The sequence below is a fragment of the Kribbella sp. NPDC058245 genome (assembly GCF_042882005.1).
In the GTDB taxonomy this organism is placed as follows: Bacteria; Actinomycetota; Actinomycetes; order Propionibacteriales; family Kribbellaceae; genus Kribbella.
Genome location: NZ_JBHVWY010000006.1, coordinates 468,764 through 524,864, shown reverse-complemented (window position 1 = coordinate 524,864; position 56,101 = coordinate 468,764). Strand labels below are relative to the sequence as shown.

Annotated in this window: 52 protein-coding genes and 1 pseudogene (2 of these 53 cut by a window edge); 25 read left to right on the top strand and 28 right to left on the bottom strand. The window is 67.8% G+C overall.

Annotated elements, in window-relative coordinates:
* Window positions 1-1,087: the 5' portion of an ATP-binding protein gene (locus ACFVWG_RS17535; protein WP_391544326.1), read on the bottom strand. It extends 107 nt beyond the left edge of the window; the window shows 1,087 of its 1,194 coding nt (coding positions 1-1,087); its start codon is at window positions 1,085-1,087; its stop codon lies off the left edge, out of view.
* A gap of 108 nt (window positions 1,088-1,195) precedes the next feature.
* Window positions 1,196-1,774, bottom strand: a complete 579-nt coding sequence (locus ACFVWG_RS17530; RefSeq protein ID WP_391544325.1) for a class I SAM-dependent methyltransferase — start codon at window positions 1,772-1,774, stop codon at window positions 1,196-1,198.
* A gap of 52 nt (window positions 1,775-1,826) precedes the next feature.
* Between ACFVWG_RS17530 and ACFVWG_RS17525 the strand changes: the two genes are divergently transcribed.
* Entirely contained in the window at window positions 1,827-2,849 is a 1,023-nt protein-coding gene (locus ACFVWG_RS17525; RefSeq protein ID WP_391544324.1) for a GTP pyrophosphokinase family protein, read from the top strand.
* Here the strand turns inward: ACFVWG_RS17525 and ACFVWG_RS17520 are convergent.
* Window positions 2,836-4,260 carry an MFS transporter gene (locus ACFVWG_RS17520; RefSeq protein WP_391544323.1) on the bottom strand — a complete coding sequence of 475 codons (1,425 nt, stop codon included), beginning with the start codon at window positions 4,258-4,260 and terminating at the stop codon, window positions 2,836-2,838. The genes ACFVWG_RS17525 and ACFVWG_RS17520 overlap by 14 nt on opposite strands.
* Window positions 4,261-4,389: 129 nt before the next feature.
* Here ACFVWG_RS17520 and ACFVWG_RS17515 point away from each other — a divergent pair, with 129 nt between their 5' ends.
* From ACFVWG_RS17515 to ACFVWG_RS17505, 3 genes are all read left to right on the top strand, one after another.
* Complete coding sequence (locus tag ACFVWG_RS17515; RefSeq protein WP_391544322.1) at window positions 4,390-6,153, top strand: ABC transporter ATP-binding protein; 1,764 nt, start codon at window positions 4,390-4,392, stop codon at window positions 6,151-6,153.
* Window positions 6,150-7,928, top strand: coding sequence for an ABC transporter ATP-binding protein (locus tag ACFVWG_RS17510; protein ID WP_391544321.1), 1,779 nt, complete (start codon window positions 6,150-6,152; stop codon window positions 7,926-7,928). Before ACFVWG_RS17515 ends, ACFVWG_RS17510 begins: the two co-directional genes overlap by 4 nt.
* A 64-nt stretch (window positions 7,929-7,992) precedes the next feature.
* Window positions 7,993-9,786 (top strand): alpha/beta fold hydrolase, encoded by a 1,794-nt coding sequence (locus ACFVWG_RS17505; protein WP_391544319.1) that lies wholly within the window; start codon window positions 7,993-7,995, stop codon window positions 9,784-9,786.
* Here the strand turns inward: ACFVWG_RS17505 and ACFVWG_RS17500 are convergent.
* The 3 genes from ACFVWG_RS17500 to ACFVWG_RS17490 form a co-directional block, all read right to left on the bottom strand.
* Window positions 9,749-10,675 carry an LD-carboxypeptidase gene (locus ACFVWG_RS17500; RefSeq protein ID WP_391544318.1) on the bottom strand — a complete coding sequence of 309 codons (927 nt, stop codon included), beginning with the start codon at window positions 10,673-10,675 and terminating at the stop codon, window positions 9,749-9,751. The two genes, ACFVWG_RS17505 and ACFVWG_RS17500, sit on opposite strands and share 38 nt — an antisense overlap.
* 19 nt (window positions 10,676-10,694) lie before the next feature.
* Window positions 10,695-14,003, bottom strand: coding sequence for a phosphodiester glycosidase family protein (locus tag ACFVWG_RS17495; RefSeq protein WP_391544317.1), 3,309 nt, complete (start codon window positions 14,001-14,003; stop codon window positions 10,695-10,697).
* An 83-nt stretch (window positions 14,004-14,086) separates the two neighbouring features.
* Window positions 14,087-14,410 carry a rhodanese-like domain-containing protein gene (locus ACFVWG_RS17490; RefSeq protein ID WP_391544316.1) on the bottom strand — a complete coding sequence of 108 codons (324 nt, stop codon included), beginning with the start codon at window positions 14,408-14,410 and terminating at the stop codon, window positions 14,087-14,089.
* Between the two features lie 143 nt (window positions 14,411-14,553).
* On the opposite strand from ACFVWG_RS17490, the gene ACFVWG_RS17485 reads away from it, so the two are divergent.
* Entirely contained in the window at window positions 14,554-15,501 is a 948-nt protein-coding gene (locus ACFVWG_RS17485) for a trypsin-like serine peptidase (RefSeq protein ID WP_391544315.1), read from the top strand.
* 221 nt (window positions 15,502-15,722) lie between these two features.
* Here ACFVWG_RS17485 and ACFVWG_RS17480 read toward each other — a convergent pair whose 3' ends face one another.
* Window positions 15,723-16,787: a glycoside hydrolase family 75 protein gene (locus ACFVWG_RS17480; RefSeq protein WP_391544314.1), complete on the bottom strand. Its 1,065-nt coding sequence runs from the start codon at window positions 16,785-16,787 to the stop codon at window positions 15,723-15,725.
* An 82-nt stretch (window positions 16,788-16,869) separates the two neighbouring features.
* Window positions 16,870-17,727: a DNA-formamidopyrimidine glycosylase family protein gene (locus ACFVWG_RS17475; RefSeq protein ID WP_391544313.1), complete on the bottom strand. Its 858-nt coding sequence runs from the start codon at window positions 17,725-17,727 to the stop codon at window positions 16,870-16,872.
* 136 nt (window positions 17,728-17,863) lie between these two features.
* Here ACFVWG_RS17475 and ACFVWG_RS17470 point away from each other — a divergent pair, with 136 nt between their 5' ends.
* Window positions 17,864-18,007 carry a hypothetical protein gene (locus ACFVWG_RS17470; protein ID WP_391544312.1) on the top strand — a complete coding sequence of 48 codons (144 nt, stop codon included), beginning with the start codon at window positions 17,864-17,866 and terminating at the stop codon, window positions 18,005-18,007.
* On the opposite strand, the gene ACFVWG_RS17465 is transcribed toward ACFVWG_RS17470, so the two are convergent.
* From ACFVWG_RS17465 to ACFVWG_RS17455, 3 genes are all read right to left on the bottom strand, one after another.
* Window positions 18,004-18,831 carry a class I SAM-dependent methyltransferase gene (locus ACFVWG_RS17465; protein WP_391544311.1) on the bottom strand — a complete coding sequence of 276 codons (828 nt, stop codon included), beginning with the start codon at window positions 18,829-18,831 and terminating at the stop codon, window positions 18,004-18,006. The two genes, ACFVWG_RS17470 and ACFVWG_RS17465, sit on opposite strands and share 4 nt — an antisense overlap.
* A 55-nt stretch (window positions 18,832-18,886) precedes the next feature.
* A complete protein-coding gene (locus ACFVWG_RS17460; protein ID WP_391544310.1) occupies window positions 18,887-19,834 on the bottom strand; it encodes a DUF6528 family protein in 948 nt (315 codons plus the stop codon).
* Between the two features lie 84 nt (window positions 19,835-19,918).
* Window positions 19,919-20,167, bottom strand: a complete 249-nt coding sequence (locus ACFVWG_RS17455; RefSeq protein WP_391544309.1) for a hypothetical protein — start codon at window positions 20,165-20,167, stop codon at window positions 19,919-19,921.
* Between the two features lie 82 nt (window positions 20,168-20,249).
* Here ACFVWG_RS17455 and ACFVWG_RS17450 point away from each other — a divergent pair, with 82 nt between their 5' ends.
* The 5 genes from ACFVWG_RS17450 (at window position 20,250) to ACFVWG_RS17430 (ending at window position 25,077) form a co-directional block, all read left to right on the top strand.
* The gene (locus ACFVWG_RS17450; RefSeq protein ID WP_391544308.1) at window positions 20,250-21,203 is read left to right on the top strand and encodes a GlxA family transcriptional regulator; all 954 of its coding nucleotides are present in this window, start codon (window positions 20,250-20,252) and stop codon (window positions 21,201-21,203) included.
* Window positions 21,204-21,357: 154 nt separating this feature from the next.
* Window positions 21,358-22,416 carry an acyltransferase family protein gene (locus ACFVWG_RS17445; RefSeq protein ID WP_391544307.1) on the top strand — a complete coding sequence of 353 codons (1,059 nt, stop codon included), beginning with the start codon at window positions 21,358-21,360 and terminating at the stop codon, window positions 22,414-22,416.
* A gap of 58 nt (window positions 22,417-22,474) precedes the next feature.
* Window positions 22,475-23,170 (top strand): PadR family transcriptional regulator, encoded by a 696-nt coding sequence (locus tag ACFVWG_RS17440; protein ID WP_391544306.1) that lies wholly within the window; start codon window positions 22,475-22,477, stop codon window positions 23,168-23,170.
* A 150-nt stretch (window positions 23,171-23,320) separates the two neighbouring features.
* Entirely contained in the window at window positions 23,321-24,301 is a 981-nt protein-coding gene (locus tag ACFVWG_RS17435) for an ATP-binding cassette domain-containing protein (RefSeq protein WP_391544305.1), read from the top strand.
* Window positions 24,301-25,077 carry an ABC transporter permease gene (locus ACFVWG_RS17430; RefSeq protein WP_391544304.1) on the top strand — a complete coding sequence of 259 codons (777 nt, stop codon included), beginning with the start codon at window positions 24,301-24,303 and terminating at the stop codon, window positions 25,075-25,077. Before ACFVWG_RS17435 ends, ACFVWG_RS17430 begins: the two co-directional genes overlap by 1 nt.
* Here ACFVWG_RS17430 and ACFVWG_RS17425 read toward each other — a convergent pair.
* Window positions 25,016-25,495 (bottom strand): SDR family NAD(P)-dependent oxidoreductase, encoded by a 480-nt coding sequence (locus tag ACFVWG_RS17425; protein WP_391544303.1) that lies wholly within the window; start codon window positions 25,493-25,495, stop codon window positions 25,016-25,018. The genes ACFVWG_RS17430 and ACFVWG_RS17425 overlap by 62 nt on opposite strands.
* Window positions 25,496-25,566: 71 nt before the next feature.
* Here ACFVWG_RS17425 and ACFVWG_RS17420 point away from each other — a divergent pair, with 71 nt between their 5' ends.
* From ACFVWG_RS17420 to ACFVWG_RS17410, 3 genes are all read left to right on the top strand, one after another.
* Window positions 25,567-26,190, top strand: a complete 624-nt coding sequence (locus ACFVWG_RS17420; protein ID WP_391544302.1) for a TetR/AcrR family transcriptional regulator — start codon at window positions 25,567-25,569, stop codon at window positions 26,188-26,190.
* Between the two features lie 68 nt (window positions 26,191-26,258).
* Complete coding sequence (locus ACFVWG_RS17415; RefSeq protein ID WP_391544301.1) at window positions 26,259-26,948, top strand: SDR family NAD(P)-dependent oxidoreductase; 690 nt, start codon at window positions 26,259-26,261, stop codon at window positions 26,946-26,948.
* On the top strand, window positions 26,948-27,955 hold the full coding sequence (locus ACFVWG_RS17410) for an L-idonate 5-dehydrogenase (protein ID WP_391544300.1): 1,008 nt from the start codon (window positions 26,948-26,950) through the stop codon (window positions 27,953-27,955). Before ACFVWG_RS17415 ends, ACFVWG_RS17410 begins: the two co-directional genes overlap by 1 nt.
* Here ACFVWG_RS17410 and ACFVWG_RS17405 read toward each other — a convergent pair.
* Window positions 27,941-29,017, bottom strand: a complete 1,077-nt coding sequence (locus ACFVWG_RS17405; RefSeq protein ID WP_391544299.1) for an adenosine deaminase — start codon at window positions 29,015-29,017, stop codon at window positions 27,941-27,943. The two genes, ACFVWG_RS17410 and ACFVWG_RS17405, sit on opposite strands and share 15 nt — an antisense overlap.
* Window positions 29,018-29,063: 46 nt before the next feature.
* Here ACFVWG_RS17405 and ACFVWG_RS17400 point away from each other — a divergent pair, with 46 nt between their 5' ends.
* Together ACFVWG_RS17400 and ACFVWG_RS17395 are read left to right on the top strand one after the other, a co-directional pair.
* Window positions 29,064-30,053: a YhcG family protein gene (locus ACFVWG_RS17400; protein ID WP_391544298.1), complete on the top strand. Its 990-nt coding sequence runs from the start codon at window positions 29,064-29,066 to the stop codon at window positions 30,051-30,053.
* A 3-nt stretch (window positions 30,054-30,056) separates the two neighbouring features.
* Window positions 30,057-31,085: pseudogene (locus ACFVWG_RS17395) on the top strand (Abi family protein).
* Here ACFVWG_RS17395 and ACFVWG_RS17390 read toward each other — a convergent pair.
* The 3 genes from ACFVWG_RS17390 to ACFVWG_RS17380 form a co-directional block, all read right to left on the bottom strand.
* Window positions 31,049-31,477: a hypothetical protein gene (locus tag ACFVWG_RS17390; protein WP_391544297.1), complete on the bottom strand. Its 429-nt coding sequence runs from the start codon at window positions 31,475-31,477 to the stop codon at window positions 31,049-31,051. The pseudogene ACFVWG_RS17395 and the gene ACFVWG_RS17390 overlap by 37 nt on opposite strands.
* Window positions 31,474-31,875: a hypothetical protein gene (locus ACFVWG_RS17385; protein ID WP_391544296.1), complete on the bottom strand. Its 402-nt coding sequence runs from the start codon at window positions 31,873-31,875 to the stop codon at window positions 31,474-31,476. The genes ACFVWG_RS17390 and ACFVWG_RS17385 overlap by 4 nt, the downstream gene beginning before the upstream one ends.
* A 133-nt stretch (window positions 31,876-32,008) precedes the next feature.
* Window positions 32,009-32,482, bottom strand: coding sequence for a nitroreductase family deazaflavin-dependent oxidoreductase (locus ACFVWG_RS17380; protein WP_391544295.1), 474 nt, complete (start codon window positions 32,480-32,482; stop codon window positions 32,009-32,011).
* A 117-nt stretch (window positions 32,483-32,599) separates the two neighbouring features.
* Here ACFVWG_RS17380 and ACFVWG_RS17375 point away from each other — a divergent pair, with 117 nt between their 5' ends.
* A complete protein-coding gene (locus tag ACFVWG_RS17375) occupies window positions 32,600-33,289 on the top strand; it encodes a TetR/AcrR family transcriptional regulator (RefSeq protein WP_391544294.1) in 690 nt (229 codons plus the stop codon).
* Here ACFVWG_RS17375 and aat read toward each other — a convergent pair.
* Window positions 33,282-33,947 (bottom strand): leucyl/phenylalanyl-tRNA--protein transferase, encoded by a 666-nt coding sequence (gene aat / locus ACFVWG_RS17370; protein WP_391544293.1) that lies wholly within the window; start codon window positions 33,945-33,947, stop codon window positions 33,282-33,284. The two genes, ACFVWG_RS17375 and aat, sit on opposite strands and share 8 nt — an antisense overlap.
* A gap of 147 nt (window positions 33,948-34,094) precedes the next feature.
* On the opposite strand from aat, the gene ACFVWG_RS17365 reads away from it, so the two are divergent.
* A complete protein-coding gene (locus tag ACFVWG_RS17365) occupies window positions 34,095-34,790 on the top strand; it encodes an EcsC family protein (protein ID WP_391544292.1) in 696 nt (231 codons plus the stop codon).
* 30 nt (window positions 34,791-34,820) lie between these two features.
* Here the strand turns inward: ACFVWG_RS17365 and ACFVWG_RS17360 are convergent, their stop codons facing one another.
* The 4 genes from ACFVWG_RS17360 to ACFVWG_RS17345 all read right to left on the bottom strand — a co-directional run bounded on the left by ACFVWG_RS17360 (window position 34,821) and on the right by ACFVWG_RS17345 (window position 39,661).
* A complete protein-coding gene (locus ACFVWG_RS17360) occupies window positions 34,821-35,423 on the bottom strand; it encodes a hypothetical protein (RefSeq protein WP_391544291.1) in 603 nt (200 codons plus the stop codon).
* 102 nt (window positions 35,424-35,525) lie between these two features.
* The gene (locus ACFVWG_RS17355) at window positions 35,526-37,832 is read right to left on the bottom strand and encodes an ATP-binding protein (RefSeq protein ID WP_391544290.1); all 2,307 of its coding nucleotides are present in this window, start codon (window positions 37,830-37,832) and stop codon (window positions 35,526-35,528) included.
* Window positions 37,829-38,635 (bottom strand): helix-turn-helix domain-containing protein, encoded by an 807-nt coding sequence (locus ACFVWG_RS17350; protein ID WP_391544289.1) that lies wholly within the window; start codon window positions 38,633-38,635, stop codon window positions 37,829-37,831. The genes ACFVWG_RS17355 and ACFVWG_RS17350 overlap by 4 nt, the downstream gene beginning before the upstream one ends.
* A 99-nt stretch (window positions 38,636-38,734) precedes the next feature.
* Window positions 38,735-39,661, bottom strand: coding sequence for a hydroxymethylglutaryl-CoA lyase (locus ACFVWG_RS17345; protein ID WP_391544288.1), 927 nt, complete (start codon window positions 39,659-39,661; stop codon window positions 38,735-38,737).
* A 48-nt stretch (window positions 39,662-39,709) separates the two neighbouring features.
* Here ACFVWG_RS17345 and ACFVWG_RS17340 point away from each other — a divergent pair, with 48 nt between their 5' ends.
* Window positions 39,710-40,339, top strand: coding sequence for a GNAT family N-acetyltransferase (locus tag ACFVWG_RS17340; RefSeq protein WP_391544287.1), 630 nt, complete (start codon window positions 39,710-39,712; stop codon window positions 40,337-40,339).
* 28 nt (window positions 40,340-40,367) lie between these two features.
* On the opposite strand, the gene ACFVWG_RS17335 is transcribed toward ACFVWG_RS17340, so the two are convergent.
* On the bottom strand, window positions 40,368-42,491 hold the full coding sequence (locus ACFVWG_RS17335; RefSeq protein WP_391544286.1) for a hypothetical protein: 2,124 nt from the start codon (window positions 42,489-42,491) through the stop codon (window positions 40,368-40,370).
* A gap of 68 nt (window positions 42,492-42,559) precedes the next feature.
* Here ACFVWG_RS17335 and ACFVWG_RS17330 point away from each other — a divergent pair, with 68 nt between their 5' ends.
* Window positions 42,560-43,420: a haloalkane dehalogenase gene (locus ACFVWG_RS17330; RefSeq protein WP_391544285.1), complete on the top strand. Its 861-nt coding sequence runs from the start codon at window positions 42,560-42,562 to the stop codon at window positions 43,418-43,420.
* Here the strand turns inward: ACFVWG_RS17330 and ACFVWG_RS17325 are convergent.
* The 4 genes from ACFVWG_RS17325 to ACFVWG_RS17310 all read right to left on the bottom strand — a co-directional run bounded on the left by ACFVWG_RS17325 (window position 43,343) and on the right by ACFVWG_RS17310 (window position 48,266).
* Window positions 43,343-45,268, bottom strand: a complete 1,926-nt coding sequence (locus ACFVWG_RS17325; RefSeq protein ID WP_391544284.1) for a hypothetical protein — start codon at window positions 45,266-45,268, stop codon at window positions 43,343-43,345. The genes ACFVWG_RS17330 and ACFVWG_RS17325 overlap by 78 nt on opposite strands.
* A gap of 66 nt (window positions 45,269-45,334) precedes the next feature.
* Window positions 45,335-46,108, bottom strand: coding sequence for a metallophosphoesterase family protein (locus ACFVWG_RS17320; RefSeq protein ID WP_391544283.1), 774 nt, complete (start codon window positions 46,106-46,108; stop codon window positions 45,335-45,337).
* Between the two features lie 44 nt (window positions 46,109-46,152).
* Window positions 46,153-47,547 carry a hypothetical protein gene (locus ACFVWG_RS17315; RefSeq protein WP_391544282.1) on the bottom strand — a complete coding sequence of 465 codons (1,395 nt, stop codon included), beginning with the start codon at window positions 47,545-47,547 and terminating at the stop codon, window positions 46,153-46,155.
* A complete protein-coding gene (locus tag ACFVWG_RS17310; protein ID WP_391544281.1) occupies window positions 47,532-48,266 on the bottom strand; it encodes a hypothetical protein in 735 nt (244 codons plus the stop codon). Before ACFVWG_RS17310 ends, ACFVWG_RS17315 begins: the two co-directional genes overlap by 16 nt.
* A gap of 208 nt (window positions 48,267-48,474) precedes the next feature.
* Here ACFVWG_RS17310 and ACFVWG_RS17305 point away from each other — a divergent pair, with 208 nt between their 5' ends.
* Both ACFVWG_RS17305 and ACFVWG_RS17300 read left to right on the top strand, forming a co-directional pair.
* The gene (locus tag ACFVWG_RS17305) at window positions 48,475-49,002 is read left to right on the top strand and encodes a MarR family winged helix-turn-helix transcriptional regulator (RefSeq protein WP_132171411.1); all 528 of its coding nucleotides are present in this window, start codon (window positions 48,475-48,477) and stop codon (window positions 49,000-49,002) included.
* Window positions 49,003-49,122: 120 nt separating this feature from the next.
* Window positions 49,123-50,682 (top strand): molybdopterin-dependent oxidoreductase, encoded by a 1,560-nt coding sequence (locus tag ACFVWG_RS17300; protein ID WP_391544280.1) that lies wholly within the window; start codon window positions 49,123-49,125, stop codon window positions 50,680-50,682.
* Here ACFVWG_RS17300 and ACFVWG_RS17295 read toward each other — a convergent pair.
* Window positions 50,663-51,274 carry a TetR/AcrR family transcriptional regulator gene (locus tag ACFVWG_RS17295; RefSeq protein WP_391544279.1) on the bottom strand — a complete coding sequence of 204 codons (612 nt, stop codon included), beginning with the start codon at window positions 51,272-51,274 and terminating at the stop codon, window positions 50,663-50,665. The genes ACFVWG_RS17300 and ACFVWG_RS17295 overlap by 20 nt on opposite strands.
* 59 nt (window positions 51,275-51,333) lie before the next feature.
* Between ACFVWG_RS17295 and ACFVWG_RS17290 the strand changes: the two genes are divergently transcribed.
* From ACFVWG_RS17290 to ACFVWG_RS17280, 3 genes are read left to right on the top strand one after another with little or no spacing between them, the layout of a single operon-like run.
* The gene (locus ACFVWG_RS17290; RefSeq protein ID WP_391544278.1) at window positions 51,334-51,954 is read left to right on the top strand and encodes a hypothetical protein; all 621 of its coding nucleotides are present in this window, start codon (window positions 51,334-51,336) and stop codon (window positions 51,952-51,954) included.
* Window positions 51,951-54,014, top strand: coding sequence for a YhgE/Pip family protein (locus ACFVWG_RS17285; RefSeq protein WP_391544277.1), 2,064 nt, complete (start codon window positions 51,951-51,953; stop codon window positions 54,012-54,014). Before ACFVWG_RS17290 ends, ACFVWG_RS17285 begins: the two co-directional genes overlap by 4 nt.
* Before the next feature lie 14 nt (window positions 54,015-54,028).
* The gene (locus ACFVWG_RS17280) at window positions 54,029-54,967 is read left to right on the top strand and encodes a cyclase family protein (protein WP_391544276.1); all 939 of its coding nucleotides are present in this window, start codon (window positions 54,029-54,031) and stop codon (window positions 54,965-54,967) included.
* Here ACFVWG_RS17280 and ACFVWG_RS17275 read toward each other — a convergent pair.
* Window positions 54,964-56,101, bottom strand: the 3' portion of a protein-coding gene (locus tag ACFVWG_RS17275) for a hypothetical protein (RefSeq protein WP_391544275.1). 107 nt of this gene lie beyond the right edge of the window; only the last 1,138 of its 1,245 coding nucleotides appear in the window; its start codon lies beyond the right edge, outside the window — the gene reads right to left on this strand; it ends in the stop codon at window positions 54,964-54,966. The two genes, ACFVWG_RS17280 and ACFVWG_RS17275, sit on opposite strands and share 4 nt — an antisense overlap.

The following is a 56,101-nucleotide window of genomic DNA, read 5'->3' as shown; positions in this document are numbered from 1 at the left end:
CTGGGGAGAGGGACTGGGGTTTGCGGTTGAGCGTGGTGGCTACTTCGGCCGTTGGCACTGAGCCGTCGTCGGCGGCTATGCCTAGTTCGGCCATTGCTCGCATGTACTCGCGTTCGGCGGGGGTGGCGCGTTCGTAGCGGGAGCCGAAGAAGCCGACCGTTAGTTCGGCGGAGGCTTCGGGGCCGGCTACGGCTACGTCTTTGATGGTGATGGGGGAGGTGGGTGCGTGGTCCCAGGTGGCGTGGGCGAAGGCTTGGACGAAGTACGGGTAGCCGTCGGTCTGGGCGTAGAGCTCGTCCAGCGCCTCAGGGTCGTACTGAACGCCTTCACTCTCCGCAGGGATCATCAGAGCGCGGTCACACGCCTCACGCGCCAGCCGGTCCACCCGGACGTAGCGGAACAGCCGCTCGGAGTAGGACTTACTAGCGGACAGTACGGCGGGCAGGTGCGGCAGACCGGCGCCGACAACCACCATCGGCGCACTCTGCTGCGAGATCTCGTGACAAGCCGCGCACAGCGCCGACAGGTCGTCCGCACTGATGTCCTGCATCTCGTCGATGAACAGTCCGACCCCAACGGACAGATCACCGGCCAGATCAGCCGCATCGGTGAACAGCTCGATCAGGTCCATCTCCAGATCACCGGAGTCGGCGCGACCCTTCGCAGCGGCCACGTCAACCGGCGGGTGCCAGCGAATACCCTTCCGGTCGTTCACGTCGGTCCGCAGCGCAAAAGCCTTCAGTACGGCGCTGAACTGGTCGACGCGCTCGTCGTCCCGGTGCCGGTGTCCCAGCTCCCGCATGGCCGTGTGCAGCGCCTGAGCGATCGGCAACCGGATGCTCTGATCAGGACGGGCCTCGATCTTCCCGGTACCCCAGGCGCGCTTGATCGCCTGACTGCGCAACGTGTTGAGCAGAACGGTCTTGCCCACTCCACGGAGTCCGCTCAGAACCAGACTCCGCTCGGGCCTGCCTGCGGCGACCCGTTCGAGCACTACCTCGAACTGCCGCACCTCGGTGTCGCGACCGGCCAGCTCAGGCGGGCGCTGACCGGCGCCGGGCGCATAGGGATTCCGAATCGGATCCATGCTGTCACTGTATGAGGCCGTCTAGCGTTTTCCGTAGATTGACCAATCAACAACCAGAGCGTGTCGCGAGCAGTGTCTACAGCTTTCTAGCATCAGAACTAGATTCCACTAGAGGCGTCTAGCAACGATGTCGAACCGGTGCCAGTGCTTCGGACCACTCATAGCCCGCCCATCCAGCTCCACCGACTTCAGCTGCAGCACGTCCCATCCGGTCAGCAACTCCCGAACCTCCGCCTCACTGTGCACAGTCAAGCCAGGCTCAGAGGCCCAGGAGTCCCGCGGCCCGAGCAGCTGACCGGCAAACAACCCACCCGGCCGCACAGCCCGCGTCACCACCGCCCACACCTTCGCGAACCGCTCCGGCGGCGCAAAGAACAGACTGAACCCCGCGTACACGTAGTCCGCCGCCGGAGGCTCAGCAGACCACAGTTCGCTGTGCTCCAGCGTCAGCCCGGGGAGTCCGGCCGTACGACGCTCCACCTCCGCCAGCGCCGCCGTACTGGAGTCGACAGCGTGCACCTGCCACCCACGCTGCAGCAGATCGAGCACCTCATTACCTGCCCCACACCCGAGGTCCACTGCGGTCCCCACACGCTCCACCAACTCGACCGTCCGCAGATAGAAAGGACGTGGCGCCGCCCCGGTGGTGTGGGCCACGTACGGCGTCCAGTCGCTGAAGTCCGGCATCGGGCGAGTTTCGCAGGTGTCAGTGACGCGTCAAGAGCACTATGGTGCGGGCATGGTCGGGCGGGTGGAGTGGGCTGAGCAGGCCGCGGCGTTGTACGAGCGGGTGCACCAGCAGTACGTCGGCGGTGCCCGCAAGCTCGAGGCGCTGATCAACGAGCTGATCGGTGAGGAAGAGGGCATCAACTACCTCACCGCGACCGCCCGGGCCAAGGACCCTGAGTCGTTCCTGGCCAAGGCCGCCAAACCGCATCCGGACGATCCGAACCGGCCCAAGTACGACGAGCCGCTGGAGCAGATCACCGATCTGGTCGCGGCCCGCGTCATCACCTTCCTGGTCGAGGCCGTGGACCGTGTGTGCGAGGTGATCGAGGAGGAGTTCGAGATCGTCGAGCACACCGACATGGGCGCGCATACCCGCGCGCAGGGCGTGTTCGGCTATGCCAGCAAGCACTTCCTGGTCCGGCTGAACGCGCATCGGCGCGAGCAGCCGGAGTTCGCCGTACTGAAGAACCTGACCATGGAGATCCAGGTCCGGACCGCGGTTCAGCACGCCTGGGCCGAGTTCGAGCACGACATCCGGTACAAGCTGGACATCCCGCCGGACCGCAAGCCGGAGTTCGACCGGCGGTTCCTGCTGGCGGCCGCACTCATGGAGCTGGCCGACAACGAGTTCACCGAGATCGACCGGCTCTACCGTGAGCTGGCCGCCGCTGCGCCGGACAAGTCGCCACGGCAACTCGACACGTCGATCCTGACGACGTACCTGACCCGCCGCTACCCGGACGCCCCGCACGCCAAGACGAACCACTATGCGTGGATCCTCGGCATCCTGGCCCGGATGGGCGTCACCACCGAAGAGAAGCTCACCGACCTGCTCTCCGGTATCGACAGCCTCGCCGTCCAGGCCGCCATGACGCACCGGTTTCCCGCCGGCACCGTACGGCGGTTGGACGACGACCTGCTCGCTGCGGGCGGATCGTCGTACATCGACCTGTTCCCGGACGAGGAGCGCCGGCAGAAGATCCTGCGTGGTCGGCTGAAGGCCCTCAGCCGGGCCGGCATCACCGAGGCTTGACGAGGTCCTCGGCGACTACAGCCGCAGTACGGCGAGCCCAGGCACCTGTGGTGATCAGGCCAAGCGTGAGCACCAGCAGGCCGCAACCGGCGATGAGGTACCAGTACAGCCGGGCGGCCGAGACGAATCCGCTCTCGAGCGGTCCGACGAGTCGCGCGGCCAGAACCGTACCGGCGATCGCCACCCCGAGTGAGGCACCAACCTGACGGCTCGTCGACGCCACGGCGGCCGCGACTCCCGCCTGCTCGCGAGGCATCCCGGAGACGGCCGCATTCGTGATGGGCGAGTTCAGCATGCCGAAGCCGATGCCGAAGACCAGATAGCCGAGCGCCAGCACCAGCACCGTCGTCGACGTAGTCAGCCGGGACAGGATCAGGCCGGACGCAGCCAGCATCGTCCCCGCCACCACTAGCGGCAGTCGCGGCCCACGGTGCCCGACCAGCCAGCCAGAGATGGGCGCGAACACCACAGTCATAGCCGCCATCGGCAGAGTCAGCAGTCCCGCATGCAGTGCGGAGTAGCCACGCACAGACTGCAGATACAGCGAGTTGAGGAACAGAAACCCAGACAGTGCGGAGAAGCCGGCCACTGCGATCAGCGTGGCCCCGGAGAACGGCGCACTGCGGAAGAAGCGCGGTTCCAGCAACGGCTGGTCCCTGCGCTGCTCGTAAAGCACCAGCGTGACCGCAGCAATCACAGTCAGTGCGAAGCAGCCCAGAATCAGCGGTGAGGTCCACCCGGCCTCACGGCCCTCGATGATCCCGTAGGTCAACCCACCAAGCAGCAGTACGACGAGCACCTGCCCGACCGGGTCGATCCGCCGCGGTACCAGCGACCGCGACTCCGGCACGAACAACGCAGCCAGTACGACGGCTAGTAGCGTCACCGGCACGTTGATCCAGAAGATGAACCGCCACCCGACGCTGTCGACCAATGCACCGCCCACGACCGGGCCGACCGCCATGCTCAGTCCGACGACGCCACCCCACACACCGATCGCCTGCGCGCGCTCCCGCGGATCGGTGAACGTGTTGGTGATGATCGACATCGCCACCGGGTTCAGCATCGACCCACCGATCGCCTGCAGCATCCGGAACGCGATCAGCAGGTCTACCGTCGGCGCGAACCCGCAGAGCAGCGACCCGATCCCGAAGAGCAACAGGCCGGCCTGGAACGTCCGCCGCCGACCCACGCGGTCCGCAGTGGACCCGGACACCATTAGCAGACTCGCCAGCACCAGCGTGTAGGCGTCGATCGTCCACTGCAGCTCGGTCACCGACGCACCCAGCTCGGAGCGGATCGCGGGCAGCGCCAGGTTCACGATGGTCGAGTCGAGACCCACGATGAACAAGCTGGAACAGCAGATCCCAAGGACGGCCAGCCGCCGCCTGCGACTCAACTCGTCATCCATCGCTCCCGAATGTACTCCGGGTCCTTCGAAAAGGGTTTGACGGACTGTCGGAGGCGGCGCCTAGGGTTGATGTATTCGCCTGGTCAGGTGCCCTTCATCACCCCTCTATGTCTTCGTCTGTGAGACGTCATGTCCCTGCGCCTCATTCCGTTCGCCGACCCAGGTGTGCCAGACACCCGGTCGGCTCTCCGACTCATCATCTGGCTCGAGCACCAGCAGCTGCGCGGGCAAGCGCTCGCGATCTTCTGGGGCTTGGTGTTCTTCGGCGGGATCGCCGCTGCTCCGATCGCGGTCGGCCTGGCCGTGCAGGCAGTGATCGACAAGTCCTGGCCGAAGCTGATCTTCGCCGGTGTGCTGCTGCTCGTGTTCGGCGCGGCCAAAGCCGGCGCGGACTCGTTCTTCCACCGTGCGGTGGTCTCCAACTGGATCTGTACGGCGTCGCGCCTGCAGCAGCTGCTGATGCGCAAGGCGTCGGAGCTGGGCTCACTGCTCACCCGCCGGATCGCTGCCGGTGAGGTGGTCGCGGTGAGCAGCGGCGACGTCGAGAAGATCGGCTGGTTCGTCGAGGTGCTCGGTCGCTTCACGGCCGCACTGCTGACCTCGTTCGCGGTCGTGATCGGTCTGCTGTTCTACGAACCGCAGCTCGGTCTGATCGTGGCTGTCGCCGTTCCGGTGCTGGCGTTCTCGATCGTGCCCCTGATGGGCCCGGCCGAGCGGCGTGCGGACGAGCAGCGCGCCAAGGGTGGTCGTGCGACCGAGCTAGCCGCGGACACCGTGGCCGGTCTGCGCGTGCTGCGCGGTATCGGCGGTGAGCAGCTGTTCCTGGACCGCTACCGCGCCGCCTCGCAGGAGTACCGCTCCAGCGCGGTCCGCAGCGCCCGCATGTGGTCACTGATCGCCGCACTGCAGGTGTTCCTGTTCGGGTTGTTCCTGGTGCTGATCGTCTGGCTGGGTGTGCGCATGGTGTCGTCCGGCCGGATCACAGTCGGTGAGCTCGTCACGACGTACGGGTTCATCACCTTCCTGCTGGTGCCGTTGCACACGTTCGAGGAGACCGCGAGCGCGTTCATCTTCTCGAAGGTGTCTGCGCGGCGGGCGGCCCGCGTGCTGTCGCTGCGGCGCACCGACGAGACCATGGGCACGGCTGCGGCGCAGCTGCCCGAGGGCGACCTGTTCGACCCGGTCTCCGGTCTGCAGGTGCCAGCTGGTTCGTTCACCGCAGTGGTGTCCGGCAACCCTGATGCGGGCGGTCTACTGGCCGACCGCCTGGGTGGACACAGCCCGACGAGTGAGCCGGACGAAGCGTCGGTGCAGCTGGGCGGTGTCGGTCTGGACGACCTGCCGCTGGATTCGGCGCGCACCGTCGTGCTGGTCCAGGACAAGGACCCGGTGCTGCTGTCCGGCACGGTGCGCGAGCTGTTCGACGTACCGGCTAGTGGTGTGGTCTCCCCGGAGACAGCACTCGAGGCTGCACAGTGTGCGGACATCCTCGACGTACTGCGTCAGACCTTGCCCGCTGGTGAGGACGACGCGATGCAGGCGATGCTGACCGAGCGCGGCCGGTCGCTGTCCGGTGGACAGCGCCAGCGCGTCGCACTCGCAAGGTCCCTGTACGTCGATCCGCAGGTGCTGGTGCTCGACGAGCCGACCAGTGCGGTCGACGCGCACACCGAAGCCCGGATCGCTGACGGACTGCGCTTATTGAGGGCCGGACGGACCACCGTGGTGTTCACGTCCAGCCCGCTGATGCTGGACCGCGCGGAGCGGGTGGTGTTCGTGCCGGATGGTCGCGTCGACGCCGTCGGCACGCACCACGAGCTGGTGCACACCAATCCGCGGTACCGCGCGGTCGTCACCCGTGAAGAAGAGCCAACTCTCGAGGAGTCGGTGTGAAGCCCCCTCTGTACGACCCGGCGGCACCACAGGAAGTGGTGCGCCTGCCGGTGGCAGGGAGCGCGACTGTTCGCGCCTACCTGAAGACGCTGTTCCGTCGGCATCGCCGTGCCTTCGGCTGGCTGACTGTGGTGAACGCAGCGGCCGCGCTGAGCGGCATGGTCGGTCCCTGGCTGCTCGGCAACGTGGTCGAGAAGCTGTCCCAGGGTGAGAAGGACGTCGACCTTCCGTATGTCGTGCTGGGCTTCACCATCGCCCTGCTCGTCCAGACGGTGTTCGTCCGGCTGACCAGGCTCCGTGGTGCGGTGCTCGGTGAGGAGATGCTCGCGGATCTGCGCGAGGACTTCCTGGTCCGGGCGGTCGGGCTGCCGCCGGGTGTGCTGGAGCGGGCCGGGACCGGTGACCTGCTGTCCCGGATCACCACCGACATCGATCGGCTCTCGCACGCCATGCGCGACGCCGTACCGCAGCTGACCATTGCCGTGCTCTGGGCCGGCCTGCTGATCGGTGCGCTGATCGTGACGGCCCCGCCGCTCGCGGTGGCCGTGGTGATCGCAGCGCCGATCCTGATCATCGGCGGCCGCTGGTACTTCCGCCGGGCACCGCAGGCCTACCGCTCCGAGGCCGCCGGGTACGCCGCTGTGGCCTCGGCACTCGCCGAGACCGTCGACGCCGGCCGGACTGTCGAGTCGCACCGGCTCGGCACCCGCCGGATCGGTCTGGGCGACACCCGGATCGGTCAGTGGGTCGCCTGGGAGCGGTACACGCTCTATCTGCGGATGATCCTGTTCCCGGTGATCAACATGACGCACACGGTCGCACTGGCCGCGGTGCTGGTGATCGGTGGCGGATTCGCGCTGCAGGGCTGGATGACCGTCGGTGCGCTCACCACGAGCGCGCTGTACATCCAGATGCTGGTCGAGCCGGTCAACATGATGATCCGCTGGTACGACGAGCTCCAGGTGGCGCAGGTGTCACTGGCTCGGCTGGTCGGGGTCCGTGAGATCGAGACCGAGCAGCTGGGTGAGGAGCGCGAGCCGGAGGGCCGGACCGTGCTGGCCGACGAGGTGCGCTTCGGCTACCTGGAAGGCCGCGACGTCCTGCACGGCGTCACGCTGACCGTCCAGCCGGGAGCACGAGTCGCGCTGGTTGGTCCGTCCGGTGCCGGCAAGTCCACACTGGGCCGGCTGCTGGCCGGCATCTACTCGCCGCGGGTCGGTGACATCACGCTGGGTGGTGCTGCGCTCGACAAGATGTCGGCTGAGCAGGTGCGGAGCCATGTGGCTCTGGTCAACCAGGAGCACCACGTGTTCGTCGGCAGTGTCCGCGACAACCTGCGGCTGGCTCGGCCGGAGGGGACCGATGCGGACCTGTGGGCAGCACTGCGCTCGGTGGATGCCGACGGCTGGGTGGCCGGGTTCGATGACGGCCTGGACACCGAGGTGGGTTCCGGGGGCATCACCCTGACCCCGGCGCAGGCTCAGCAGGTCGCACTGGCCCGGCTGGTGCTGGCCGACCCGCACACGCTGGTTCTCGACGAGGCGACCTCGCTGATGGACCCGCGGGCCGCTCGGCACCTGGAGCGGTCACTGGCCGGTGTCCTGGAGGGCAGGACCGTGGTGGCGATCGCGCACCGCTTGCACACCGCGCACGACGCGGACGTGATTGCGGTGGTCGAAGACGGCAGGATTGTCGAGCTGGGCGGTCACGACGAGCTGGTCGATGCCCAGGGCCCCTATGCCGCGCTGTGGCACTCCTGGCACGGCGACCGCTGACCCGTTGCACCAAGTGGCAGCCTGATCGGCTGCCACTTGGCCGCCACCCGTGTGAGGATGAAGTGTGCTGACGACGTTGCTCTCACTGCCCGCTGCCATGGCTCTCGACGTGAACGACGAGGGCCGGGTGCTCGTCCTGTACGACGGGACCGGCGTCCGTCAGATCAACGAGATCACACCGGAGGGTGACTGGCGCGCGCTCACCGACCTCGCTGACACCTGCCGGAGCGCACAGTTCGTCCCGGACAGCCGGCTGGTGGTGGTCGAGCACGACAGCGGCGGGAACGAGCGCGGTCAGCTCTCGCTCCTCGACCTCGACGAGCCCGGGCTGCCCACGCTGACCCCGCTCGTGCACGACCTCGACTACCTCCATCACCTGGTCGCCGCCAAGCCCGGCCGGGTGCTCTACACGACCAACCGGCGCAATCGGGTCGACTTCGACCTGATCGCCCGCGACCTCGCCACCGGCGCGGACACGGTGCTGTACGACGGCGGTGGCTGGGTCATGGGCGTCAGCGCGTCGCCGGACGACCAGTGGGTCGTACTGACGGTGGCCACCGTTCCGGCGAACTCTTTCCAGCTCCTGCTGGTCGAGACGGCCACTCAGAGGGTCACCGAGCTCACACCGGCCGATGCGCACAACGACCAGGGCCAGGTGTCCTGGCTGCCGGACTCCGCCGCCTTCGTGGTGTCGACCGATGCGGACCGGGACCGGAAGGCCTTGCGCCGCTACGAGTTGAGCACTGCGGCGTGGAGCGACGTACTGGTCGACGATGCGCGTGACCTGGCCGCTTGGGTGTCGCCGGACGGTGATCAACTGCTGGTGGCCGTGGTCGACGACGGTGAGGTGTCGCTGGCGACGCACCGGCTGTCCGACGGCTCGGAGATCAACCGCCTCGACCTGCCAGCCGGCGGCTGTGCAGCACTCAGCATGACGACTCCCGACCCGGTCTGGTCGCCGGACGGGTCGTTCGTCGCGCTCACCTACAACTCCCCGACCACCCCGCCGACCGTGCATCGCTATGACCCGGCCACCGGCGAGGTGGTCGCCGTACCGGCTCCTGGGATGCCTGAGGTGCCGAAGCTGACGCTGCCGGAGAGCCTGCGGGTGCCGTCGTTCGACGGCGAGCAGGTGCCGGTCTTCGTCTTCCGGCCGACCGGACCCGACCTGGGGTCGACCGTGCTGCACATCCACGGTGGACCCGAGGGCGCGGCAATGCGTGTCTGGCAGCCGGTGATCGCGGCGCTGGCCGCGGAGGGCCACACGGTGATCGTGCCGAACGTGCGCGGCTCAGCGTCGTACGGCAAGCGCTGGTACTCGCTGGACGACCGCGAGCTGCGACTCGACTCGGTGAAGGACCTGGCCGCGATCCACGCCTGGCTCCCGACCATCGGGGCCGACCAGAGCCGTGCGGTGCTGTGGGGCGGTTCGTACGGCGGCTACATGGTGCTGGCCGGTCTCGCCTTCCAGCCGGAGCTGTGGGCGGCCGGTGTGGACATCGTCGGGATCGCCTCGCTGGTGACCTTCCTGGAGAACACGTCCGACTACCGCCGCGCGACGCGTGAGCGCGAGTACGGCTATCTCGCGACCGACCGCGAGTTCCTGGAGTCCGCGAGCCCGCTGAGCCGGGTCGACGACATCCGGGCGCCGCTGTTCGTCATCCACGGCGCCAACGACCCGCGGGTGCCGCTGTCCGAGGCAGAGCAGATCAGCGCGGCGCTCGAGCAGCGCGGGGTGCCGTGTGAGCTGGCCGTCTACACCGACGAGGGCCACGGCCTGGCCAAGCTCAAGAACAAGCTCGACGCCTACCCGCGGGCCTTCAGCTTCCTGCGGCAGCACCTGGCCACAGCGGAGTGAGCGTCGCGGCTGTCGCGTCCAGCCGGACCGGCAGCCCGAGCGGTACGGCGAGGTTCAGGTCCTCATGCCCGATCCCCGCACCCTCCACCATCGGAAGACCCAGAGGCTCCAGCCGTTCCCGTACGACGTCGGCCGCGAGCCCCTGGTCATCGGACTCGCTGAAGTCCCCGACCACGATCCCCGTCACCTGGTCGAACCAGCCGGACCGCAGCAACTGCGTGAGCAGGCGGTCGATCCGATAGCCCTGCTCGCTCACGTCCTCCAGGACGACGACACCGACGGGTGGCGCGTAGGTCGGCGTACCGATGCTTGAGGCGAGCAGTGCGAGGTTGCCACCGCGCAGCACGCCTTCTGCAACCCCACCGATCAGGGTGCGCGCACCCCGCGGTGTGAGCAGGTCGGTGACCCGCTCAGGCTCGAACAGCAGGTCGTGAACCCGGGCACGCCCCTCTTCCACGCCTAGCTGCTCAACAGCAGCCGCCATCGGCCCATGGATCGTGACGAGGCCTCGGGCGTTCAGGGGTTCGTGCAGCGCGGTGATGTCGCTAAAGCCAACGAACCACTTCGGTACGGCGGCCAGCTCGTCGAAGTCGACCGCCTCCAGCATCCGCTGCACGCCGTACCCGCCGCGTCCACAGAACACCGCAGCGAACCGCTCGTCCAGCCACGCGTCGCGCAGGTCAGCAGCCCGCGCCTTGTCCTCAGCCGCGAGATAGGCGAACCGCTCATGTCCCGCGAGCACTGACGGCATGATCTCAACCTCAAGACCCCACGTCTTCAGGTACTCAGTGCCTTGGTCCAACCGCTCGGACCTGATCCGCCCAGAGGGCGCCACCACGGCAACCCGGTCCCCGCTCCGCAGCCGCCGCGGCACCACCACACTCGTCACCCGCTGAACCTATCGCCCGTCACCACGTGACCTTCAGGGGCGCCGACTTGGTGACGCCGTTGACGGTGACGCTCAGCTCGGCGGTGCCGGGGCGGAGTGCGGTCAGCTGGCCGCTGGCTGGGTCGTACGACGCTACGGCCCAGAACGGCGCAGTGCTGGCAGGACCGATGTGGAGTTGGAGGTTGCCTTGCCAGTCGGCTGAGACGGGGAAGCTGACCGGGACCCGGCGACCATCCTGTACGACGGTTGCCGCTGCCGGCGCGGTGGCGCCGCGACGGAGCGTCGCGGGGACGGCGAGTTCGAGCGTGTCCACGTGCGGCCGGAGCTCCAGCTGCATCCAGTTTGGTTCGCGACCGATGCCGACCAGCGCCCAGCCCGTGAAGCCGCCGGCGTCCGGTGCAGCGGCCGGGCTCTTGCCGGAGTTGCCGGTCAGCGGCAGCAGCACGCCATCAGTGCGAGTGGCAGCGAAGGTGCCGGCGTGGGCGGCCATGTACGCGGCACCCTTACCGGTCTGGGCGCGGAAGTCGGCCAGCCATTTGACGATCAGCGCGGCTTCCTTGCGGTCGCCTAGCTGCGAGTTCTGCGTCGGCGACGGGTCGTCGATCGGGTGGTGCGCCATCACGACGACGTTCTGGATCGACTTGTTCCGGGCCGCGTCGTCGAGCTGCGCGCGCAGATCGGCGATCTGGGCGAACCCGCCGGCCCGCAAGGAACCGAGCGACGAATCCCGCAGTACGAAGCGGGTGCCCTTGTGGTCGAACGAGCTGGTCGGAGCACCGAAGACTTTGGTCCACTCGGACAGGTCACCCGGGCCGTAGCTCTCGTGGTTGCCCGGCACGTAATGCACCGGCACTTCGCCGGCGACCTCCTCGTCGAGGATCTTCTTGGCCAGCGCGATGTCCGGACCGAACGCCCGGTCGACGAAGTCGCCGTTGATGATCAGGAAGTCCGGGTGCTGCGCGAGCGCCTCCCGGATCGTCCGCCGGGCCTGCTTCACGTAGTCGGAGTTCGGGTCGTCGGCGGTGAACTGCGCGTCCGACATCACCGCGAACCGCCAGCGCCCGCCACCCGTGACGGTTCCGTCCGTGACGACCATCGGGTCGACCACCTTGGCCGCAGGCGCCAGCGTCACCGGCGGCGCGCTGCGGAGAGTCAGGTCGTCGACGATGATCCGGCCGGCGTACTGCCGCGTCGGCACCGTCTCCACCACGTAGATCCGCCAGAACCGCAGCGGCATCGTCAGTCCCGGCGGGATGTCTGCCTCGACGTACTTCCAGCCGGTCCAGTCGACCGCCGACGCCAGGTTCAACGTCTGGGCCGAACCACCGGCCGCGTCATAAGCGTTGGCACGCAACCACGCACCCTTGCCATCGCCGTACACCCAGGCTCCGAGCTTCTGCGGCTGTCCAGGCAGCGTCTGCTGCGGAGTCTGCGACAGGTACGCCGCCCGCGTCGCCGTGCTGCCCGTCAGCGAGTAGTCGAGTGCAATCGCCTGCCCACCGTCGTGCCCCTCGGCCGCGGACCGTGTGGCCGTCGCAGCACCAGCCGGTACGGCGTTCGCCGCCCATTTGGTCACATCATCCAGCTCGTCTACCACCGTGCTCGCTAGCCCAGCCGTGACACTGAGCTGGGTGCTCAACTTGCCAACCGTCGCAGTCACCACGGCCGACACCGCTTCGTTGCTCAGGGCATTCACTTCGAATCCCTTGCCCTTAGCAACCACCTTCAGGACCGCCGGATCGTAGCTCAGCTTGACGTCCCGCGGCTCGACCCACGTCGCGAACCCATCCGCGTCGTACCCGTCGATCTCGAAGAACCCCTTCGCCGCGGAGTCGGCCAGCGACACCTGACGACTCGAAGGCGCCAACCGGATCGGTGCACCCAGCACAGTCATCGGGAACCTCCCGTTCGCCGTCCCGCGCGCCGCAGTGACCACCACGTCACCGGCCCGCCGCCCAGTCACCACGCCATGCTGATCAACCCGGACAGCACTGCCACCAAACCAGTACGGCGTACCAGCGGCCGGCGCGTACGTCTCGTCATGACCGGTTGCCGTGAGCACGCGACTCAAGCCGCTGAGCACGCGGGAGCTGCGGGACAGATCGGCATCCGCGTCCTCGGCCGCCGTACCGGCTGCCTCGATCCGGAATCCCTTGAGGCGGCCGGAGCCCTTGACCGGAATCAGCCCGAGCCCGTTCGGCACCACGCGCTCGCCACCGTCGGACGGGTCGTTGACCACGCCCGGCGCGGCGTCGCCGGCCGACCGGGCCAGCATCGTCGACGAGCCACCACCATCGAGGTTCAGCGCATCGTCGGCACCGAGGCCGATCATCAGCTGACCCATCTCCTTCAGCGACAGCCCGCGCGATCCGGTCGCCCGGCCGTCGACGGTCAGCAGGATCATCCGGCTTCCGTCGGCGTCGAACCCGATCGCCGTCCGCGGTGCCAGGTCCGCATCCGGTACGTCGGCCGGTACCGCGCCGTCCTTGGCCAGCTGAACGTTCCCACTGATCCCGACCGCGACCTTCGACGCATCCGGCCGCAGTCCGTACTTCACGTCGACCTTGTCGCCGATCTCGAAGGCGGTGAGCGCGTCAGCGCCAGCCTCGCGACCGATCAACGCCTGCTCGTTCGCCGCGAGGGCCGTCGTACCGGGTGCTGCCGCTGACGAGACGACCACGCCGTCGCGAAGGATGACCTCGCGGACGGTGGGCAGCCCGTCGACGGTTCGGGTCCGGGCGACGTCACCCCACTCCGGGGTGTAGAGGCCGATACCGCCGGAGTTGACGGAGGGTGAGTTCAGGTTGGTCAGGGCGAGCTTGACCGCGTCGTCGTCGGTCGCCGTCCCTTGCAGGAAGAGCTGCGCGATCTGGCCGAGGCCGTCCTTGCCGATCACCGCGGTGTCGTTGTGCCCGGCCGCCGGAGCGTTGATCAGCCGGCCGCCCTGCTCGACACCCACGCCGAGCGGCGCGGTCGTGTCGTTGATGTCGAAGAAGTCGCCGTTGACTCCGGCGATCGCGCCCTTGCGAGCCAACTGCTGGCTGAGCGGCGCACCGCCCGAGACCTTGCCGGTGCTGACGTAGTCGACCGTCACCCCGTGCTTGTCGAGATCGGTGGAGATGAGGTCGCCGCGCAACCAGCCCTTGGGGTCGAGCCGCTCGAACGAGGTATAGGTGACACCGGGCGCGACCGGACTGTCCTGGCGGCTGGCGACCACGCCGTCACCAGCCAGTCCGGTGCCGGGGGCGGCGTGGGCCGGGGACAGCGTGATGGCGGCGAGCAGACCGCCGACGGCGAGCGCCGTACAGGCAGGACGGACGAACGGCACGGGAGCCTCCACAGATTCGATACCGGTGACAAACTAACGTCACCGGCGTCCAACCGGAAGGTTCTCCCCGAACAGCAGGTGAATCAGTCGGTGCTGACCGGCTTGCCGAGCGTTTCCCAGGCGTGCATGCCGCCGTCGAGGTTGATCGCGTCGCGACCGACCGAGTTCAGGAACTGGGTAGCCATGCCGGACCGGCCGCCGACCGCGCAGACGCAGAGGATCTTCTGGTCGTTCGGCACCTCGCCGACCCGCTCCTGCAGGTCACCGAGCGGGATGTGGATGGCGCCGTCGATGTGTCCGCGGGCCCATTCGTCGGGTTCGCGCACGTCGAGGACGAAGGCTTCCGCGAGCAGCGCGTCGTCGAGCTCGGCCACCACGACCGAAGGGATCTGCTGATTCTGGGACATGGGGTCGATGATGTCAGATCTCACAATGGTTCACCGACGAGCCGTTGAATTATGAGAGCGCTTTCCCTGTACTGGGCGTGATCGGGACTGTCGATCCAGTCACCGATCGGACTCTACTTCCGCCCCGACAGAGGAGTCACTTCATGCGTAACCCCATGCCCAGATTCGCCCGGCTACTGGTCGCCGGCGTCCTGATCAGCGGTGGCGCGGCGACCACCGCGGTCGCCGCACCGCCGACCACCCCGGCAGCGGCACCGCAGGCCACGACCACCTCGATCCAGGCCCCGGCCCAGAGCAAGACCGACTACTGGACCGCCGAGAAGATGGCGAACGCCATTCCCTACGACCTGCCGTCGGGTGCCAAGGGCACCCAGGGCAAGGCAGTGGACAACTCGAGCGGCGTCGCCTCGCACCCGGTCGCGCCGAAGGGTAACGGCACGCTGGCCGACCCGGTCCCGAGCACCGCGGGCAAGCTGTTCTTCACGATCGGCAGCGCCAACTACGTCTGCTCGGCGTCGACGATCAACAACAACTACAAGAACCTGATCATCACCGCCGGGCACTGTGTGCACGACGGCGCGGGTGGCGGGTGGCACGCGAACTTCCGGTTCGCGCCGGCCTACTACAACGGCGAATCCGGCTACGGCTCCTACAACTGGAGCAACGCCCGGACGTTCAACTCGTGGATCAACAGCAGCGACTTCAGCCACGACCAGGCGTTCATCACCCTCCAGAAGCGCAACAACGTCAACGTCGTGGACGCGGTCGGCGGCAACGGCCTGGTCTGGGGCAACGGTCGCGCACAGGCCAACACCCGGATCTGGGGCTGGCCGGCCGAGCCGCCGTACAACGGCCAGGTGCCGTACTACTGCGACGGCACCACCTACGCGTGGGGCTCGACCGACGCGGCCCTGACCTGCAGCATGAACGGCGGCGCCAGTGGCGGACCGTGGATGAAGGACCGCATCAACGCCAACCTGGGTTACGTTTTCGCGGAGACGTCGCGCCGGACGACCAGCGGTACACCGACATTGCTCGCGACGCCGAACTCCGGTGACGTGAAGACGATGTTCGACCAGATGACGACCTAGCAGTCCCCCGCAAAGCCCATGTGTACCGACGGACGGGTAGTGGTTCGCCCAGCGGTGAGTCGCGCCGCGTGCCGGCGCAGTCGTAGGCGGGTTTCCGAGGACCACTACCCGTTGGTTGGTACATCTCGCCGCACCGGGGCTAACGTCCGAAGGATCGGAGACGGGCGCTCCGGGCGTTCGGACGTTAGCGCGGTGGGGGTCGGGGTCAGTTGTTGTTGATGCTAGTTGTTGTTGATGAAGGTGCGGGCGAGTTCCTGACCGCGCGACGTGGCGAGGCTCTGGTTCTCGATCGGGTTGATCGTCGAGTTCTTGAAGACGATATAGGTGACCGGACCGTCACTGCCGCCGTTCGCCGGGTCCGGGTTGATGCCGAGGGCAACGGCCGACGCGTACGACGCCTCACCGATGATGTCGGTCGGGCCGGTGTCGCCGACCACGGCGTACTTGACCTGGTTGTTGTAGATCATCGCGACCACACCGCCACCGGCGATCTGGAAGTTCTGGTAGTTCCAGATGCTGCTAGCACTCGGTACGACGACGTACGGGAGCTGGGCCGCGTTGAGCGGCTGGCCTGTCGAGGTGTGGAAGGCAGTGTCCGGCTGGAACCACGGGTCGGTGCTCTCGTTGCACTGCGTGGTGCGCAGACCGTCACAGTCGACGTCCAGGTCGGCCTTCCAGAACACGGCGCCGTTCTTGCCGCAGACCGGGATGGTCGGGCTGAGCTCGGAGTCGGTCTTGTAGAGGCCGTTGGAGATCTGGCTGCAGCTGGTCACCTTGGCCAGCAACTCGGCCGCGGTCGGTGCGCCGCCACCACCACCGGAGTCAGTGACGGTGAGCGAGTCCAGGTTCGGGCCGCCGTTCGCGGTGGTCGCGGTGGTCTTGATCGTGTGCGAACCCGCGGAGAGGTTCGCGTTGACCGTGGTGGTGTTCCAGGCCGTCCAGTCGCCGGTCCCGGCGAACTGCGGGGTCGCGACCGTCGTACCGTCGACGGCGATCGTCATCGGCCGGTTCACCGTGGTCCCGTTGGCGAAGCGGAACGCCAGCGAGGCGTTGCCGCTGGCGCCGACGTTCACGGTGAACGTGACGGACGAGCCGGTCACGTTGTCGTAGTTGACGAAGCCGGAGCCGGTGAACCCGGCGTGGTTGGACTCCACCACGCCTTGGGTCCGGGCCGCGTTCTCAGCCTCGTACGACGTGGTCGCCGCGGTGGCCGTGGTCGCGATCGTGGGAATCAGCAGCGCACTGCCGATCACTGCGAGGGCAAATGCGATGGGGCGGATACGCATCGTGCACACCTCCGATAGTTAAGAAACTTTCCTAACTGTCGGAAGGCGGTTTCCTGCTGTCAAGCCCTCGGAGGTTCCGGAACTATTTGAGCAGCTTGGACAGCCGCCGGTCGGCCAGTGGTTTGCCACCGGTCTGACAGGTCGCGCAGTACTGCAACGAGGAGTCGGCGAAGCTCACCTCGCGGACGATGTCCCCGCAGACCGGGCACTTCTGGCCGGTCCGCCCATGCACCCGCAGACCGGACTTCTTCTCCGACTTCAGGTCCTGTACGGCGAGGCCGGCGGACCGGTCGACCGCGTCCTGCAGGGTCTCGCGCATCGCGTCGTACAGGATCTTCAGCTCGTCGTCGGTCAGGTTCGACGCCGGTTTGAACGGGCTCATCTTCGCCACGTGCAGGATCTCGTCGGAGTAGGCGTTGCCGATCCCGGCGATGATCGACTGGTTGCGCAGCACACCCTTCAGCTGCACCCGCCCGGCCTGCTTGAGGATCGCGCCGAACTCCTCGATGGACAACGAGAACGGCTCCGGCCCGAGCCGCGCGATCCCCGGCACCTCGGCGGGATCGCGAACGACGTACACCGCGAGCTTCTTCTGCGTGCCGGCCTCGGTCAGGTCGAACCCGGACCCGTCGTCGAACGCCGTCCGCAGCGCGATCGGGCCCTTGCCGGGCCGGACCAGGGTGGCGGACTGCTCATCCCGCCAGCGCAGCCAGCCCGCGCGGGCCAGGTGGATGATCAGGTGCACGCCCTGTGCCGAGAAGTCCAGGAACTTCCCGTGCCGCTGAACGTCGTCGATCAGCAGCCCGACCAGCGCCGAGACCGGCGGGTCGTACGTTTTCAGGGCGCTGATCGCGGTGATGTCCGCGCGCACGAACGCATGGCCGACCGCGCGTTCCCGCAGGAACACCGCCAGCGACTCGACCTCCGGCAACTCAGGCACCCCACCAGTGTGCCTGATCCCAGGGACAGTACTGATACTTCACCCACCCCGCCGCCCCGAACTTCGGGGTCTTCACCCATGGAGACAGGTTGTGTACCCGGCTACCGTCGATGTCAACGAACTAGGGAGGCCCACAATGGGTGGCTTTATCAAGACGCTGGTGAAGGGTGCCGTCGTCGCCAAGGTGGTCCAGGTCGCGCAGCGCGAACTGAGCAAGCCGGAGAACCAGGCCAAGATCAAGCAGGCGTTCCAGAAGGTCCAGCAGCGCCGCGCACACTAAGCCGGCTTGTGGGCCTGCAAGGTGTAGGTCGCCGGAAGACGCTCCGGGTTGTCGGTGAGACGCCACTCACCGGCAAGTTCAGCGTCCACGGTCATCAGACCGGGGAATGCGCACCAGGGCGCACTGTCGTGCTCAGCGAGTGAGCCGAACACCAGGCCCGCGTCCTGGAGCGCGGTGATGATCTCTGCCAGGCCGTGGTTCCAGTCGTGTGTCGTGTTCTCGGTGAACTCGGCATCGGTCTCGACATAGGTCCCACCCGTCTCGAAGACGGTGCCCTTCTCGGTCTCGAAGTACGGGTACTTCAGGACGATGTCCTGGCCAACGGCATCCGTGGCCCACATCATCGGGTGGCCCTCCCGGATGAACAGCCGCCCACCCGGCTTCAGCAGACCGGCCACGACCTGCGCCCAGCGCTTGATGTCCGGGATCCAGCAGATCGCGCCGACCCCGGTGTAGACGAGGTCGTACTGCGCTGCGCCGAGCACCTCGACCGCGTCGTACACATCGGCGACATGGAAGTCGGTCTCCAGGCCCAGCCGGTCGGCAAGCCCTTGTGCTGCTTCGATTGCGGGCGGCGAGAAGTCCAGACCGCTCATCCGCGCCCCGAGCCGCGCCAGCGACACCGTGTCCGTGCCGATGTGGCACTGGAGATGCACGCCGCGCAGCCCGGTGATGTCCCCGAGCCGCGGTACGTCGAAGCGCACCACTTCGCTCAGGTACGACGGGTCACTCTCGAACTCGGCCACGTGATAGCTCGGCGAAGCCACATGCGCGGGGACGCGTTCGTCCCAGCTGGCCTGGTTGATCTCGCGGTAGTCGGTCACCGCCCGACTGTGGCACAGCCGGGCGGTGGGGTTCGACCGGTTTTGCCCGAAGGGGCTACTCGAAGGCAGTGGTCCAGATGCGGGCCTTGTAGAACTGCGCGCCGGAGCGCGTGCGATCCGCGGACTGGGAGAAGCGGATCGTCTTGTTGGCCCAGTCGCGTGGCTGGGTGCCGTCGCCGCGGATCGACACGACCTCGCCCGAGGAGTGCTTCACGTACGACTTCACCTTGGTCTCCGAGGAGATCTTGCGGCTGCGGAAGGTCCCGCCGTCGGTCAGCAGCTCGTAGATGCCCTTGGTCGCCGTGATCAGCATTTTCTGCTTGTTGGTGAAGTCGGGCTGCAGGTCGTGCCCGAGGTTGCCACTGCCGAGGCTGAAGTGGGCGGCGTACTTGAGCCGGGTGTTCCGGCCGCTGCCCATCACCGCATAGTGGCTGAACCGGTTCTGACCGACTACCCAGAGCAGCTTGTACGTCGGGTCCCACAGCACGCCGTGCGCACCGGCATAGTTGACCGTCTGCACCTGAGCCAGGCTGCCCAGGTTGGCGACGCTGGTCGGTGCGTAGAGCGTGAGTTTGCCGTCGGAGCTCGCCACGACGACCGAGCCATTCCCCGGTACCCGCTCGATCGCGTGCGGGTTGCCACCCGGCGTCGCGCTCCACTTCAGGTCGTTGAGTTCGGTGTGCTTCTCGCTGCCGATGTCGACGATGCCCGCCTTGCCGCCGGACGCGGCCACCAGGGCGATCCAGCCTTGCGCCTCGGTGGCGCGGATCTTCACGTCGCTCAGGTTCGCCCACGCGCCGCCGCCCGGAGTGAAGCTCCAGTGCACGTTCGCGTCGGTGAACGCTTTGCTCTTGGGGAAGACGAGCACCTTGTTCTTGGTCTGCTCGGTGGTGGCCACGTAATAGTCCGTGGCCGCCACCGCGTCCTGCTGCCCCAGTAGTGTCGCCGCCGGCGCGGCTACCGCTGCCGCCGCCAACCCTTGCAGGAACGTCCTGCGCTGCATCAACGTGTCTCCTCACAGTCGAGAGCGTGATCTTGAGGTTCTTAGATCAGCAAACCCGACTGTTGGTTCACGAGTAGACCAAAGTCACGCCGCGTGACGTCCTGGGTGGGCCAGACGAGCCGCGTGAATCCGCCGTACGGAGGCTTCGGTGGTGGTGGGCTTGTGAGTGAAGGGCTTGGCCGACGCGCCGAGGGCGAGCAGGTCCAGCTTGGTCCGGGCCACGTCACGGTCGTCAGCCGCGCCACCCAGGTCGGCAGGGTGCCGACGGTGGCTGACCTCGAGGGCCGCGATCAGGGCCAGTACGAGTACTGCGATCACCACGATTCCGTTCATGGCAGTAATCTTGCTACCAACTAGATCCAGCCACAATTGGCACTATTGACAGTGTTCATCAAATTCCTGCCATACTGGCTGCATGCTGCGGAAGATCGCCGTCGTACTGATGGAAGACGTGGCCCTGTTCGAGTTCGGAGTGGTCTCCGAGGTGTTCGGGATCGACCGGACCGACGACGGGGTGCCGCCGTTCGAGTTCAAGGTCTGCTCGACCCGGCCGGGTGAGCCGATGTCCACCAGCAGCCACTCCGCGGTCATCGCGCCGTACGGGCTGGAGGAGATGGAGGACGCCGACCTGATCGCGCTGCCGGCCACGACCTGGCGGGACGCGTACGACGAGCGCATCCTCGAGGCACTGCGGCGAGCCGAGGCCCGCGGGGCAATCCTGCTGACGGTCTGCTCGGGCGCCTTCGTGCTCGGTGCGGCCGGGCTGCTGGACGGTCGTCCGTGCACCACGCATTGGCGCTACGTGAAGAAGTTCGAGGAACAGTTCCCACTGGCCAAGCTGGATGCGGACGTGCTGTTCGTCGACGACGGCAACATCATCACCAGCGCCGGCACCGCAGCCGGGATCGACGCCTGCCTCCACCTGGTACGACGTGAGCTCGGCAGTGCGGTCGCCACCCGCATCGCGCGCCGCATGGTCGTCCCGCCGCAACGAGACGGCGGCCAGCGCCAGTACGTCGAGGTGCCCGTGCCCGAGTCATCCGGCGAGAGCCTGCAGCCGGTGCTGGACTGGATGGTCGACAACCTGACCGTCGATCACACCGTCCCGGCCCTGGCCCGCCAGGCGCAGATGTCGGAGCGGACCTTCGCCCGGCGCTTCGTCGCCGAGACCGGGACCACCCCGCTGAAGTGGGTCACCACCCAGCGCGTACTGCGCGCTCGCACCCTGCTTGAGCAGACGCGGATGGGAATCGAGCAGATCGCCTCGGAGTCCGGCTTCGGGACGGCGGCGCTATTGCGGCACCACTTCCGGCGCGTCGTCGGCGTACCGCCGCAGGACTATCGGCGCACGTTCCGCACCACAGCGTGACGTAATGCACACGATTTGCTACGACCCCGGGGCGTCCCACTAGGATCTCCCAAGTATCACGGGGGGATAACGGGTACTGGGGGGACACGGCCGATACTGATTCGGCGAGTCGAGCCATGCTGGAGCTTCTGTGTCCACGCCCTACCCGCCCCGGGTGACTTCCGCGCGCCGTTTGAGTTGGGACGTTGTCCGCGTCCTCGCCGTGCTGGCGGTCATCTTCACCCACACGACCTATATGGGTCCCTTCCTGCATCCCGAGCTCGGAGCACCACTGACTCCGCATCCTTTCCAGGTCGGCGCCAGCGTTCTGCTGGTGATCAGCGCGTACTTCGTCTGCGTGACCGTGCGAAAAGACGGGTCCACCCTGCACTGGCTGCGACGGCGGTATGCGCGGGTGATCCCGCCGTACCTGGCCGCTGCCGTCATCACCTACACGGCACTGGTGCTGTTCGGTCCGAGCCAATGGACCCTGCCCACGCCGCATGACCTGTGGGGCAACCTCACGCTGGCCAGCTCCTTCGACCCGACAGTCCGGATGATCGACGGGTCCTACTGGACACTGCCGCTGCAGCTGATGGCCTTCACGGTCGCAGCCGTCCTCTGGCCGCGCGGCGCCCTCGCCGGTCAGCGGGTCACCGTCCTGCTCTGGGTGATGATCCTGGCGCCGGTGATCCTGCAGTGGAACGACCGGATCACCAACAGCCCGCAATGGGTGATCCAGATTTGGAACGGCTTCGGCATCCACCGGCTCCAGCTGTTCGCCATCGGTATCGCTCTCTGGCTGTGGACAAAACACCGCATCGGTACGCCGCACCTGGCCGCACTGCTGGTGGCGACCGTGTTCGCGCATCACGCGCAGACGCAGGACTGGCCGTCCGCACTGGGGTTGGGAGTGCTGCTCATCGTCGTTGCCGGCGCCGCGCGCGGCCCGGACTGGACGGTCTTCGAGCCCGTACGGCGACCGATCCAGTTCCTGGCGAAGATCTCCTTCGGGATCTACCTGCTGAACCAGGAGCTCGGCTACCTCGTCGCCTGGCACCTGATGAGGCTCGGCGTCGGCCGGCTCGGCCAGATCGTCGGTGCCGTCGCCGCGGCGATCCTGCTCGCCTGGCTGCTCACCCGGTACGTCGAACAACCGGCGTACCGGCTGTTGACCGCGCGCAAGCCGGTCCGGCGGCTCGGGTTCCGCGCGGTCGCGTGGCTCAATACTTGACATCGGATACCCGTGAGCTAATACTCGATCTCGAATAACCGAGACCGAGGGGGCTGTCGTGGCGAAACGCAAGGTGGCGAACCCACTGGCCTTCGCCGTTCTCGGGAGCCTGACCGAACGCCCGATGCATCCGTACGAGATCTCGACGATGCTCAAGGCGCGCGGCAAGGACTCGAGCATCAAGCTCAACTACGGCTCGCTGTACTCGGTCGTCGGTGCCCTGGAGAAGAACGGCTTCATCGAGGCGCAGGAGACGATCAGGGACGGCAATCGCCCGGAGCGGACGGTCTACCGGCTCACCGAGGCGGGCTCGGCCGAGTTCCAGGACTGGCTGACCGAGCTGATCGGGTCACCGGCCCGGGAGTACCACCCGCTGGAGGCTGGGCTGGCGTACATGCCAGGCCTGCCGCCGGACCGCGTGGTCGAGCTCCTCCTCGACCGCATCAAGGCAATCGACGCAGAGATCGAGCAACTCGAGACCGCCCACCAGTACATGGCCTCGATGGACTTCCCGCGGGTCTTCTGGGTCGAGTCGGAGTTCCGGCTGGCGCTGCTGAAGGCCGAGTCGGCCTACGTGCATCAGCTCACCGAGGAGATCCGGACCGACAGTCTTGGTGAGTCGGGATTCTGGCGGAAGGCGTGGCAGACCTTCGCCGAGACGGGAGTCTCACCGAACGAGCAGCTCAGGGACCCGGTCAAGTACTTCGGGCAGGAGTTCGCCTGGATGAAGGCGGTGCCACCAGGAGGACTGTAGAAGAACGGCCCCGACCCACGGCGCGGCAACGCCAAGGGTCAGGGCCGCAGTTTCCTCAGAGTCGGTCCGAAGACCGGGTATCCAAGGGCACAACCATCAGGATAGCCAGCCCCGGACCGGCTCCCCATCACACCAAGGGAGTCACCCACCATGGCTACGCATGCCCTGGAAGCACTGCAGTTGGTCAAGACGTATCCGGCCGGTCGCCGGAAACCACCGTTACGCGCACTCGACGGACTGACCTTCAGCGTCGGCGAAGGCGTCGTACTCGGCCTGCTCGGCCCGAACGGCGCCGGCAAGTCGACCACCGTGAAGATCCTCACGACCCTGTCCCGCGCCGACTCCGGGACCGCGCGGGTCGCCGGGTACGACGTGATCCGCGACCAGGCCAAGGTCCGGCACGCAATCGGTTACGTCCCGCAGAAGTCCAGCTCGGACCCGATGGCTACCGGCGTCGAGAACCTCGTGCTGGGCGGGCGCATCTACGGCCTGTCCCGGACCGACGCCGTACGGCGGGCGACCGAACTGCTCGAGCGGTTCGGCCTGACCGAGTTCGGCGATCGTCAGGTCAAGACGTACTCCGGCGGAATGCAGCGCAAGCTGGATGTCGCGCTCGGCCTGGTACACCGGCCGCGGGTCCTCTTCCTCGACGAGCCGACCACCGGCCTCGACCCGGAGGCGCGTGCGGACCTGTGGACCGAGGTCGGACGGCTGGCAGGCGCCGAAGGCCTGACGGTGTTGCTCACCACGCATTACCTGGAAGAGGCTGACCGGCTGGCGGATCAACTCGCGATCGTCGATCACGGCAAGATCGTTGCCGAAGGCACCCCAGAAGGGCTGAAGTCCGAGCTGCGCGGTGACTCGGTACAGGTAGAGCTCATCGATGCCGACACCGACGGAACCGTTCGCACCCTGCTGGGACAACTGCCCGGGATCGGCGAGATAGTTGTCGAAGGCAAGGTGTTGCGCGCACGAGTGGCTCACGGCGCGACCGCGGTTCCCGCCGTACTGGGAGCCCTTGAGGACAAGGCGATTCCGGTCTCCGCGGTGACGGTTTCGCGACCATCGCTGGACGACGTGTACCTGAACTACACGGGTCGCTCGTTCCAGGCAGCCGAGGAGGCGGCGTGATGACGACTGCAGTTGCGCACACTCGACTCATCACCGGTCGCTGGCTGCGCGCGTCGTACCGGCAACCGGCTCTGATCATCTTCACGCTGGTTCAGCCGGCGATCTGGCTGCTGTTGTTCGGGCAGGTGTTCCAGGGCGTCGTGCAGATCCCGGGGTTCGGCGACACGTCGTACATCGCCTTCCTGACACCGGGGATCGTGATGATGACCGCGCTGATGTCGAGCGGCTGGAGCGGTACGACGTTCATCGCGGACATGGAACGCGGCGTGATGGACCGGATGCTCGCCTCACCGGTGAGCCGCGGCGGGCTGATGGCCGGACAGCTGATCAGCAACGCGACCAACACGCTGATCCAGACGGTGCTCGTGTTCGCGATCGGGATCGCTGCCGGCGCCCGGTACGACGGCGGCGCAGCCGGCTACCTGGTCACGGCCGCGGCGTCGATGCTGATCGGGATCGCGTTCGGTTCGCTGTCCAACGCGGTCGCCCTGCTGACCCGGCAGCAGGAGGCGCTGATCGGGATCTCGCAGTTCGTCTCGTTACCGCTGACGTTCATGTCGTCGATCATGATCGACCCGAAGGTGGCACCGCACTGGGTCGGTGTGGCCGCCCGGTTCAACCCGGTCGACTGGGCCGCGATCGCCGCCCGGCAGGCGCTGTCCGCCGACCCGGACTGGTCGTCGGTGCTGCGCCACGGCGGCTATCTGGCCGCGTTCACGCTGATCGTCGGGTGGCTGTCGACCCGGGCCTTCCGCACCTATCAACGGTCGGTCTGACGGTCCTCGACCCAAGGGGCTGCAACCCCTTGGGTCGAGGACCAGCTTCGGTGTGGGCGGCGACGATCGCGTCCGCCTCGGCCCACGGCTCGGCGTCGTCGTCCGGACGGACGATCGCCCCGGACCGCTGGCTGCTGAAGTGCGAGAGGACGGCGTCCTCGATCGCACGGTCGCTGGTGGTGTTCACGAGCACGTCGAGGCGGCGGTGGTGGCTGAGGATCCCGGCCACCGCGTGGTCGGCCTGCTCCGGGGCGAGGCCGAGCGCCTCGACCTGCCGCGGGAACGCGCCGACGAGGTCATAAACGGACTCGGGGTGCCGGGCCGCCGCGACGACGACCGCTCCGGACGCGGCGGCCGCGGCCACGATCGAGCGCCCCAGAACGCCATCCGCCCCGGTCACCAACCAGACCTTCGCCATCCGTGCTCCCCCTCGGTCACCAAGCCCACCCTAAGTCAGACTCTAGTCCAAGTTGATGTCATAGTCTGCAGATGGACTCTGACTCGGCAACAGTCGACGCAGCCCCACTGGGCCGCCGGGAGCGGAGCAAGGCGGCGGTGCGGCAGCGGCTGCTGGAGGCGGCGCTGGCCGCCTTCGCGGAGAAGGGCTACCGGGCCTCGACCATCGACGAGATCGCCGAACGCGCCGATGTCGCCCGGGCCACGGCCTTCAACCATTACCCGCGCAAGGAGGACTTCCTCCTCGAGCTCATCCTGAAGCGGCGGCAGGGCATCCGCGAGGGGCTCGAGGAGCAGCTCGCGTCTCCCGGCCAGACCGTGCTCGACGGTATCCGCGAGGTGGTCCGGGCGGCCGCCCGCTCGTACGAGGCGAACCCGGAAACGAACCAGGCGATGATGCACGCGATGCTCCAATCCGGCGTGATGGCCACGGCCGGCTCACACTCGACCGGCCTCGCTTTCGGCCGTGCGGTCGCCGTCGGGCAGGTGCGCGGCGAGATCCGCACCGACGTGGACGCCTACGCGATCGGCAACGTGCTCTTCGACGGCTGCGTGGGCATCCTCTACCGCTGGGGCCTCGGCGAGGTCGAGCTGCCCCTCGAACAGGCCTTCGACACCGCCCTTGACGTCGTGGTCACCGGAATTTCACCGCGCTAGACCGGCGCGAAGTTCGCCGTGATCCGGCACGCTTGAAGCCACTGACCGTTGCTTCGAGGGGAACGCACATGAGCAGAGCGAGTCGCCGGGCCGTCCTCGGCGGTGCTGTCGCCACCGCCGCCGGTATCGCCGCCAGTGGAACGTCCACCGCCACCACCCACCGCCCACCCGGCAGGTTCACCGGGAAGGTCGTGTTGATCACCGGAGGAACCTCCGGAATCGGCGAGGCCACCGCCCGGGCCTTCGCCGCGGCCGGGGCACGCGTCGTCTTCGGTGGCCGGCGGACAGCGCTGGGCCGCGAGGTCGAACGCACCATCCGAGCCGCGCGGGGAGAAGCGACGTACCAGGAGAGCGACGTCCGCTCGGCTTCGTCGATGGAGGGGTTCGTCAATGACGCCGTACGGCGTTATGGGCGGCTCGACATCGCGTTCAACAACGCCGGCGTACAGGTCGGGTCGGTCGCGGAGTGGAGCGATGGACTGGCCACGAACGCGCATGGGCAGTTCCTGGCGATGAAGTACGAGCTCCCGCACCTCATCGCGAGCGGCGGCGGGCACATCATCAGCAACTCGTCAGCTGCGCAGGACCTGGTCCGGACGGCCGCGGCCGAGTACGGCGTACAGGGGGTCCGCGTGAACACCATCCTGGCGGGGGCTGTGCCGGCTGCCGCGGTTGCGCAGGCTGTGCTCGGTCTCGCGGGTGACGAGTTCAGCTATCTGTCCGGTACGACGATTCCGGTCGGCGGTGCGTCCGTCTGATGCAGGCCGTTGTCGTACATGGCCCAGGAGATGTCCGTGTCGAGTCGCGGCCGGATCCGTCGCCCGGGCCCGGTGAGGTACTGGTCGCGATGGAGTGGGGTGGCATCTGCGGGAGTGACATCTCCTACGCGCGACACGGCTCCTCCGGTACGGCGGTCCTCCGTCATCCACTCGTGCTCGGTCACGAGGTGGCGGGGCGGGTCGCCGTACTGGGTGCGGGAGTTTCGTCTTATGGGGTTGGGGATGCGGTGACGGTGCATCCGGCGACGCCGTCCTCGGAACCGCTGCCTGAGTTGGTGGCGGGGCGGACGAACCTGCATCGGGAGGTTCGGTACTTCGGGTCGGCGGCCTTCGATCCGCATGAGGACGGTGGGTTCTCGACGTACCGGGTGGTGCGGGTGGATCAGTTGCGGGCACTGCCTGCTGGGTTGTCCACACGGATTGCTGCGTTGGCCGAGCCGCTGGCAGTTGCTTTGCATGCGGTCGGCCGGCTGGGCGATGTGCGAGGCCAGTTCGTGTTCGTGAACGGCGCTGGGTCGATCGGGTCACTGGTGGTCGCGGCTTTGAAGGCTCGTGGGGCTGCACGCGTAGCGAGTGCAGACGTGACCGCTGAGGCGTTGGCGATGGCCTCGGCCATGGGTGCGGACCACCTGTTCGATGCGGCCGTGGGGCTGCCGAACGACAGCGCGTTGGTGGTCGAAGCTTCTGGCGTTCCAGGGGCACTCGGTGCGGTCCTGCGAGCGACGGCTCGCGGCGGGACCGTCGTACAGGTGGGGAACCTGCCGATCGCGCCGACGCCTGCGGTGTTGGGCGATCTGGTCTCGCGCGAGATCACCTGGACTGGTTCGTATCGGTTCGTCGACGAGATCACTGAGGCCGTCGCGTTGTTGGCCGGCGGGCTCGACGTGACGCCGTTGATCGCGGGTGAGTACGACCTGGCCGACGCCGCCGCTGCGATCGATGCTGCGGCGACGACGGCCGGGAAAGTCTTACTACGCTTGGGCTAGCGCCTCGGCGTACCAGGGCTTGATGATCGTGTCGATGATCGCGAGGCGTTCGTCGAACGGGATGAACGCGGACTTCATCGCGTTGATCGCGAACCAGCGGAAGTCCGCCAGCCCGTAGCCGAACGTCTCCGCGAGCAACGCCAGTTCGCGGCTCATCGACGTACCGCTCATCAGCCGGTTGTCGGTGTTGACCGTCACCCGGAAGCGCAGCTTGGTCAGCAGCCCGATCGGGTGCTCGGCCAGCGACGTCGCCGCGCCGGTCTGCAGGTTCGAACTCGGGCACATCTCCAGCGGAATCCGCCGGTCCCGCACGTACGCCGCCAACCGGCCCAACTCCACCTTTTCGCCGGCCGGGTCATGGCTGATGTCGTCGATGATCCGCACGCCGTGCCCCAACCGGTCCGCCCCACACCACTGAATCGCCTGCCAGATCGACGGCAACCCGAAAGCCTCGCCGGCGTGAATCGTGAAGTGCGCGTTCTCCCGCTGCAGGTACTCGAACGCATCCAGGTGCCGGGTGGGCGGATACCCCGCCTCCGCCCCGGCAATGTCGAACCCGACCACGCCGGCATCGCGGTACCGCACCGACAACTCCGCGATCTCCATCGACCGCGCCTGATGCCGCATCGCCGTCAGCAGTTGCCGCGCCACGATCGGCCGCTCGGCCGCCGCCATCCCGTGCTCGAACCCCTCCCGCACGGCATCCACGACCTGCTCCAGCGACAACCCCTTGGTCAGATGCTGCTCCGGCGCGTACCGCACCTCCGCATACACCACCCCGTCTGCCGCCAGATCCTGCACACACTCACTGGCCACCCGCGAGATCGCCTCAGCCGTCTGCATCACCGCCACCGTGTGATCGAACGTCTCCAGGTACCGCTCCAACGACCCCGAGTCCGCCGACTCCACGAACCACTGCCCCAGCTCCCCCGCATCCTCCCGAGGCACCCGGTGGCCGACCTCCTTCGCCAGCTCCACCACGGTCGCGGGCCGCAACCCACCATCCAGATGGTCATGCAGAAGCACCTTCGGCGCCGCGTTCAACTGCTCAGCCGTGATCATCCACCCATCTTCGCACCGGCACCGATCTGCCCCGATCTGCCCCGGGATGCCCCTGGAATCCCTTCGTGTCGCAGGCCTGTCCCGCGAAAGCGTTGCCGATGAACGACAAGCCGCGCTTCGAAAGCGCCCCCGCCCGATCGTCCCTCCCCGCCTGGTACCAGACCTGCTCGACCGCGTCTCCGAACACATCACTACCGGCCACCGCCGCGCAGTCACCGCCGCCAACCGCGAACTGCTTCGCAGTTACTGGGCCATCGGCCGCGAGATCCTCGCCCGCCAGTCCGAGGAAGGCTGGGGTGCAAGCGTCATCGACCGGCTCTCCACCGATCTCAAGTCACGCTTCCCCGGCGCTACCGGTTACTCGCCACGCAACCTGCGGTATATGCGCACGTTCGCCGCCGCCTGGCCGGCCGACGCAATTCTGCAAGCGCCGCTTGCAGAATTGCCCTGGTACCACCAGTTGGCGCTCATGTCGAAGCTCAGTGAACCCGATATGCGCCTCTGGTATGCCGCCGCTGCGGTCGATCGCGGGTGGAGCCGAGACATGCTCGCGACGTACATCGACGCCCGGTTCCACGAACGAGCCGGCAAGGCGATCACCAACTTTGCCACGACGATGCCGCCGGGTGACTCCGACCTCGCTCAGCAAGCAACACGCGATCCGTACCTGTTCGACTTCCTCGGCGCCACCGACGGATGGCGGGAGCGGGAGGTCGAGCAACAGCTCGTCGAGCATGTCGGCAAGTTCCTGCTGGAGCTCGGGCAGGGGTTCGCCATCCTCGGACAGCAGGTGCGGCTCGAGCTCGGCGATGAGGAGTTCTTCTGCGATCTGCTCTTCTACCACCTCGAACTACGCTGCTTTATCTGCACTGCCTCAACCACAAGATGGAGCGCGAGGCCAACCTACCGATCGACGTCGACCAGCCCACGGTCGCGTTGGACTCACGGCCGGAGCGAGACAGTGGTACAGTGGTCCCATCATGATCAGCCCGGACGCCTAACGGCTCGGGCTGATTTTCTTTTCCCGGAGGAATGAGTCATGGCGGAGTACGAAAAGCCGTGGCTGCCGGTTTCCGAGCAGATCGAACGACTCGCCAAGCGCGGCGTCGACGTCGGCGACCGGAATGAGACTTCGTCCCTGCTCAACGCAGTCGGCTACTACCGGTTGACCGGCTACCTCTACCCCTTTCGGTCATCCGAGTGGGTAGCTGGGCCGGACGGGCACGACGCCCTGGTCATCCTCGATGAGTACCAGGCGGGCACCTCCATTGCCGCCGCAGCAGCGTTGATCGACTTCGATCGCCAAATGCGGATGCTGGTGCTCGACGGAACCGAGCGCATCGAGGTGTCACTGCGAACGAGCATTGGACACCTCCTGGGCGAGGTGTCGGCCTACGCCCACACTGAGCCGGCCAATTTCGGGCCCGCTTTCACAGAGCACGGCACCAATCCGCAGACCGGCGAAAGCTTGCCGAGCAAGCTCGATCACTGGATCGAACGGGTCGAGCAGCGCTAAGACAGCTCCGACGAAGCCTTCGTCGCGCACTTTCGGGATCGCTATGACAACAAAATGCCGATCTGGGCGCTGACCGAGATCATGGAGTTCGGACATCTCGCCCGGCTGTACGCCGGTCTCAACAACCCACTCGCGACGAAGATCGCGCAGTGGTACGGCGTACCCTCCAAGCGCGTGATGGCGAGTTGGATCGCCAGCCTCAACTATGTGCGCAACGTCGCCGCGCATCACGCAAGGTTGTTCAACCGGAAGCTGGTCATAGCGCCCAAGCGATCCAGCAGGGGGAGCATCCCAGCGCTCGATCATCTCAGCGATCACGACAGCGCCAAGGCACGCTTCGGCGTGTACAACGCCTTGGCGATAATGGCTTATCTGATCGGTGTCATCGATCCGAGCTGCGATTGGTCCAGAAGAGTCGCCCAGCTCTCGAGGCTGAGCTCTCCTCCCCACCACCCGAGGTCTGAGTGCGACAGGTCGTCCCTTTCTGCAAGTGCCGCTTGCAAAGGGCCGGCCGGTCAGGCGGGATGGCGTACCCGGCCTGGTTCTCGGTGAGGCTGCCGGTGGGTGTGGCGGGCGGTGATGGCGCTGCGGATGCCGGCGATGAAGGTGGCCATGAGGCCGGCGGTCATCACGCTGGTGCCGGCGACGGTGCCGAAGTTGTCGGAGACCAGGTTGGGGGTCAGTTGTCCGGCCAAGGTGCCGACGCCGGCGATCCAGAAGGCGATCAGCACCGCGAAGACCGGGTGCCACCACCAGCGCGAGGTGAGGACCGCCAGTACGCCGGCCAGGACGATGAACGCAATGCCGGGAGGGAAGGCGACGCCGAGCGGCGGTAAGGCCTCGGAGAACTTGCCCGGGTCGGCGATCCACTGGATGACCAGGCCGGCGACACCGACGAGCAGACCGGCCAGCGCGACCAACGTCAGACGACTGAGACGGATCATGATTGATTCCTCCGGGCGTTGAGCACCGCGGTGACGGCGAAGATGGCCGCGGCGCCGAAGCTGAGCATCTGTAGCCAGCCGGAGGCGAACTCCAGGAAGTTGTCCGGTGCGAGCAGCCGGGGTGTGAACCCGGTCGTGGCGAGTCCGCCGACGACAAAGAAGGTGCTCCCGGCAACTATCAGCAGCGGCACGAAGCGCCACGCCGCCAACGCCACCAGGACGGCCATGCCGAGGTCGATGAACGGACCCGGCCCGTCATAGCCGGTTGCTTGGTCACCGATGGCGGCCAGGACGAGCGCCGTACACGTGGCGATCAGGTAGGTCCGGTGCCGACCGTGAGCACGGCCGATCGCTGTCCAGGCAATCGGATGATCGTTGACTTGAGTCTGTGCTGTCACGAGACAGCCCCCTTCGTGGATGTGGAATAGCCACCATCCTGGTCAACGGTCACGCTCCCGTCGTCGTATCGCAGGCGGCTTCCTGCCTACCCCGCTCGGCGTAGGCAGGACCTCCGCGCCTGCTTCCACCGGCTCAGGCGGGGTGGATGGCGAAGACGGGGACGCCGGGGGCGATGTGGTGGAGGACTTCGTCGGGGGAGTTCTTGGTGACGTCGCCGTCGAAGAAGGTTTTCAGCTCCATGGACCACAGCTTGACGTAGCGGCGGAGGACCTCGGTCTTGTCGGCGTCGGGGATCTCTTCGGCGCGGAAGGTCTCGGTGGTGCGGCCCAATTGGAGGCGGGCTTCGGGAGTAGCGCGCAGGTTGCGGACCCATTGGGTGTGACCGCGCGGGGCGACCAGGTAGCGCTGACCTTCCAGAACGATCAGGCTGACGGGCGTACTGCGCCACTCGCCGGACTTGCGGCCGCGGACGGAGAGGACGCGGCTTCCCAGCAGGCCGAGGCCGAGCTTGGTGAGCGGGACCACGAGCCGATTGAGGAAGCGCATGCTGCCCGCGCCGGTGGTGATGACGCGCTTGCTGTCGTAGGTCTGCTGGTACTCCGGCATCGTCGTGCCCTTCTCGAAGTCATTTGCGAGAGCAGTGCTCTCTGTTGTGATCAGTGAACACGGAAGCACTGCTCACTGTCAAGAGCACTGCTCTCGGTTTTGTGGCAGACTGGGCCCATGAGCGCCGGACGTACTGCCCGTGAGCGAGCCCGGGCCGAGCTGACCGACGAGATCAAGGCGGCCGCGCGACGGCAGTTGGAGACCAGCGGCGCCGAGAGCTTGTCGCTGCGGGCGATCTCACGCGAGCTCGGCATGGTGTCGTCATCCCTGTACCGCTACTTCCCCAGCCGGGACGACCTGCTCACCGCGCTCATCATCGACGCGTACGACGCTCTCGGCGAGGCCGCAGAGCGCGCAGCGAACCAGGAGTACCCGCACCCCCGCGAGGCGTGGATCGCTGTTTACGCCGCCGTCCGCGACTGGGCCCGCGCGAACCGGCACGAGTACGCACTGATCTACGGCTCACCCATCGCCGGCTACCAGGCACCGCAGACGACCGTCCAGCCGGCTGCACGCGTGCCGCTGGTGCTGCTGCGCATCCTCGGGCAGGCACACGCCGAGGGTTGGCTCAAAGACCTGGACGCGCCCGAGCCCACTGGCCGGCTCGCCGAGCAGGTCGACGTACTGACTGAGTTCGCGCCCGGTGTACCGCGGCGGATGCTGTTGCGAATGGCGATCGTCTGGACGCAGCTGTTCGGGATGATCAGCTTCGAGCTCTTCGGTCAGCTGGTCGGATCGATGGACCCGGCCGACGACTTCTTCACCGAGACCAGCCGTCAGATGGCCGCGTTCGTGGGGATCAGCTGAACGCCTTCGGCAGGGGCAGCGCGAGCGCGCCCCGCACCCGCCGTACATAGTCTTCGCGCGGGATCGAGATCGCGCCCATCGTCGCCAGGTGGTCGGTCACCCACTGGATGTCGAACACCCGCTCCTCGGCGTACTCGTCGTCCAGCAGCTCGATCAGCCCGGCCACGGCCGCCTTCGACCCGTCGGTCTTGTGGTGGAACATCGACTCCCCGGCGAACAGTCCGCCGATCGCGACGCCGTACAGGCCGCCCGCGAGCTCGTCTCCGTCCCACGCCTCGACCGAGTGCACCCAACCGAGCCGGTGCAGTTCGGTGTACGACGCGATGATGTCCCGATCGATCCAGGCGCCGGTACGGCGTGGGTCCGCGCAGGCCCGGATCACCTGGTCGAACGCCGTGTTCACCCGGATCTCGAACTTCGCCCGGGCCCGCCGTACCGTCCGCGTCGGCCGGTACCCGGCCACCTCGATCACGCCGCGGTCCACCGGCGACCACCACAGCAACGAACTGCGGTGGTCCGGCATCGGGAACAACCCCTGCCGGTACGCCGCCAATACCGTCCCCGGGCGCAGATCCGCCCCACCCGCCACCACGTCACCGTCGCCGGCGACCGACACCGGCGGGAAGTCCCACACAGACGCAGCAGGCTCGACAGGCACCCTCACATCCTGGACCACGACGAATCCCAGGGAACACCGAGGGTTTGTCCCGAGTGGCGCGGGCACCTGGGCCACGTAGAGTTGCTGATACATGGGAGTGAGGACGCCCAGGTCTCCGACATGTGGGGTCAGGCGGGAAGGAGCACTGTGGCCGGAGTAGCCAGGTTCGTTGCCAGTAGTCTCGCGCCCGCTGCCCAGCGGTTCGCGCCCCAAGCTGCAGCGGGCGTACTGCGCTCGATCCTCGAGTTCGCCATCGACGGGTACCAGCGGTTCCCGAGCGCCGAGCGGGTCGCGGAGAACAAACTCGCCAAGGTCGGCGGCGACCCACAGCTCGCCATCGACGCCGTGGTCGACCAGCACATCCGGCTCGCCGGCGTGCAGGGCTTCGTCACCAGCATCGGCGGCCTCGTCACGCTCCCCGTCTCCCTCCCCGCGAACATGACCGGCATCGCGATCGTGCAGGCCCGGATGGTCGCCGCGATCGCCCACCTGCGTGGCTACGACCTCGACGACCCCCGCGTCCGTACGGCGGTCATCACCTGCCTGCTCGGCGAGGACGGCGTCACCGACCGCCTGAAGAAGTCCAGCCTGGTGACCTCACCCCTCGCCATCGCCACGGCACCCGTCTTCGACCCCGAGCTCGACCGCCAGGTCGCCACCGAGGTCGTCGCCGAACTGATCGCCCGTGTCAGCGGCAAACGCATGGCCATCACCGTCACCCGCCGCGTCCCGCTGCTCGGTGGCGCCGTCGGAGCCACCGTCGACGGCTGGTCGACGTACCGGATCGGTCAGTACGCCGACAAGAGCCTCATCCGCCGGATACCGCGCCCGATCGAGCCCTGAAGTCCCACGTCTCGGTCACCCTGAGCACCGTCAGCAACCACTCAGCCTGACGGCGTTGGCCTCCATCGAGCCCGCCGTGTACTTCTTGCCGCACAAGGTTGCGCCCTGCCACGGTGTCCGGTACGACCGCCATGGGCCGGACTCGGTGGTGTACGTACGTCCGCCGGGCTTGCAGACGTGGTACGCGTAGCGGCCGCTGTAGACCCTCGTCCCGGACCACAGGACGTACCGGCGCTGCGTACTCGCCACCGCAATCTTCCAGGTGTCCGTGATCGACTTCGTGCTGGTGTGCGACCCGGCGACCGACAGCTTCGCACCAACGGTGACGCTCGCCTTGGCGAGGATCACGCCGGCCTTCACCGAGGCCTCGGTGGTCACGTCGATACCTGCGGTGAAGGTACGCTCCCACGCGATCGACTTCGCCCGGTCGAAACCAGTGCCTGGCGAGAGCGAAATGACCTCCAGATGCGTAGGCGCGTACGCGGACTTGGTGCCGCTGACCGTCGCCCACTTCTCGCCCGGCTTGCAGACCTGCGGGTACGCCGACGCCGTCGTCGCTGGTGCGATGGCGATCAAGGCCGGTGCTGCCAAGGCCAGGACCGCCGCGATCCGGATCCCCCTACGAACCTTCATGAGTCACCTCTGTCCGTTTCCGGCACTCACCGTGAGCGCCGTGCAACAGCCTCATCCGCGAGGCTGCGACCGAACAGGGACAAAGTGGTACACCAGCACCGGTCAGCTGGGCGGTGTCGTTCCGTGCGCCGCGTAGACCTCTTCGGCCAGACGCAGCTGTTCCTGGCCTTCGGCGACGCGGCCGAGTCCGAGGTAGGTGTACCCGAGGCCGGTCCGAACGCGCGCCTCGCGGTGCCACAACTCCTGGCTCACCGCGATGTCCAAGCTCTCGTGGTACGCCACCAGCGCCTCCGCATAGCGGCCCAGCTCACGGTAGGACGCGCCCAACTCGTCCAGCGCTTCGGCCAGGACTCCGGGCCGACCGACCGGCCGGACCATGTGCACTCCGGCCAGCAGTACCGGAATCGCCACCGCTGCCTGACCGCACTCACGCAGCGAAGCCCCAGCGATGGCGCGCACTCGGCCCTGCAGTCCCGGGTCGTCCTGAGCAAGCGCGATCGCCGCCTCGAACGGCTCGAGCTGACGCTCCGGCTCGCCATCGCGCCCGTACAACATGCCTAACGTCAGCTGCGCCCACAGGGCGTGGTGGGCAGCGTCAGGCTCCTGAGCGATCAGGTCGACGGCTTCCCGCACGACCACGAAGCCCTCCTTCGTACGGCCGGCCCGCTCGAGCATGTGAGCAAGATTCACCAGCGAGCTGGCCAGGAATCCCGGTGCCCCGATCAAGCGCGCGGCCTCGGTGGCAAGCATCAGCTCGTCCGCGGCGGCGGAGAAGTCGTCGAGCTCGCCGAGTGCGAGCCCCAGATCGAAGCGGACCAGCGCCGTACCGACCGGATCCGATCGTAGGTCGGTCAGCGCAGCAGCCGTCCGGTTCAGGTCGCGCCACTCCAGCCACCGCTGCCGGTGCCGCCCGAAAGCGTTCATCCCAACAGCAATCCGTACGGCGGTCTGCCGGTCCTCCACGGTCCCCAGGGCAGCACGCCGCGCGAGCTCGACAAGAGCGCTCCGGTTGGCGTCCAGCCAGTCGAGGACGTCGTCGACAGCAGACAGGTCACGTGCGTCTGCAGCCCAGGCCGCATCTCGCCAGGTCACGCTCAGCGGACCCTCTGCGTCCAGCTCGTCGGCGCGCCAGAGCATCGACAGGTAGCACTTGAGCACCCGCTCCCCGACGACCCGATGAGCCTCCGCACTCGCACCCTCCTGGCCGACCGCGCGGACCAGGTCGTGCAGGCGGTAGCGGTGCAGAGCCGGCGCCTCCAGCAGGTGTACGTCGACCAGCCGGTCGAGCAGGTCCTCCGTGTCGTCCAGCGTCCGCCCGAGCCCCGCGGCCGCGACCCGGAGCGGGAACTCCCCCGCATCGAGCAGGGACAGCACGCCGAACGCGTCGGCAGCGTCCCGATCGGCGGGCACCGCCCGCAGGTCGTCGATCGACACCGCGATCGACGCCCGTACGCCGATCTCTCCGTCCGCGAGCTCACCGAGTCGGGTGCTCGCGTCGGCCAGCCGGTCGGCGAGCTCCTGCGGCGGCAGTCCCGTGCGCAGCCGCGTGCCGGCGATGCGCAGCGCGAGCGGCAGATTGCCGCAGGCGTGCACGACGGCCAGTGCCGCGTCGGGTTCGGCCGCAACGAGGGCCGCACCGATGACCTCGGCGAGCAACTGCAGCGCCTCGTCGTCGGGCAGTACGTCGAGCCGCAGGTGCAGCGCACCGGCCAGTTGATCGAGCAGTCGTCGACTCGTGATCACTGCCGCGGCTCCCGACGTACCGGGAATCAGCGGAGTCACCTGCTCCACAGTGGCCGCGTCATCCAGTACGACGAGCATCCGGCGCCCCGCGATCGCGGTCCGATACCGGGCTGTCGCCGCAGCGAGGTCGTCCGGAATCTCCTGCGCCTGTACGCCGAGGGTCCGGAGCAGGAAGGTGAGTCCCTGCAAGGGAGCCAGCGGCTCGGTCTCACCGCGCAGGTTCAGGTAGATGCTGCCGTCGGGGAACTGCGCTTCGACGAGATGGCCGACGTGGACAGCGAGCGTGGTCTTTCCGACACCGCCCATCCCCGTCACAGCGGAGATCACCACGCTCGTCGTGTCGGCAGGCTCGCCGGTCCGCAGCAGCAACTCGGTCAACGTTCGTACCGACTCGGCCCGGCCGACGAAATCCGTGACACCTGCAGGCAGCCGATCGGGGGTCTCGGTCGGTCGGCGGGCAGCCTGTTCCAGCCGGTCACGATCGGCGGGGCCGAGCTCCAAGGCATCGGCCAGCCTGCTCACGGTGAGTGCGCGGGGATGGTGCCGCCGCCCGATCTCCAGTGTGCGGATCGCCTCCACGCTGAGTCCGGAGCGCTCGGAGAGCTGCTCCTGGGTCAGCCCGGCCACGCGACGGAACTTCCGCAACAACTCCGGCACCGCACTCACGCCGTACCCACCGTTCTGTTGGTCCGGAGCCAGCCGCGAAGGTCCGCGGGTGACCACGACGGTCTGCCGACCATCCGGGCGGCCGCTCGGCGGAGCTCGGTCGGCAGCCCTCCGCACAGCTCGACGACCTCGAGCGTCGCCGCCGGATCGCGCTGCCATCGGTCGGCACCGGCAAGCTGATGAAGCAACCGCACCGCATCCGGAACCGGTAGTCCAGCAAGGACGATCCGGTGTTCCGTGGCTACCTCACCGAGCGGCCGGCGACTCGTCACGACGACCGTCCCTATTGTTGCCTTAGGCACCTGATCCGCCGACGCCACGTCATCGAGCACGACCAGCGATCCCGCGGCCGGCCGGACCGGACCGCCGCCACGAACGAAGACCTCGCCGGCAGGGAACACCACCTGGCGGGCCGCATGCACGGCCAGCGCCGTCTTGCCCGCACCGGCCGGACCGGCGATCACGATCGTCCCCGGCGCTGCCAGCAGGCCGACCAAGCGACGTACCTCGTCGGCTCGACCGGTGAAGTCCTGGACGTCCGCAGGCAGCTCATGGGGAACAGCGCTCTGCTCCTGACCTGCCGCGGCGAACATGGCCAGTTCCGCGCCCACCAGCCCGAGCGCGTCGGCCAACGACTCCAGGGTCGCGCCGCGCGGCGACTTCCGCCGACCGGACTCGAGGCTGCGAATCGTCTCGGTCCCCAAGCCGGAGCGCTCGGCCAAGCCGGCCTGGGTCAGCTGGGCGGCCCCTCGAAAGCGCCGTAGCAGCTCCCCGAACGAGCGCGTCTCCACTCCGACGTCCATGCCCCCTGCCCTTCCGTTGCCCGAAGGAGCAACAGACGCTAGCCGGAGGTACAGGTCAAAGTGGTCTACTTCCGCCCATCCTTGCAGGAACGTGCAATGTCAGCCGGCGAGGGCTTGGACGACGCGGCTCGGGGAAGGTTTGCCGAGCCTTTCGGCCATCCAGACGCTGGTCTCGACGAGCTTGGGGAGGTCGACGCCGGTCTTGATGCCGAGGCCGTCGAGCTGCCAGAGCAGGTCCTCGGTGGCGAGGTTGCCGGTGGCGGACTCGGCGTACGGGCAACCGCCGAGGCCACCGGCGGAGCTGTCGACCGTGGTGACGCCTTCACGGAAGGCGGTGAGGGTGTTGGCGAGGGCTTGGCCGTAGGTGTCGTGGAAGTGCACGGCGAGCTTGTCAGTGCTGACACCGGCCGCGGTGAAGGCGGCGATCAGGGCGGTGACGTGGCCGGGGGTCGCGACGCCGATGGTGTCGCCGAGGGAGAGCTCATGGCAGCCGAGGTCGACCAGGCGGGCGCCGACCTTGACGACCTGATCGATCGGTACGTCGCCCTCCCACGGATCGCCGTAACACATCGACACGTAGCCGCGGACGGTCAAACCCTCAGCCAGCGCTCGCTCGACGGTCGGAGTGAACATCGCGAACTGCTCGTCGACCGTCGAGTTCAGGTTCTTCGCGGCGAAGGTCTCCGTGGCACTGGCAAAGATCGCGATCTCCCGGACTCCGCTGGCGAGGGCGCGGTCGAGACCGCGCTCGTTCGGGACCAGGACCGGCGCGCGGACGTCGTCCGGCAGGTCGAGTTTGGCCAGCAGTTCGGTCGCGTCAGCGAGCTGGGGAACCCACTTCGGGTGCACGAAGCTGGTCGTCTCCACGGTGCGCAGGCCGGCGTCGACGAGCCGGCGGATGAACTCCGCCTTGACCTCGACGTCGACGATCGCCGACTCGTTCTGCAGCCCGTCCCGCGGCCCGACCTCGTAGATCGTGACCTCGTCGGGCAGCCCGTCGGCCTGCACCAGCTGCGGTGTCCGCATGTGTCGCCTCCGTGCGTTCGGTGGGGTACCCCACCACAATGGCTCGTGATGACAACTCTGGCTGACATTCTGCGCCGCGTCGAAGGCGGCACCTTCCCGGATCCCGATCTCGGCGTGACGGTTGTCTCACCACCGTCCGCGCGGGAGTCCTGCGTGATGGCATTCACCGGGCACATCGTGGTCGCCGCCGAAGTCGACGCCAGTTGGGTCACCGACCGCCTGACGCCCGAGGACATGGTCGAGCCCGTCTCCCCGCCGTTCCTCACCGCCCTCGCGGAAGCGACCGGCCGGCACGCGCACTGCCTCGACGCGATGCTCCTCGCGCCGCCGCTCCCGGAGCCCGCCGTACTGGCTGATCTCGAAGAATTGACCGGCAGCGATCACCCACGGCTGGTCCGGGCGCTCAAGTATCGCGACGACGTTCGCGCGTACGTCGATCCGTACGGCGGCGTCGTCATCGTCGGGCGCGGCGTGGCCGGACGTCTCGAGTGCGCGATCGAGGTCCCGGGGTCCGCACAAGGTCAAGGGCACGGCCGCCGGCTCGCGCAGGCTGCTCGTGCCCTGATCCCTGCCGACGCGCATCTCTGGGCGCAAGTCACGCCCGGCAACGCCGCGTCGTTCCGCGCCTTCCTCGCCGCCGGCTATCGCATCGTCGGCTCGGAGATCCTCTTCTTCTGAGACAGCACAGTTTTATGGGCAGTACAACTTAGGGGCAGTGCTCCGGGGAGCGGCCGGCGGCGGCCACAGTGGTGAGGTTGGCCGGAGCTCCCGGTACGGCGACCTTCGGGGCCAGCGAGCCGTCCGCGTGTCGGCGGCGGGTGAAGGCTTGGCCAGCGGAGATCGCGGTGATCTGGAGCTCGCCACCTGCCGAGGACGCCGCGACCTGATCGGCCGGATCGCCGGTCGCAGTCGGAAATTGCCAACTGCCGTCGGTGTGCTGAATCGCGTAGTGCAGCTGGCCGCCTGCGGCGATGACGACCATCATCTCGTCGCCGACCACGGTGACGGCGACGGAGGTGATGCCGCTCATCGTGGCGAACAGGTTCCGCGAGCTCCAGCTGCCGTTGCCGTTCCGGACCCGGTGATAGATCCGTCCGGAACCCTCGACCTGCATCATGTGGAAGGTGCCGTGGAACTCGGTGGCGGCCACCAGGTTCGCGGCATCGCCGAGCCGGTTCGGGCCGTCCCAGCGGCCGTCGGGGAACTGCATCAGGTGATAGACGACCCCGCCCGAGGCGAAGGCCACTTGCAGGCAGCCGAGCACGACCGCGGCCGTCATCGACGACACACCTCTGAGCTCGCCGAACAGGTTCCGGGTACTCCAGCTGCCGTCGACGGCACGCACCCGGTGATAGATCGCGTCGCCGGTCATCTCCATCACGTTCAACGCACCGTTGAACTCGGATGCCGCCACCAGCCAGGCCGGGCCACCCAGCGCGTTCGGGCCGTCCCAGCTGTCGTTGGCCTGCTGGATCGCGTGGTGCACCGCGCTGTCCGAAGCCAGGATGACCTGTGCCTGCGGATCGAGTGAGGCACCGGGGGCGTCGAGTCGGTAGAGCGCGGCCGCGCCGGGGGCGAGCGAGACCGTGATCGAGGCCGCGCCCGGCTGGGCCGTGTAGGTCTTGGTCGCCGGGTCGAAGCGCGAGACACCAGTCACCGTTGCCGTGTTCACGTTGATGGTGGCCTGCGCGGACGCCGAGTGGGACCAGTTCGCCACCAGCAACCACCTGGTCCGCGGCTTCCGGTCCTTACTGCGGAAGCTGCCGAGAACGACAGGGTTGCCGGAGGTGCCGGTCAGGAACGTATCCGGCGTGAAGGGCTGCACGCTGGACGGGACCGATCCGTTCGCGTGCACCACGCGCTCCGACACGAGCGGTAGGAGCTCCGCACCGACCGGCGCGAGCCAGGTGGTGTTCAGCGTCTTGGCGTAGTCGTAGATCGGGGACCGATTGCCTTCGTAGTCGATCAGTGCGGGGCCATAGCTTGGCGGCGGCTCCGGCGACCAGTAACAGAAGTACTGGATGCCCTTGCACCCGTAGGCCAGGCTGACGTTGACCTGCCATGCGAGCTCGGCGGCCGATGGCGACCGGTAGTGCCAGTGCGGGACGGAAAGGATGTAGATCCAGGTCGGCACCCCAGCACCCAGACCGGCCGCGCGAAACTCCTGCCACTCGGCGCAGTAGCCGCCGAAGTCGCTACCGTCGTCCATCAACGGATAGCGGTCGTACGACAGCATCTGCGGCTTGACGGTACTGGCGAACTCGTGGATGTAGTTCCGCCAGCCCCCGAAGTCGGGGAGCAGATTGATGTTCTGCAGCAGGTTCGGGGCCGCCGCACGCAGCGCGGCCGAGCCGGCCGCGAACCGCGGGAACTCGCTGGCCTGCGGCTCGTCGGTCAGCCGGAAGCCGGCGAACGACGGATGCCGGGTGAACTCCTCGCGCCGCTCCAACGCCTTCTCGGGCCAGTTGACGACCAGCGCCTTCAGCCCGACCTGGTCGGTGAGGTCGAGCGTGCTGTGGACGTACGGCACTTCCTTGTCGTCGTCACTCGCGCCGACGAAGGAGAAGGTGAACCCGGCATCCTTCATCTCCTGGAACCGCTCCAGCAGGTTGAACCGCGTCTGCATCGACGGCGGCCAGAACGCGCCGATCGGGAACTCCGGACCGGAGATGATCGGCAACGGCGAGCAAGGGGCAGCAATCGCCTGCGTGGTCTTCGCGAGAGCTGTGGTGGCGGGCAGGAAAGGCAGGATGCCGGCCGCGGCGGCGAGCTTCAGAAGTCCGCGGCGGGCGATCGTCGGCGTGGGCGTCGCGCTGGAATCGTCCGTCATGCAAGGAATTCGAGCACGCCGTCGCCGACCGGACCACCGATGAAACCTCGCTCGAATACGATCGGACGGTGAAGTCGGCCAGGGTCGAGGTGCTAGGGAGCTGGCTCCAGTACGTCGAAGTGGGCGCCGGTGATCCTGTGCTCTTCCTGCACGGGAACCCCACATCGTCGTACCTGTGGCGAAAAGTCGTCGGTGCGGTGGCCCGAACGGGCCGGCGGTGCATCGCGCTCGACCTGATCGGCATGGGCGATTCCGGTAAGCCCGCGATCGACTACCGTCTCGTCGACCATCTGTCATTCGTTGAAGCCTTCGTCGAAACGTTGGGGCTGTCCGAACTCACGCTGGTCGGGCACGACTGGGGTGCCGTGATCGCTCTCGACTACGCGCGACGCTTCCGCGACCGGGTCCGCGGTGTCGCGTTTCTCGAGGGCCACCTGCACCCCATCGACCGGTGGAGCGACCTGGACGAGGGCGGCCGGGAGCTGTTCCACAAACTGCGCACCCCCGGCGTCGGGGAACAGCTGATCATCCAGGAGAACTTCTTCGTCGAGGAGGTGCTGCCGGCCGGGATCCTCCGCACCCTGAGTCAGGAGGAGCTCGACGCCTACCGCGCGCCGTACCGCGATCCCGCCGCCCGGCTGCCGGTCTGGCGCTGGCCGCAGGAGATCCCGATCGAGGGCGTACCCGCCGACGTCGCCGCGATCGTCACCGCCAACCAGTCGGTGATCGCAGACCCGGACCTCCCGAAGCTCCTGCTCCACGCGACGCCCGGCGCGGTGATCGGCCCGGCCGAGGTCGCCTGGTGCCGCGAGCACGGCCAAGCCCTCACCATCGTCGACCTCGGGCCAGGCTCACACTTCCTCCCTGAGGATCGCCCGACCGAGATCGTCGCGGCACTCACCGACTGGCTCGGCCGCCTGACCCCCTGATCGGGAAACGCCTGGTGGGTCTTTGGTGATTCGGTGGGTGCCGGTGGGGGTGACGTGGAAGGTGAAGCCGTGGGGTGTGGTCCATTCGAGTGTTGTGGGGTTGAGGCGGTGGACGGTCCAGCCGCGGGCGTGAGTTTTGACCCGGTGGCCGTGGCGGCTCAGCGGTGCGAGGTTGTCGGTGCTGGTTTGGCCGGGTGGGCCGAGGGGGTCGTAGGGGTGGATGTGGTCGAGGTCGAGGGTGTTGGTGGTTTCGCGGGTGCCGTAGGGGAAGAGCTCGACGGGGTGGGTGAGTTTGACGTGTTCGCGGATGCGGAGGGGGATTTCGTAGGCGTTGGCGCTGACGGCTTGGTTGAGATCGATGACGGGCTTGACGGTGTAGGGGGCGTATCCGATGAGTTCGGTGAGCTGGTCGGCGATCTGCGGGCCAATGGTTTCGGCGCGCAGAACGCCGGTGCCGGTGGCCAGGGTGTGGTCGGTGAGGTGGATATAGATCTCGGTCTTGCCGGGGCGCGCGGAAACGCCTGACGTGCCCGGGGTGCTGGGGTTGTTGTAGGCGTCATGCCTGATTTGGGCCAGGCGGGCAGCGAGAGCGCGCCGGGTTTCGGCGTCGAGTGGTTCGCCGCCGTCGCCCGGGTCTGTGGGTGGGTTGTCGAGGGGGTCGGGCAGGTCGCTGGTGCTGGGGTGGGGTGCGTCGCGGTCGGCCTCGTCTTCCAGGCTGGGTTCGTGCCAGCGGTCGCGCCGGTCTTGAGCTGGGGCAGCGACGGGGTCGTCCACGAGCGGCGCACCCCCACCCGCCCGCCGACCGACAGCCGGCGGGACTCCAGAGCCACCGGTGGGCGTGGCAACAGCAGGCGCGGGGGCCGGGCTTGGCGTGGAGGTTGGAGCAGGTGAGGAGTCCGGCGTAGGCCTGGGTTCGGAGGCTCCCCTCGGGGCGGAGGCAGGACCCGGGGCGGAGGCAGGACTCGGGGCGGAGGCAGAACTCCGGGCGGAGGCGGGGCTCGGCGTGGAGGCGGGTTGCGTGGCGTTCGGTTCTGCGGGGGTGTTGGTGGTGTGGCGGGGGTGGTTGGCGGCTTGGGCTAGGAGTTCTTGGTGGTAGCGGGGGTCGGCGATGATGCCGACGGCGGTGGCTTGACGGGCTTGCAGGGTGCGGGGGTCACCGATGTCCTTCAACGCATCGGCGATGGCTCGAATGGCCACCTTGTGGCGTTTGATGTCGCCGGCCCCGGCACGGATGTACATGGTCGCGGTGCCGTGCTCGTCGGCCTGACCGGTGAACACTCCGCGCTCACGGGCCTTCTCAGCAGCCTGGGCACGAGCCTGGTCGGGGTCGGCGTGGTACTTGGCGGCGCGCACGATCCGCGCGAGCTGGCCCGGCGTGATCGAGTCGATCAGGCCGGCGACCCGGGCATCGACATATCGGGCGGCTTCCTCGGACAGGTCGGTGCAGTCGTCGACGATCCGGGCGGCCTTCCACGCGGTGGCCTCGCCGGCCAGGACCTTCGCCCAGGTCTGTGGGAACCGGTGGCGTAGCCCGAGAGCGTTGCCGATGTAGCGGGCCGCGACCCGGGGCGAGACACCGATCACGACACCGAACTCGTCGACCGCGAACTCCGCGACCGGCGGGCAGCCCTCACCGCCATACACAACGGCACGCTCGCGGCCATCGGCTACACGGCGACCGGGCCGGACCGCGTCGGGGAGATGGTCGGGGTGGAAGCGATCGGCGTACACGAGGGCGTGTTCGAAGACGCGGGTGTCACAACGGTTGGACAACGCGATGTGGTCCGCGACCGATTCGAGCAGGTCGCGGTTGGAGAGATCCGTGAGGTCCCCATCGAAATCGAACATGTGTTCCACTGTAGTCACAAAACGGTAACGAGCCAAATCCGCCTTGCAGACAAGGGGATACGCCCGTCAGTCCCGGTGGTAGGTGGGGGTTTTGCCGGCGTAGAGGGTGCCTCGGTAGATGCCGTGGATGATCTCGGCCTCGTAGCCGTCGAGTTCGGGAGCGCCCAGTTCGCGGGCGATGGCCAGTTCGGCGGGGGCGTCGTACGGGACGCGGACGAACTGGACGGAGAACGGCGCTGTCGCGTCCGGGCCGCCTTCGAGGATCGTGTAGACGGGGGTCGGGTCCTGGAGGCTGTTGCCGACCGAGCCGACGTTGATGAGGGTGCCGCCGAAGTCGCACTCGTAGTAGGCGTCGTGGATGTCGCCGTAGGCGACCACGGTCGGCAGCGGACCGTCGCCGGTGGCTGGGGTGTTCTCGAACATGCCCTGGTACGCCGTTTTGTCGTGGTCGAAGTAGACGCGATGGTGGACCGTGGTCGCGGAGGCGTGGAAGATGCGGATCTGCCGGCCGCTCAGCTGGAAGTCGTGACAGAACGGGAGATTGCGCAGCCAGGTGCGCTGGTCTTCGCGAAGCTCGTCATGCCACCAGAGCATGCTGCCGCCGGCCGGCCATTCGCGGTCCGGGTCCGGGAGGAAGTCGTCCCAGTTCCCGAGGATGTTCACCTCGCAGACCTCGCGGCAGCGGTCGACCACCGCCTGGCCGCGCGGGCCCTTGCCGACGTAGTCGCCGAGGTTGAAGATCCGGGTGATCCCGCGGGCCTCGATGTCCGCGAGGACTGCTTCGAGTGCGGTGAGGTTGCCGTGGACGTCCGAGATGAGGGCGATCCGCTCGAGCTGCATGCCCGCCATCGTTCAAGCCCGGACGGTCCACGGCAAATCGTTTCTCACCAGCTACCCGCCGGACCGTCGTACTCGGAGGAGGAGGATCCGGTGGTCGCATAGGCCCGCGAGCTGGACGACCCACCCGACGACCCGGAAGGCCCCCCGCCGCCACCACTGCGACCGCCACCGCGGCTGCCACCAGAAGAACCACCGGACGACCCCCCGGATGAACCACCGCGACCACCACCCGATGACCCGCGCCCACCCGAACCACTAGGACCGGAGCTGCGCGGTCCGAAGGAGCTCGGCGTACTCCCGCCACCCCCGCTCTCGCCCGCAGAGTGCGAGGCCGCACCAGCCGCCGCACCACCGGCCTTGCGGGCCGCCGTCAGTGCCGCACCCGCTGCACCCAGTCCCGCGCTGCCCACGGTCTGCGCGCCCGTAGCACCGCCACCGCCAGCACCCGCACCGCCACCACCGGACCCGCCCAGCTTGGCGCGACCGACATTGATCGCACCGGTAGCGAGTCCACCCGGGTCCGCGACGGAGCTACCCATCGCGGCACTGCCCCCGGCCACAGCAGCAGTGAGCGGTACGGCGAAGCGCAGCAGCGCAGGCAGCGCGAACACGGCGAGCATCAGCAGCATGATCCCGGTCATCGCCCGCACCAGCTGGTTGTCGCCGGGCATCATGGCGCCCTGGTTGAGCTTCATCGCGGCCGCGTAGATGAGTGCCGCGGCCGGTTTGTAGGCGATGAATGCCAGCGACCACCCACAGAACTTGCGGAACCATGTCCGCCCGACCTCGGTGTTCGTCGCGGCGGCCGCGAGTGGGAACGTCCCGGCCAGGAGCACCAGCATCGCGGACCGGATCAGCAACAGCACGATCTGGATCAGCGAGGCGAGCATCACCGTGACGGTCAGCCCGATCGACATCACGACCTGTCCGGAGGCCACGCCGACGTCGGTGAAACCGCCGTTCGCGACGACGCTCTTGAAGCCTTCCTCGACGTTGCCTCCGGAGGCGTCCTGGACGATGTACAGCGCGAAGTCGTCCGACCAGCTGCTCAACGCCTGCAGCATGGCCGAACCCGCGCCGCAGACCAGCACGAACAACATCATTGCCTTGAGCAACTCCTGCAGCGGCTTGGCGCGCTGCTCCCAGGCAGTGCGGAGGCCCGCGATGATGATCGCGATCGTGAAGACCGCGCCGACGACGCTGAGCGTGCTGTGCTGCAGGTACTCGACCGGGCCGGAATTCGTCCAGCCCTTGGACTCGTACGAGATCGTTGCCGTCGGCACCTTCAGCCAGAACGACGCCATCGCGTGGATCGAGTCGAGCGCGGCCTGAGCGACCTGGCGAGCCATCGCATCCACCCCGGACTGCGCGACCGAGAGGAAGCCTTCCTTGATCTGACAGCCGACCTCGAAGTTTCCGCACATCAGAGACCACTCCACTTCACGAAGTCGGCGAGACTGCGCACCTGGACGAACGGGGCACCGACGGCATCACCCGGCGGTGGTGGTTGGAGCCGCCAGTCGTGGTCGTGCCAGACCATCGTCACGGTGAGGCTCACCCACTGCTGCTCGACCGGTACGGCGAGCATCACCGTCACCTGATCGCGGTTGGCGGCGAGCACGCGGTACCCGGCCAGTTGAGTCGGCTCCGAGTCTGTCGACGGCTTCTCCTTGGCGAGGTCGCGCAGCATGGCATCGGTCTCCGGACCGGGCACCATGAGCTTGCGCGCGGTCGCCGCCACCTTGGTCTGATCCGCCAGCGCAGCAAGCACGTTGTACGCCGCGAACACCGCGCCCGTCGGCGAATGAGCGAAGCACCGCCGGAACCCGTCGGAGTCCGTCGCCGCCGGTCCGAAGACCGCCGACCGGGGAACCACCACTCGCCGGCTCACCTCCCAGCTGTCGGCAGCAGGCGCCGTACTGGGAAGTCCCTGGTCACCAGCCGCCAGAGAGCACCCAGCCGCCGGGGAAGTTGATTGCTGCACCACTTGGCTCGGCGTCGCCGGCGCAGGTGCAGGCGGAGGTGCAGGTGCCGCCTGAGACTCGGTGGCGTCCCCGCTGACCAGCAGGATGACGCCGCACGCGACGACCGCGGCGATCACGATGCACGCGGCGATGAAACCCGGCCCGAACCCCGTAGTGCTCTCGTTCTCGCTCATCCCGAGCCCCCGATCAAAGGTGGACAACCTGCTGGGACAAGGCTTGCAAAAATCGGCCGATCGCCGCGGAAGTTATCCACAGGCACCCGCCGAACTGGTCTGGACAGGTGCTCGGTTACGCTCAGGAAGTTTGCGAGTCCCGGTCGATCTGTAGCCAATAGGTCACCCCGTGTAGCGAAGTGAACTAGTCAGCTACTAGAGTCCGCGCATGACCATCGCGCCTTCGCTTTGCTCGCCCCTAGCGCTCGCCGATGCAGAACCCACCCGCGCCGCGGAACCCTGGGAGAGCGACGTCATCACGGCCTACGGTCTGCTGCGCGAAGCCGCAGCCGAGCTGGACCAGTTGATGCGGCACTCTCTCAAGCGCAGTGGTCTGCAAATGGCAATGTTCGAACTGTTGCTGCGGCTGGCCCGCAGTCACGGGGAGAAGCAGCGTTTGACCTCCCTGGCCCGGGAGCTGACCGTCACCACCGGCGGCATCACCCGGCTCGTCGACCGTGCCGAGAACCTCGGCCTGGTTCGTCGTGAGCCTTGTCCTGACGATGCCCGCGGTTCGTACGCGGTGCTCACCGAGGAGGGGAAGCGGCGGCTGCGCGAAGCACTGCCGGATCACCTCCTGGAGATCGACAGCCTGTGGATGTCGCAGCTGTCCGACGAGCGCGACGTCGTGCTCGGCAAGCTGCGCCGGGTCCGGGACAACGCACGTCGCTGGCCGAACGGCCGGCCCGCGCTCTGACGCAGCAGCACACCTAGCGGCGAGCAGTAAACCAGCAAGAACAACTTCAACGTATTACCCGGAACTAACGGATGGAGCGCTCGGCTGGTGTCGAGCGCCCCTCCGCGTCATGGTTGAGACGTGAACCAACAGCTGGCCGAGCGCGAGCAACAGATCGAACGCCGCACCGACGGCCGTCGCGCGACGCGATGGCGTGGTGCGATCGGTGGTGTCCTGGCCGCCCTCGCCGGCCTCGCGGCAGGCAGCGTGGCCGCCGGCATCCTCGGCACCTCACAGACCCCCGTGGTCGCGATCGGCTCGGCCTTCATCGACCGCGTGCCGCCGTGGCTGAAGGAATTCGCGATCTCCGTGTTCGGCACGCACGACAAGACCGCGCTCCGCGCCGGCATCCTGATCGTCCTGCTGGCGCTGGCCGCCGTGGGCGGGATTCTTGCGGTACGGCGTTATTGGGCCGGCGCACTCGTGGTCGTCGTACTGGCCGGGGTGGCCGTGGCCGCAGCAATGACTCGCGCGGATTCCGGCCAAACGGGGTTCGTCCCGTCCGCGGTCGCCGGCCTCGTCGCGCTCGGCATCCTGCGCCTCTACACCTCACGCCTCGAACCGCTCCTCGACTTCCCCGATGACGGTGTCAGCCGCCGGGGCTTCCTGCAGTTGTCGGCCGGGGTCGCGCTCGGTTCGGCCGCGATCGGTGCCCTCGGCAAGGTGATCGGCGGCAACCGCGCCGCGGTCGCCGAGGCCCGCAACGGCCTGTCGCTCCCGAAGCCGCCGACCCTCGACCCGCCGCCCGGCGTACAGGTCGATGGTGGTGTTCCGTGGGCGACGCCGAACGAGGACTTCTACCGCATCGACACCGCGCTCGCCGTCCCGCAGATCGCACCGTCGGACTGGAAGCTGCGGATCCACGGCATGGTCGACAAGGAACTGAACTTCACGTTCGACGACCTGCTGAAGCGGCAGGTCGTGCACAAGTGGGTGACCCTGACCTGCGTCAGCAACGAGGTCGGCGGTGACCTGATCGGCAACGCGCTGTGGAGCGGCGTGCTGTTGAAGGACCTGCTCGAAGAGGCCGGGCCGTCGAAGGACGCCGACGCGATCCAGTCGACGTCGAAGGACGGCTTCACCGCCGGTACGCCGCTCAGCACGCTGCTCGACGATCGCGAGTCGATGCTCGCGTTCGCGATGAACGGTGAGCCGCTGCCGGTCGAGCACGGGTTCCCGGTGCGGATCGTCGTACCGGGGCTGTACGGATATGTGTCGGCGACGAAGTGGCTGGTCGATATCGAGGTGACGCGGTTCGATCAGTTCGAGGCGTACTGGACGCCGCGCGGCTGGTCGGCGCTCGGGCCGATCAAGCTGTCGTCGCGGATCGACGTACCGCTCGGCAAGAAGGTGACCGCTGGGCCGACGACCGTGGCCGGGGTGGCGTGGGACCAGCACGTCGGGGTGTCGAAGGTCGAGGTCCGCGTCGATGGTGGCCCTTGGCAACAAACCACGCTGGCCGCGGACGCGTCGACCGACACCTGGCGGCAGTGGCACTGGACGTGGGACGCGCCGCGCGGCACGCACATCCTGCAGGTCCGCGCGACCGACGCGAAGGGCACGCCGCAGGTCGAGGCGACCGCACCACCGGCCCCGGACGGGTCGACCGGCCTGCACACGATCAGCGTGAAGGTCGACTGACCGCGGCGAGCACGATCGGCAGGAAGGCCTGCTCGAGCGATCCGGCCGGCACGCTGGCAGGCTCCAGCAGGCTCTGTGACCGCGCACCCTCATGCAGCGCGATGATCAGTCGCACGAACAGCTCCGGCGGCACACTGAAGGTCACACCGCTGGTCGCCGAGATCTCCTCGACCAACCGGGTCAGGCTGGTCCGGAACATCGCCCGCTGCTCGGTCAACGCCCGCGCCGCGTCGGGATTGCGCAACGCGTGCAGCGTGAACTCGGTCGAGATCAGATGCCACTGCCGCTGATCCCCAAGCGCCTTGTCCAGCAGGCCCAGTACGGCGTCCAGCAGCGTGCCGGGCTGATTGGCCAGGTCGGGGAGCAGCGCCTCGATCTGCTCGAGCAGCCTGTCGGTCGTTGCCTGGAACAACGCTAGGACAAGCTCGTCCTTGGAACCGAAGTTCGAGTAGAAGGCGCCTCGGGTGAACCCGGCCTGGTCGCAGATGTCCTCGACCGAGGCGCCGGCGAAGCCGCGCTCGGCGAAGACTTCGAGCGCGCCTTCCAGCAGGCGGGCCCGAGTGGCGGTACGACTGCGCTTGGGTGTTTCCATAGGAGTAGGATACAGTTCTGTATTGAATACACAAACGTATTGAACTGGGGTAAACAGCGATGCAGCTCGAGGCCAGCGGTGTCACCGTGCAGGGTCCGCACGCGCCGATGCTGAGCAACATGTCAGTGACGGTCGACGAGAAGCAGGTGATCCTGCTGACCGGATACCCCGGTGCCGGCCACGTGGCGGCGGCCCTGGCGCTGTCCGGGCGGCTCAAGGCGGATGCCGGTGTGGTGACGCTCCAAGGCGACACCGACCCCGCCGTGCTGCGTCGCAAGGTTGCCATCGTCGATGCGCCCGGCATCACCGAGCCGGACGACGCACTGCCGGTTCAGACGGTTGTCGGCGAGGAGCTGGCCATGGCTGGCCACAAGGCCGGCCGGAAGGCCGTGCTGGCGTGGCTGGACGAGCACGGTGAGGCGGAGCACGCTGACAAGCGCTTCGAGCACCTCCCGGTCGCTGCGCGCACCAGACTGCTCGCTGAGCTGACGGTGGCCCGGCCTGAGGTAAAGGTCGTCATTCTGACCATGCCTGACCGCCATGGTGGCGATCCGCACGAGTGGTACGCCGTGGGCCAGGATCTGGCCGAGCGGGGCTACGCAGTCCTGATCACGTGCGCAGATACCTCCGCCCGGTTGCTCGACGTACCCGCTGATCAAGTTGAGGAGATGAAGGCGTGACCGCGCTCCGGATGGCCTTGAGTGAGCTGCGGCGCCTGACCGCGGGCCGACTGCCCAAGCTGGCCGTGATCGCGTTGCTGATGGTGCCCGTCCTGTACGGCGGCCTGTACCTCTACGCGAACCATGATCCGTACAGCCGGCTCGGCCAGATCCCCACTGCGGTCGTGGTGGAGGACGATGGCACGACGCTGGCGACGGGCGAGAAGCTGAACGTCGGACCGCAGGTGGCCGACGAGCTGGTCAAGTCGAAGAGCTTCGGCTGGCACCGGGTCGACCGGGCCGAGGCGACCAAGGGTGTGTCGGAGGGCAAGTACGAGTTCGCCCTGGTGCTGCCCAAGTCGTTCTCCGGGGACCTGGCCTCCAGTGCGGACTTCAAGCCGCGGCAGGCAAACCTGGAGCTGCTCACCAACGACGCGAACAACTACATCGCGCACACCATCGCCAACCAGGTCGTTGCCCAGGTCACCAAGACTGTCGCGTCCCAGGTCAGCGAGACCGCGGCGAGCAAGCTGCTGGCCGGGTTCAACCAGATCCACGGCCAGATCAGCCAGGCCGCCTCGGGTGCCGCACAGCTCCAGAATGGTCTGACCACGGCGTCCACCGGCGTCGGCAAGCTGCAGACCGGCGCAGGCCAGCTCAACACCGCCCAGCAGCAGCTGTCAGCTGGCGCGACGAAGCTGGCCGGTGGCACCGCTCAAGCACAGCAGGGCGCTACGAAGCTCGCGAACGGCGCTGACCAGCTCAGCGACGGTCTGGGCACGCTGAAGTCCAAGACCGCCAGCCTGCCGAAGCAGACCAAGGCTCTGGCGAACGGCGCCGACCAGGTGGCCGACGGCAACGAAAAGATCGCCGGTGTCGGCCGCCAGGTTGCTACCGCGTCGAACGCTCTGGTCGGAGACCTCAAGGCCTTCGACAAGACCCTTGCTGCCCGTCTGAAGGCACAGGGCCTCAGCAATCACCAGATCAACCTGATCCTGGCCGAGACCGCCAAGCTGCGCGGTCCGGTCGTCCGGGCGAACACCAAGATCCAGTCCACGTCCGCACAGCTCAACCAGCTCGCCGGTGGCGCTCGCAAGGTCTCCAACGGCGCGGCCGCCCTGGCCAAGGCCACTCCGGCCCTCACGAACGGCATCAGTACGGCGGCCAACGGCGCCAAGCAGCTCGACACCGGAGCCAGTCAGCTGAACACCGGACTGGGCACGCTGAACTCCGGTGCGCAGCAGCTGGCGAGTGGTGAGAAGCAGGCGGTCACCGGGCAGGGCCAACTCCTGAACGGCGTGAACAGCCTCGCCACCGGCATGACGAAGCTCAAGGACGGCGCCACTCAGCTGAACACTGGGCTGCAGAAGGGCGTCAAGGAGATCCCGAACCCGACCGCGGAGCAGCGCAAGGCCGTGGCCGAGACCCTGGGCGCGCCCGTCGGCCTCCAGAACATCTCCCAGGCGCGGGCCGAGAGCTACGGCGCCGGTCTGGCTCCGTTCTTCCTCTGCCTGGCCTGCTGGATCGGCGCCTACGTGCTCTTCCTGCTGGTGCGCCCGCTCTCCCCGCGGGCGCTGGCCGGACTGCAGTCGCCGTTCCGGGTGGCGCTCGGTGGCTGGTTGCCGCCGGCCATCTTCGGTGCGATCCAGGCGACGCTGGTCTTCGGCGCAGTGACGCTCGGCCTCGGTATCCACGCGGCACACCCGTGGCTGACCGCCGGCTTCCTGATCCTGACCTCGGTCACCTTCGTGGCGATCCTGCACGCACTGGCCTCGTGGTTCGGTGCCATCGGCAAGTTCCTCGGCCTGGTGATGATGGTGATCCAGCTGGTCAGCGCAGGCGGCACGTTCCCCTGGCAGACCATCCCCGCACCGCTGTACTTCTTCCACCACGCACTGCCGATGAGCTACGCGATCGACGGCGTCCGCCACCTCATGTACGGCGGCTCCACCGCATCGCTCGGCAAGGACCTGCTGGCGCTCGCGGCCTGGTTCGCAGTAGCCCTGGCGGCATCTACCCTGGCTGCTCGTAAGCAGCGGGTGTGGCCGGCCAAGAAGCTTCAGCCGGAGCTCGCGCTCTGACGGAGGAGAACGGCATGAAGCCCACGCAGGACGACGTACTCGGGTACTTCGACACACTGTCGAACTGGGGACGGTGGGGCGACGACGACGAGCTCGGCACGCTGAACCACATCACCGACGACGTCCGGCGGGCGGCGGCTCAGGCCGTGCGCCACGGCCGGAGCGTCTCGTGCGGCTGGGAGGTCGCCGTACCGGCTGAGATGGAGCGGTCGACGAACGCGTGCCCGTGTGCGGCTGAGATGCCGGGTGCCGAGCACATGCCGACCGCGTTCCACAACGACCGGCGCTGGGGCTTCTCGAACGAGCGGCTCGGCATCTTCTTCCACGGCAACACGATCACCCACCTCGACTCCCCGTGCCACATCTTCTGGGACGGCAAGATGTACAACGGGCGGTCGCACTCGTTGGTCGACGCCGACACCGGATCGGCGTGGGCGGCCGTGACGGCCGCAGCGAACGGCATCGTCACGCGTGGGGTCCTGCTGGACGTTGCCGCAGTCCGCGACGTGCCGTGGCTGGAGGCCGGTGAGGGCGTGTTCCCCGAGGACCTGGAGGCGGCTGAGCGTCGCCAGGGTGTGCGAGTGCAGCCCGGTGACGCGGTACTGCTGCGGACCGGCTACGGCCGCGCTAGGCACGAGTCTGGCCCGTCCGGCGGCATCGAGCAGGCAGGCTGGCATGCGTCCTGTCTGCCGTGGCTACACGAGCGGGGTGTCGCACTGATCGGCGCGGACACTCCCCAGGACGTGCAGCCGTCCGGGTACGACGACGTACTGATGCCGGTGCACGCGGTGAGCCTCGTCGCGATGGGGCTGTGGATGCTCGACAACTGCGACCTGGAGCTGTGCGCGACGACGGCTGCCGAGCTCGGTCAGTGGGACTTCCAGCTCGCCGTCGCGCCGGTCCGCTTCGCCGGTACGTCGGGCAGTCCGGTGAACCCGATCGCCACCTTCTAGCCGTTGACGAAGGCGGCCGTCTCGGTCAGCAGCTGACTGGTGGTCGGCTGATCGAAGTAGGTGATCAGCGCCTCGTACGCACCTGCTTCGGCCGCGGTCGCGTCGACGACGTACCCGAAGTAGCCGTCGGTGTAGCCGACCACCCGAGTGACCGAGTAGCTGCTCTTCTCCTGCAGGGCCGCGCCGTGGAGCGCAAACAGCTCGACGGGCAGGTTCACCCAGCAGACGTCGCCCAAGGTGACCACGCTGACCGGTAGGTCGAGTTCGGCGGGCAGGTCGGCCGCAGCCATCAGTGCTTGCCCACGGGCGCCGTCGAGGCGGGTCTGCGTGATCCTGGCCGACGGGTCGTCCACTCCAGAGCGGATGGCCTGCTCAGAGGCTCTGACGATCGCTGCGGCGTCCGACGCGGTCGGTAGGGCTCGCACCGGCAGCCGCAGCGTCGTACGGCGAATGGACGGTGCCACCTGCGGTAGTTCGAGCCCCGGCTCGGCCAGTGCCTCGCGCACTCGCGCTGCGAGCAGCTCACCCAACCTGGTGATCTCTGCGGCCCCACGTCCCTGCCGAGTGAACCGTGGGCTGACGTCACCGGCGGCACCCTGCAGGTAGCCGACCACAGCTGATCCGAGCGCAGCCCGGGCCGCACCGGGCCAGTCAGCCGAATACAACAGGTTCTCCGGCCCGTACGTCGTCGGGTGGCAGGCGAAGTCCAGCAGCACGGCCTGCAGCGATCCAGACGGCGAGTGCAGCGCGAGCACCCCAGCTGTGTTGTCGTGCGGCCCGTCCTCGCGATGCCGGTTGGTCCCAACCCCAGTCACCTCCACCGACCGCCACGACGCCACCGCCGGCTGCCGAGTCAGTACGGCGTTCGCTACCGCCGAGACGAGTGGTTCGTACAGCTCGGGCTCACGCTCGGCCGGAATCACCGGGTGGATCTGACCGGTCCAGCCGCTCGGACCGGAGTGCGTGTGCGAGGCCGACACGACCACGTGCTCTGCCGGGATACCGGCGGCGCGTCCGGCCGCTGCGGACAGCTCAGCGGTCAGCTCCGCGCCGACCGCGATCGCGTCCAGGGTCAACCACAGCACGCCGGGAGCATCCGCCGTACTGAGCCAGATGATGGATACGCGGAGCGGA

Bases quoted from the DNA above. Each gene is read 5' to 3' on its own strand.
- ACFVWG_RS17530 (WP_391544325.1), bottom strand. From the start codon at position 1,774: ATGCCGGACTTCAGCGACTGGACGCCGTACGTGGCCCACACCACCGGG.
- ACFVWG_RS17525 (WP_391544324.1), top strand. From the start codon at position 1,827: ATGGTCGGGCGGGTGGAGTGGGCTGAGCAGGCCGCGGCGTTGTACGAG.
- ACFVWG_RS17520 (WP_391544323.1), bottom strand. From the start codon at position 4,260: ATGGATGACGAGTTGAGTCGCAGGCGGCGGCTGGCCGTCCTTGGGATC.
- ACFVWG_RS17515 (WP_391544322.1), top strand. From the start codon at position 4,390: ATGTCCCTGCGCCTCATTCCGTTCGCCGACCCAGGTGTGCCAGACACC.
- ACFVWG_RS17490 (WP_391544316.1), bottom strand. From the start codon at position 14,410: ATGTCCCAGAATCAGCAGATCCCTTCGGTCGTGGTGGCCGAGCTCGAC.
- ACFVWG_RS17485 (WP_391544315.1), top strand. From the start codon at position 14,554: ATGCGTAACCCCATGCCCAGATTCGCCCGGCTACTGGTCGCCGGCGTC.
- ACFVWG_RS17480 (WP_391544314.1), bottom strand. From the start codon at position 16,787: ATGCGTATCCGCCCCATCGCATTTGCCCTCGCAGTGATCGGCAGTGCG.
- ACFVWG_RS17470 (WP_391544312.1), top strand. From the start codon at position 17,864: ATGGGTGGCTTTATCAAGACGCTGGTGAAGGGTGCCGTCGTCGCCAAG.
- ACFVWG_RS17460 (WP_391544310.1), bottom strand. From the start codon at position 19,834: ATGCAGCGCAGGACGTTCCTGCAAGGGTTGGCGGCGGCAGCGGTAGCC.
- ACFVWG_RS17455 (WP_391544309.1), bottom strand. From the start codon at position 20,167: ATGAACGGAATCGTGGTGATCGCAGTACTCGTACTGGCCCTGATCGCG.
- ACFVWG_RS17450 (WP_391544308.1), top strand. From the start codon at position 20,250: ATGCTGCGGAAGATCGCCGTCGTACTGATGGAAGACGTGGCCCTGTTC.
- ACFVWG_RS17435 (WP_391544305.1), top strand. From the start codon at position 23,321: ATGGCTACGCATGCCCTGGAAGCACTGCAGTTGGTCAAGACGTATCCG.
- ACFVWG_RS17430 (WP_391544304.1), top strand. From the start codon at position 24,301: ATGACGACTGCAGTTGCGCACACTCGACTCATCACCGGTCGCTGGCTG.
- ACFVWG_RS17425 (WP_391544303.1), bottom strand. From the start codon at position 25,495: ATGGCGAAGGTCTGGTTGGTGACCGGGGCGGATGGCGTTCTGGGGCGC.
- ACFVWG_RS17420 (WP_391544302.1), top strand. From the start codon at position 25,567: ATGGACTCTGACTCGGCAACAGTCGACGCAGCCCCACTGGGCCGCCGG.
- ACFVWG_RS17415 (WP_391544301.1), top strand. From the start codon at position 26,259: ATGAGCAGAGCGAGTCGCCGGGCCGTCCTCGGCGGTGCTGTCGCCACC.
- ACFVWG_RS17410 (WP_391544300.1), top strand. From the start codon at position 26,948: ATGCAGGCCGTTGTCGTACATGGCCCAGGAGATGTCCGTGTCGAGTCG.
- ACFVWG_RS17405 (WP_391544299.1), bottom strand. From the start codon at position 29,017: ATGATCACGGCTGAGCAGTTGAACGCGGCGCCGAAGGTGCTTCTGCAT.
- ACFVWG_RS17400 (WP_391544298.1), top strand. From the start codon at position 29,064: ATGCCCCTGGAATCCCTTCGTGTCGCAGGCCTGTCCCGCGAAAGCGTT.
- ACFVWG_RS17390 (WP_391544297.1), bottom strand. From the start codon at position 31,477: ATGATCCGTCTCAGTCGTCTGACGTTGGTCGCGCTGGCCGGTCTGCTC.
- ACFVWG_RS17380 (WP_391544295.1), bottom strand. From the start codon at position 32,482: ATGCCGGAGTACCAGCAGACCTACGACAGCAAGCGCGTCATCACCACC.
- ACFVWG_RS17375 (WP_391544294.1), top strand. From the start codon at position 32,600: ATGAGCGCCGGACGTACTGCCCGTGAGCGAGCCCGGGCCGAGCTGACC.
- ACFVWG_RS17360 (WP_391544291.1), bottom strand. From the start codon at position 35,423: ATGAAGGTTCGTAGGGGGATCCGGATCGCGGCGGTCCTGGCCTTGGCA.
- ACFVWG_RS17350 (WP_391544289.1), bottom strand. From the start codon at position 38,635: ATGGACGTCGGAGTGGAGACGCGCTCGTTCGGGGAGCTGCTACGGCGC.
- ACFVWG_RS17345 (WP_391544288.1), bottom strand. From the start codon at position 39,661: ATGCGGACACCGCAGCTGGTGCAGGCCGACGGGCTGCCCGACGAGGTC.
- ACFVWG_RS17340 (WP_391544287.1), top strand. From the start codon at position 39,710: ATGACAACTCTGGCTGACATTCTGCGCCGCGTCGAAGGCGGCACCTTC.
- ACFVWG_RS17335 (WP_391544286.1), bottom strand. From the start codon at position 42,491: ATGACGGACGATTCCAGCGCGACGCCCACGCCGACGATCGCCCGCCGC.
- ACFVWG_RS17325 (WP_391544284.1), bottom strand. From the start codon at position 45,268: ATGTTCGATTTCGATGGGGACCTCACGGATCTCTCCAACCGCGACCTG.
- ACFVWG_RS17320 (WP_391544283.1), bottom strand. From the start codon at position 46,108: ATGCAGCTCGAGCGGATCGCCCTCATCTCGGACGTCCACGGCAACCTC.
- ACFVWG_RS17310 (WP_391544281.1), bottom strand. From the start codon at position 48,266: ATGAGCGAGAACGAGAGCACTACGGGGTTCGGGCCGGGTTTCATCGCC.
- ACFVWG_RS17305 (WP_132171411.1), top strand. From the start codon at position 48,475: ATGACCATCGCGCCTTCGCTTTGCTCGCCCCTAGCGCTCGCCGATGCA.
- ACFVWG_RS17295 (WP_391544279.1), bottom strand. From the start codon at position 51,274: ATGGAAACACCCAAGCGCAGTCGTACCGCCACTCGGGCCCGCCTGCTG.
- ACFVWG_RS17290 (WP_391544278.1), top strand. From the start codon at position 51,334: ATGCAGCTCGAGGCCAGCGGTGTCACCGTGCAGGGTCCGCACGCGCCG.
- ACFVWG_RS17280 (WP_391544276.1), top strand. From the start codon at position 54,029: ATGAAGCCCACGCAGGACGACGTACTCGGGTACTTCGACACACTGTCG.